We start from the raw sequence: 56,479 nt of genomic DNA, 5'->3' as shown, positions 1-56,479 counted from the left end.
CGTCGAACTTGATGGTGTGGCCGCCGACCTGCAACAGCGCCAGCACCAGCGAAGTGAATTCATGGCCCATCGGGATGCCGGCGAAACGCACGCCGATATCGGTGCCCGGGCGGTCGATGCTGAACGACGGTTTGCGTTCGGCATCGTCGGTGCGCTTGACCAGCGTGATCTTGTCGCTCAACAGGACGATCTCCTGGAGCAGTTCTTCCATCTCGCGGGCCTTGGCGCTGTCATCGAGAGAAGCGACGATCTCAATCGGTTGCACCACTTTTTCCAAGTAGGCTTTCAACTGGGTTTTGAGAGTTGCGTCTAACATGATTTTTCTTCCTTTTTACAAATATTTAGGCGTATGCCGGGCCGGACGCCCGGACCGGCATCGCGGTATTACTTGTGTACTGCGGTCTCTCTCAAGACGTGCTCGGACTTAGATCTTGCCGACCAGGTCCAGCGATGGGGTCAGGGTCGCTGCGCCTTCGGTCCATTTAGCTGGGCAAACCTGGCCTGGGTGCTCGGCCACGTACTTGGCTGCCTTCACTTTGCGCAGCAGTTCCGAAGCGTCGCGGCCGATGCCGTTGTCGTGCACTTCCATCACTTTGATCTGGCCTTCCGGATTGATGACGAAGGTGCCGCGCAGTGCCAGGCCTTCTTCTTCGATCATCACTTCGAAGTTACGCGACAGGGTGCCGGTAGGGTCGCCGATCAGCGGGTAGTTAACTTTTTTGATTGCATCCGAGGTGTCGTGCCATGCTTTGTGCGCGAAGTGGGTGTCGGTCGACACGCCGTACACGTCCACGCCCAGCTTGGCGAATTCTGGCTGGTGATCGGCCAGGTCTTCCAGTTCGGTCGGGCAGACGAAGGTGAAGTCGGCTGGGTAGAACATCAGAACGGACCACTTGCCCTTCAGGGACTCGTCGCTCACGTCGATGAACTTGCCGTTAGCGTATGCGGTTGCCTTGAATGGTTTTACTTGGGTATTGATCAGAGACATTGTGGTTTCCTCGTTGGGTTGTGAATCATTGAGACGCCAGTTTAAGGGCTTTTGCCCCATTTGCAAAATTGATTGTTCCAATAGTTTCAATAGCTACTAACTATAGAACAAGCAAAGGGAATAGCTATTATCGCTGTTTCAGGGCGGTTGCGAGGCGCGCCCGGCCGGACGGCTGATTCGCGCCTCCTCACAACGGTCTCCTGGCGGCGATATAAACGGAACCGCCCCGTAAAGTTATTGATAGGATAATGCGAGTACTTCCTTATCCCATGAAAAACAGGGAAACAATGCGCCTTCATTTCACGTCCGCCAGCGTCATCCTTATGAGTCTGCTAAACGCACTCCACTTTTCCGCCGCTGTAGCGCAAACACCGGAAAACAGGGAGCAGAACAAGGTCGAGGTTATGCCGGACGGAAATCTGCGATATCCCGTTCCCAGTCCCGAAGTCATGAAGGAATTCCTGGCCACGACCCAAAAGAACCTCGTTTTTTTAAAAGGAGGCACTTTTGAAATGGGGGACTGGGGCAGCGAGGTCAACAAAGGCGGTCTGCCATTCGACGGCTCGCTCGACTCCAAGCCGCTGCACAAAGTGACGCTCGATAGTTTTTCTATCGGAAAATATCCGGTCACCTATGCGGAATTTGATATTTTCACCGCGTCGCTGCGACTGCCACGCATCAATCAAGAAAACGTCGTCCAGAAATATCGAAAACCCAATAATCCCGCCGGCGTTACTTGGCAGGGTGCAAAGGACTATTGCGCTTGGCTGGCAAAGCAAACCGGCCAACCGTTTGATCTGCCCACCGAAGCACAATGGGAGTATGCCGCTCGTAGTGGAGGAAAACGCCTTGTGTACCCAACCAACAATGGCGAGTCTGAGCCAGGAAAAAATCTTCCATCATTTGAGCAAAGTAAAGCGGCGGGTGGGTTGGTGCCCGTGTCAAGCTTTCCGCCAAATCCTGCTGGCATCCATTACATGAGCGCTGGAATCCACGAATGGGTACTCGACTGGTACGACGCACAGTATTACAGCAATTCGCCGGAAAGAAATCCGCCGGGCCCGCCTCATGGTGAGAAGCATGTAGTACGCGGATTTTTCGGTAGTGATTCCAGCGCCATGACATTCAAGCGTTGGAAATCAATAGATCGGCCATGGCCATCGACAGGAACATGGACATTTTATCCAGAAAACATACAGGAACCCACCCGCGAAATTCCTTTTACAATCTATTCCAACCGGGCATCGGAGTCATTTCGATGTATTCAACTGGAGCCATCCAAAAAATAGCAGCGCTATGCGTATATTGAATGTTCGATGACATGGGTGGCGGCGATAAACTCTGAAGAGTTGTTTATGAACGGCTGGCTCAGGACCGACCGCGCAGCGGATGCGAGTGCGCGCCAGCCAAGCCGACTACGATCACGTCTGCAGGCCGCGCGCGATCACTCGCCGACGCTCAATCGCATCTTCCTTTTTCACCGCGTGCGTCAAGGGTTGAGACTGCCGTAGCGAACAGCAATCATCTATACAGAACGGACCCGTAAAGTTATTGATAGGATAATGCGAGTACTTCCTTATCCCATGAAAACAGGGAAATAATGCGCCTTCATTTCACGTCCGCCAGCATCATCCTTCTGAGTCTGCTAAACGCACTCCACTTTTCCGCTGCTGCGGCGCAAACACCTGAAAGCGGGGAGCAGAGCAAGGTCGAGGTTATGCCGGACGGAAATCTGCGAGATCCCGTTCCCAGTCCCGAAGTCATGAAGGAATTCCTGTCCAAGACTCAAAAGGACCTCGTCTTTTTAAAGGGAGGCACTTTTGAAATGGGGGACTGGGGCGCCGAGGTCAACAAGGGCGGTTTGCCGTTCGATGGCTCGCTAGACTCAAAGCCGTTGCACAAAGTGACGCTCGATAGTTTTTCCATCGGGAGATCTCCTGTTACGTATGAGGAGTTCGACATCTTCAGCGCAGCGCTTCGCTTACCGCGCATTAATCAAGCCCACGTTTGGCAGGAATATCGCAAGGCGCATAATCCCGCCGGCGTCACGTGGCAGGGGGCAAAAGATTATTGCTCCTGGTTAGCCACGCAAACCGGACAACCGTTTGCCTTGCCTACGGAGGCACAGTGGGAGTATGCCGCTCGCAGCGGTGGAAAACGCTATGTATATCCAACCAATAACGGCGAGTCAGAGCCAGGTAAAAATCTACCCTCATATGAGCAACGACAGGCGGCCGGTGGATATGTGCCGGTACTGAGCTTCCCACCCAACCCAGCTGGAATCTATCATATGAGCGCTGGAATCCAGGAGTGGGTACTAGACTGGTACGATAAGGACTACTACAGCAATTCACCCAAAAAAAATCCCACTGGTCCAGCGACTGGCACGCGGCATGTCGCACGGGGATGGGCCGGCAGCGAATCCAGCGCGATGACATTTAAACGCTGGGCGTCAAAGGAAAATCCACCCACCGGCACCTGGACATTTTATCCGGTCGACAAAAAAGAACCCAACAGGGAAATCCCGTTCACGACTTACAGCAACTTCCCGAGCAAGGCGTTTCGTTGTGTTCGGCTAGAGCCATCCTCAAAAAAATAATAGCGCTACGCGTACATTGAATGTTCGATGATATGGGCGATCACGTCTGTAAGCCGCGCATGGCGCTACCGCTCACGCGGTCAATACCCAGATGACATCGCGCCCTTGATGTTGTGGCATACGAGTACCCTGCTCGATCCGCAGCTTCACCCCCAGCACATCCATGATGACCCAGTCACCCGTCTGCGGACAGGATTCGTCGCTGCGGGCGCTAACCACATCTGCGGCCGCCGCCAACACCGGCGCCACACTCGCTGCAGCAAGCGGAAAGTACAGTCGTTCTTCCGCCGGTATCACGCCATCCAGATAGCGGCGGTCTTCCCATATCAACCGCCAGCTGACGCTGAGCGCATTCCCTGTGCTTTCCACCCCATCGGTTTCCCACAATGTCGGCGCAGGAGTGCCACCCAACAAATAGTTCATGCAGCCGTCCTTGATTTGCGGCTCATAAATTCCGAACACCGGCACCTCGTCGCCGCTGCGTATCACCTTCTCGCCAACGGGAAGCGGCACATCGTCCAGCTGTGCGGGTATCGGCAACTGCGGATACAGCGCGTGCCAATAGCTGCCCCATGCCTCGGGCGCCGGGGTGTCCTCCATTCGCGGCTGCAAATAACCACGATCGGCGACCGCCAGGAAAAATTCACGCATCAGATCCTCCATCTCGGGCACATATTTACCGGCATAACTATGGTCGCCCTGTGGACCGTTGTTGATCAATTCGACATACCAATGTTCCGACAGGATCGTCGCCTCCACCATCGCGCCACGGCTGTTCTGCAGAAAAACGGTGCGGTCGCCCTGCAGCAGACGCTCCAGCGCTTTCTCATATAAAGCCTGAGCCTTGACCACCATGCTAAAGAAAGGCGTCCAGTTCGCCTCGAATATCGTCCCCGTTACGATGGGTTGCTCACACACCTGCTTTTCGAATACATTGGCAAAGCGGTCGAAAATCGCCGCTTCTCGCGCCCATGCCGTATAACTGGTCTTGCGTTTGAGGTACCAGTAGATCTTGCGGCGGTCATCATCCGTCATGCGCGCGCCGCCCGGCTTGGATTTGAAGATATCAAAGATACTCATAAATTCCTGTTATTGTTGTCGCTCTTGTTTTGCGGTGGCCTGGGCCGACTGTATCGCCGCTTGCCTTGCCAACTTGGTCTGCCGCTCCGTCAAGCCCAGCCGCTCCACAGTGCTGGCGCCGGGAATCGCCCGCTTGCCATACCCAGCACGACCGTTAACGTCGAACCAGCCGCTTTTCCGGATCTCCACCGTTATTCCATTGCTCAGTGTTGTCTTGCCGCCGCCCTGCTTCAGCAGCAGCGCGGCGGCGTCTCTGTATTGCTGGTCAAATTCGGTAATGAATGCCTGTCGGGCGCCGCCTTCTAGGAACTGGTCTGGCAACTTATTACCGAATTGTTCGGCAACAGTGCTGGTGCACCCCTTGACCTTGACCGTTGGGGGCACGTGAATAATCGACAGCCACCCATTGCGGTTCCATTCGTCGAGCACGGCGCATTGCGCCCGCCACTCCTTTGCAGTGGCGGGTGGCTTACCCACACCCCAATAGGGCCCAATGGCATTGGACTCCCAGACGGCTACGCCACGAGTATTGCCGCTAGGGCCGAAAGCCCGGAACAGGACGACGTTGCTCAACTCTTCGTTCCTGATCGGGCCGGATGCTGACGCGATATTCGGATAGAAACCGGCCGGATCCGCCTTGCTCAGCAAATCAGGATAACCGGTTTCATGATGATAAATCTTAGCGATGTTGGAACGATGCAAAGGATGATTACTCGCCATATTCTGCGGAAACTTGCCGGCACGGATCACGCGCCTGCGGCTCCTGCCCTCCAGTATGCGCGCTTCTTCAGCATAGGTGACGGTCTTCTTACCGGTTTGCGCCAATATCACCCGCGCCTTGGAAGGCGGAGGTACGCCACCCGAATGAATAACCTTTTGCAGGTATTCCAGCTTTTCGTGCAAATCCTTCAAAGCTTGCGGGATCATTTTGTCACCCAGCACCTTCAATTGCTGAAAACCGTGCGAAAGCTGTTCCATTCTGGCCACCAGACTCTGCGGCAGCACGCGCTGGAACCGCAGGCCATAACGATGAATCGAGATGATCACGGTATCGCAGAAGGCACGAAATTTTGCGATCAGTTCGGCCTGATATTTCATCACGTTCAGCGATTTCAACCAGGCTTCCGCGTTCATGTGGCCGATGCGGTTAAGGAAGGCCAGAATTTCATTGGCTACCTTGGCCAGTTTGGTGGCATCCTTGGCCACCGTTTCCGTCACGTTCAATGCCAGCCGCCCGACACCCTTGATCACGCCGCCGAACACCGGGATCAGCGCGAACACCAGAATCACCAGCAATACCCACTCGAGTTTGCTCTCGCGCTTTTCCGGATGGTTGATCAGACCGCTGCTGACGGCCACCAGATCGCGCGCTGCGGTGACGTCACCGACCACCGGAATCATGCCAATCACGGCGTCGGTGATGATTTGCGATAGCGATTGCTTCTCGTTGAACGCGCCTTGTACTGTCCCCCATAGCCAATCGCCGACTTCGGTGGCATAGAGCGTAAACTCTTTGACCGACAGCCCGTCGCGTGTAGGCGTCGCAGCACTCATTTAGCACCGTCTTTCTTGGTCGGCATGTGGCGATCGATCAAGCTATCAATGTCTTTGTTAGATGGCTGCGGCTGGTAGGCCGGGTTGTTGACCGCCCCGCGTACCAATGGCTGCACTGCGCGTTGCGCATGCAGGTCGCACAGCTTGCTGCCGAGATTGACGCCCTGCGTCTGCGTCATCAGCACATCGGCATCACGCGTACTGCTCTCCGATACCGGGCTGCCCTTGCGCAGGCGCACCTGCTTCAGCGTTCCGTAAAACTGCCGTTTGCAATCGAGCAGCTCTGTGGAAATCAGTTCGTCGAACAGTTTTCCCGCCGAATCCTTGATCGGTTTCTGGTAGACAAAACGATAGCTGGCAACGACGAAGCTGCCTTCGATGCTGGTATTGGTGTCAAGCATGGACTCGGGCAAGGCGTTGAACCTGCCTTTCTTAAGACCGAACGCAGTGCCAAGGTAGATTTGCGCGCCGGGCTCCAGCGTCGCCTCATCCTTGACCCAAGGCTGGGCGGTATCGGCGGCGGCCCAAAGTGCGCCAGCGATACCGGTCGCGACCATGCCTGCCGCCCACTGTGTCCATTGTCGGGTAAGCGTCATATTCAGATTTCCTTGTCATTCAGAGCATGGGCATATTTATCGATCAGGTGATCGATGTCGCCTGCGGTAGGGCATGGCTGGTAAGCCGGAGTCGGCTGCAGATCCTTGCGCGCAAAAAGGCCCGGCATCGCGCCAAAACGCAGCTCTGCGCTGCCGGGCGGGACGTCGCGCAATGTCGCCCTGCCATTTCCATCCAGCACACCCTTGACGGACTTGCCGTTATTAAAGACCGCGACAAATGGCGCGCCGGCCAGCGGTTCGTCATCATGATAAAACCGCTCGATGACCAGTTCGTTCGGGGCAAGCTCGCCCAGCGGCAACTGAGGTAGCGCCGCGCTACTACTGGACGGCCCGGTCAAATCCTTCATCGACGCCTTGAACGTCATCGTGCCCGGCCCGTGCAGCATGATGTTGCCGCCTTCGAGCTTCAGGTACGCGCCCTGCGCCGTCAGCATCACATGCTCCTTGGCGCCGACCGTGACGCTCTTGCCGACGCTGGCCACGGTGACCAGCTTGTCGGCGGTGACCCTGGTCTGGTCCGACTGGCTCTGCACGCTGACCTTGCCGCTGGCCGCGTGCAGCTTGATGCCGGTTTCCTGGTTGGGCTTGTCGGCGCTGCTGGCTTTGCCGTAGGTGAACAGGCTGATGCCGTCCTTGACCAGCTTGCTGCTATTGCCCTGCGACGCGAAATTGATGTCCTGCCCCGCGCTCAGGCTGGCCGTGCCGCCGGCCGCGATCACGGCGCTGAGCGGCGTCACCGCCGCGATGCCAGCCGGGCTGGACAGCTGCAGATGCTGCTCGCTGTACGCCGTCACATCGCCGTCGCCACCCTCGTCACCACCGTCGCCGGCGGCGCTGGCCTGCACCACCTTGCCGCTGTTCTGCATCTGCGCCAGCGCGTTCAGCTTGGCCGGCTCCGGTTCCTGTTTCAGTTTGGCGTTGTGCTTTTGCGCCGTCTCCGCCAGCGACAGCTGCAACGCATGGCTTTGCTCGATCTGCGACAGCGCCTCGCCGCTGTCGAGCTGGCTGCCACTGGCGCCGCGACGGGCGTCGGTCGACAGCAGCAGGCCCTGGCCGGCGCGCAGCGCGGCGCTGTGCGCGGTCTTCAGCTCGGCACCGAAGCCAGCCGTCTGCAAGCGCTGGTTGTCAGTCTGGTGGCGCAGGTGGCCGAGGTTGAGCTCGTCCGTGCCGGCGTGCGGCGAGGCGTGCCGCTGCAGGGCCACGCGCGGCTCGCCCGGATGGTCGTCGAACACCAGCTGGCTGTAGGCGCCGGCGCCGCTCTGGCTGGCGTTCATGGTCTGCGACTTGATGCCCGACAGCGCCGCCGGATGCGCGTGCGCGCCGCTCTCGCCGGGGAACCAGGCCGGGGCGTTGCCGGTCGCCGCGCCGGCGCCCTGGCCGACCTGGTTGTTCTGCGCGTCGCGCGCGCCGCTGCCGTTGTAGACGCTGCCGATCACCACCGGCCGGTCGATGTCGCCGTCGATGAAGTCGATCAGCACCTCGCTGCCGACGCGCGGCACCGCCACCGCGCCCCAGTTGGCGCCCGCCACCGGCGCCATCGCCGTGGCGATGCGCACCCAGGTGCCGGCCGTGTCGTCGGCCGGCGCGCCGCTGTGGCCGTCCGGCGCCGGATGCGCCAGGCGGCTGTGGCTTTGCTCGCCCCGCTGCCAGTGGAACTGCACCTTGATGCGGTGATCGCGGTCGGTGTGGATCACCGCGCCGGCCGGGCCCACCACGATCGCGGTCTGCTGGCCGCGCACGGTTGGCTTGGGATGCAGCAGCACGCCATGGCCGTCGGCATCGCTGCTGCGGTAGGGCACCGTGCTGCGGATGGCGTCGATGCGGTTGCGGTACAGCGGCCGCTCGCCCTTGTCCTCGCCGACCGCGTGCAGGCTGCCGCCCTGTTCGCGCGCGATCATCTGCGCCAGCGCGCTCACGCCCAGTGCCTGCGCGGCCGCATGCTTGATGTCGGTGCTGAGGTTGTTGTGCGCCAGGTGCACCACGCGTGTGATGACGAAGCTGCGCTCGCCGCCGTCGGCGGCGTCCAGCAGCGCCTGGCCTTCCAGCGTGAAGCTGGTGCCGGCGCTGAGCGTGCGCACCGTGCCGGCGCCGGTGAAGATTTCGCGGCCCGCCTCCAGCGCCTCCATCTGCCGCTCGGCGATGCGCTGGCCGTGTTCGCGCGAGGTGTAGGCGTAGGCGCCCGGTGCGTCGCGGCTGACCGGCGCGGCCGGGTCGGCGTTGGCGCTGGCGGCCGACGCCGGCCGCGTGCCGTTGCTGCGGTAGTCCCAGCTGGCGAGGTCGACGCCGCCGGCGGTCCAGCGCAGCTCGCTGCGCCAGCGGTCGATGGCATCCTCCTTCATCACCGCGCCCGGCTGCGTGAAGCGCACCGTGGCCTGGGCGTTGGGCTGGAAGCTGCCGTTGTGGTCGGCGATCACCATGGTGTGGCCGCCCAGGCCGGGGCTGGCGGCGTCGCCGCTGTGCTCGAAGTAATAGAACAGGCCTTCCTCGCGCATCAGCCGCTCGGCGAAGGCCAGGTTGGATTCCTGGTACTGGCAGGTCAGCGATCGCTTCGGGTAGATGGCGCGGTCGGCGATGTCGTAGCGCCACTGCGGCACCAGCTTGCCGGCGTCCTGCCAGCCGTTGAACACGGCGTCGAGGATGTCGAACACGGTCTGGTCCTGGAACACCCGGCTGTCGCGCCCGGCGGCCAGGAAGGCGTACCACGGGCCGATGGTCAGCTCGTAACGCGCCAGGCCGCCGTCGGCGCCCAGCATGCGCAGCGCCGTCACATGGCCGTGGAAGGGCCGCAGCTGGTCGCGGCTGGCGGCCGTCATCAGTTCCAGCAGCACCGGCTGGCCCAGCAGCGACTTCAGCGCAATGTCCGCGTCGCTCGACAGCGCGGTCACCGTCAACTGATAGGGCTGGCTCAGGGCTTCCTCGCCGCGCAGGCATTCGGCCACCAGGTTTTCCGCGCCCAGCGGCGTGGTCAGCCGGAGGATACGGTTGTCCTGGGTCAAACTGTCTAGCAGCGCAAACATGGATTTCAGCCCTTCAAAATAACGACGGAATTAGTAAATTACTATGATTTATCCGGCATTACACCTGAGTTAGCTCAGTTGGGCAAGAGTGATACGATTGAAATCGGGGTTTACTGGCTGCGCAGCAGCTGGTCGAACTGTTCGGCCGGCATGGGGCGGGCGAACAGGTAGCCCTGGCCATAGTCGCAGCCGGCCGCGGCCAGCAGGTCGCGCTGTTCCGGCGTCTCCACGCCCTCGGCGATCACCCGCAGGCCCAGCTTGTGGGCCATGACGATGATCGCGTCCGACAGCGCCATGTCGCTGGAGTCGGGCGCCAGGTTGCGGGTGAAGGAGCGGTCGATCTTCAGGTAGTCGATGTCGAACTTCTTCAGGTAGGACAGCGACGAGTAGCCGGTGCCGAAGTCGTCCAGCGCCACCTGGATGCCGGCGTCGCGCAGCTGCAGCAGCTTGTTGCTGACCGCGGTGTTGGCGTCGAGCAGCAAGCCCTCGGTGATCTCCACCACCACCGCCTGGCCCGGCAGGTTCAGCGCCTGCAGGTAGCTGAGCCAGCTGTCGTAGGCGCCGTCCTCGCGCGCGAACTCCAGCGGCGACTGGTTGACGCTGACCTGGAATTCCGGATGGTGCTCGTGGCGCCAGCGCTGCACCCAGCGCGCCGATTCGCGGAACACCCATTCGCCGATGTCGATGATCAGGCCGCTGGCCTCGGCCAGCGGGATGAACTCCAGCGGGCTCACCACGCCGCGCTGCGGGTGGTTCCAGCGTATCAGCGCCTCGGCCTTGTGGATGCGGCCGCTCTTGAGGTGGACGATGGGCTGGAAATACAGCTCGAACTGCTCGGCCTTGAGCGCGCCGCGCAGGTCGTTGGTCAGGCGCATGCGGTTGAGCGCGGCCACCTGCAGGGTCGGCGTGAAATAGCTGTAGCGGTTGCGCCCGGCCCCCTTGGCGGCGTACATGGCCTGGTCGGCGTGCTTGAGCAGGTCGTCGATGTCGAGCGCGTCGTCCGGGTACAGCGTGATGCCGATGCTGGCCGAGACGAAGGCCTGCTCCTGCCCCAGCGGGAAGGGCTGGCGCAGGCTGTCGATGATGTGCTGGGCGATGTGCTCGACCCGCTCGGTGCCCTCCAGCTCGGACAGGATCACCGTGAACTCGTCACCGCCCAGGCGCGCCACCGTGTCCGACTTGCGCACGCAGGCGCTGATGCGGCGCGCCGCGTCCACCAGCAGGATGTCGCCCTGGTGGTGGCCCAGCGTGTCATTGACCTCCTTGAAGTGGTCGAGGTCGATGAACAGGATGGCGATGTGCGAACGGTCGCGCTGGCTCTTGAGCATGTCGTGCGCCAGCCGGTCGTGGAACATGCGGCGGTTGGGCAGCTGGGTCAGCGGATCGAAGTTGGCCTGCTGCCAGATCAGCGCCTCGCTCTGCTTCTTGTCGGTGACGTCCTCGATCATGCACAGGTGGTGCGGATGGCTGCCCTTCTCGGTCTCGATGGCGGTGACCGACACCTCGATCCAGACCAGTTCGCCGTCCGGGCGGAACAGCCGGCTGGTGACCTTGAAGTTGCCGATCTCGTGCGCCAGCAGGCGCCCCATCTGCACCTTGAGCTGGGCCACGTCCTCCGGATGGCCGGCCTCCAGCCAGCGCATCGCGTTCAGCTCGACCTGCGAGCGGCCGACGATTTCCTGGAAGCGCGGGTTGATGTCGCGGTATTCGTAGGTGACCGAATCGACCAGCGCGATGCCCAGCGGCGACGCTTCGAACATGGTGCGGAAGCGCTGCTCGCCGGTGCGGATGGCGGCGCGGGCGCGGCGCCGCTCGCGCGCCAGCAGGCTGAAGTGGACGGCCGCGCCCAGCACCAGCACCAGCGCGGCGCCGCCCAGCACGCGGTACAACCACTGCAGGCTGGCGCCGCCGCCGTCGAGCTGGTACATGAAACCGTCGAAATTGGCATTCTTGGGCACCATGCCCAGGCCGGCGTAAACGTCGGCGATGTGGCGCCAGCGCTCCGGGTTCTGATAGCCGACCTCGACCAGCACCGGCTGCACCAGCGGCATCATCTGGCGCGCCTCGTACAGCAGGTGGGCGCGGTCGCTGCGCTGCGAGTACTTGCGCAGGATGAGGTCGGCCATCTCCTCCTGGTGGCTCATGGCCCACTGCCATCCGCGCATGCTGGCGGCGCGGAAGGCGCGCACCCGGGCCGGGTGGTTGGCGATCTCGCGCTCGCTGGTGAACAAGTTGTCGCCGTAGAAATCGATGCCGACCGCGCGCGGGCTGTAGATGTCGTAGGGGAAGCCGAGGCGGTCGAAGATGTCCGGCTCGTTGGTGGTGTAGACCGCGATGGCGTCCACCCTGCCGTTGATCAGGTCGGCCGTGTTGTAGGTCGGCTCGACCCGCTGGAAACTGGTGGCGGGGATGCCTTCCTTGATCAGGTAGGCCAGCAGCTCGTCGGCACTGCCCAGTTCATCGGTCAGCGAGCCGATCATCGCGCGCTTGCCGATGATGCGGCGGATGTCCGGCTCGGCGCTGGTCTGGCGCATCGCCAGCGCGTACGGCGAGTGCTGGAACACCACGCCCAGCACCACCACCGGCTTGCCGGCCAGGCGCGCCAGCAACAGGCTGCTGGCGCCGACGCCGTACTCGGCCTTGCCGGACACGACGTCGCGCTCCGGCTCGTTGCCGTCCGAACCTTCCAGCACGCGCACGTCCAGCCCGGCCTCGCGGTAATAGCCCTGCTCCAGCGCGGCGTAATAGCCGGCAAACTGGAACTGGTGGTGATGCTTGAGTTGCAGCGTGATCTTGTCCTGCGCCGCGGCGGGCGCCAGCCACAGCGCGGGCAACAGCGCCAGCAGCGTCAGGCCGGCATGGCGCCACCGGCGCGGCGCGCGGAGAGCGGGGGAAGGGGTGGGGACGGAATCACGTACGGGCACTAGGGTTTTTCCAGAGAATCACGGGCTGGGTATAGTGTAGCCGCTTCGGCGCCCGATATCGTCGCTTTCCGACAATTCTCGGGCATAAAACACAACGGACGGCCAGGCGCATGCCTGCCGTCCGTCTTCATGCCAGTAGTACTACTTAGTTCGGGATGGCGACCGGCACCGGCGCCTGGGCGTTGTCGCCCTTGCCCAGCTGGCCTTCCGCGTTGCGTCCCCAACCCCACAGCGTGTTGTCCGAGCGCAGGCCGAAGCTGTGCAGGGCGCCGGCGGTGACCGACAGCCAGTTGTTCGCGGTGCCGACCTGGACCGGCGTCGGGCTGTCCGGGCCGCCGGTGCCGAGCTGGCTCTCGGCGTTGCTGCCCCAGCCCCACAGCTGGCCGTCGCGGGTCACCGCCATGGTGTGCGTGGAACCCGCGGCCGCCGCCAGCCAGTTGCTGCCGACGCCGATCGGGGTGGGCGCGTTGATGTTGGTCGAACCATTGTTGCCGACCTGGCCAAAGGTGTTGTTACCCCAGCCGAACATGGCGCCGTCGGTGCGGATCGCCACCGAATGGTTGGCGCCGGCCGCCAGCGACGACCATTGGAAGGCGCCGATCTTGGCGGGGGACACGATGTCCACCAGGCCGCCGTTGCCGACCTGGCCGCTGGAATTGCCGCCCCAGCCATACAGGTTCAGGTTGTCCTTGACGATGGCCAGCGTATGGGTGTCGCCGGCGCTGACCGACAGCCACGCCTTCAGGCCGGTCGGCAGCGGGATCAGGGTCGGAACCAGCTTGTCGACGTTGGTGCCGTCGCCCAGCTGGCCGTTGAAGTTGCGGCCCCAGCCATACATGACGCCGGTGGTCTTGATCGCGAACGCGTGCGATTTGCCGGCCGCGACAAAGGCCCAGTCGGTGTCCTTGCCGACCCTGGTCGGGGTCGGATGCGGATCGCTGTCGGTGGTGCCCAGGCCCAGCGTGCCGTTCTGGTTGGAGCCCCAGGTCCACAGGGTGCCGTCGCTGCGCAGCGCCACCACGAACTGTTCGCCCACCACCATCTGCTTCCACAGCGTGCTGCCGCCGCTGACCAGCACCGGCGCGTTGCGGTCGGTCTTGGTGCTGTCGCCGAGCTGGCCGCGGATGTTCGAGCCCCAGCCGTACAGGCTGCCGTCGGACTTGTGGCCGATGGTCTGGTTGCCGCCGGCGGCCACGCCGTTCCACTGCGCGATGACGTTGATGGCCAGGGTGCCGGTCACGCCGTCCTGGGTCGCGGTCACGGTGTCGGAGCCGACCGCCTTGCCGGTCACATTGCCGGCCGGGACGATGGTGGCCACCGCGCCCGTGCCTTTGAAGGCCCACACCAGGCCGGTGGTGGTGTTGAGCACCTTGGTGGTGTTGTCCGAATAGGTGCCGGTGGCCGTCAGCGGCACCGCGATGCCGATCGGGATGGTGGTGCTGGCGCCGGCCGTGATGGCGATGGACTTGAGCGTCGCCACCGTCGGCGTGGTGCTGCTGTTGCTGCCACCGCCGCCGCCACCGCAGGCGGCCAGGAGGGCCAGCACGGGAACCAGCAGCAAGGTCGGGAATCTAAAGTTTTTCATGTTCTTCCAGTTCACAGAATGAGGTCTGCGTGCGGGGCCGACCGGAACGGTGGCCAGCTTGCAAGCAGTGTAGCCGCAAGCGGTCTCCACGCATCGTCGGAGCAAGCCTGAATTATCCACGTAATTGCCGCGATGGGGGCGTTTAACAACATTTCTTGAGGGGAATAGGCGAAAAAAAAGCAGCGCCACCATCGCGACGCTGCTTTCCGACCGGCCGGGCCGGCTGACTTACAGCCGATTTGCGGCTTATCCGCGGCTTATCTGCGGCCGCGCGGGGCCGGCTTGGCGCCCTTGGCCGGCGCGGCGGCGGCCGGCTTCTTGACCTTGATGGTGTCGAGGATGGACGCGCGCGGCTTGGTGTCGAGCGACTGGCGCGCCGTCAGCGAGCCGGTCAGCGCGTTGGCGCGCGGCCCCTGCTGGCGAGCCTGCGGCTGGGCGCTGGCGGCGATGCCGGAGCGGGCGCCCTTGGCGCTTGGCGCCGGGCCGGACGGCGTGCGGCGGCTCGGATCCGGCGCATTGCCCTCGCCCGCCGACCACGACGGGATCAGGTGCTTGTCGCCGTTGCCGATCAGGTCGCCGCGCCCCATGGCCACCAGCGCCTCGCGCAGGATCGGCCAGTTCTCCGGATCCTGGTAGCGCAGGAAGGCCTTGTGCGTGCGGCGGATCTTGCCGCTGCGCGCGGTCTCGACCACTTCCGAATCCTCGCTCACCTTGCGCAGCGGGTTCTTGCGCGTGTGGTACATGGTGGTGGCCATGGCCATCGGGGTCGGCATGAAGGTCTGCACCTGGTCCAGCTTGAAGTTGTTCTTCTTCAGCCACAGCGCCAGGTTCAGCATGTCGAGGTCGGTCGTGCCGGGGTGGGCCGCGATGAAGTACGGGATCAGGTACTGCTTCTTGCCCGCCTCCAGCGAGAAGCGGTCGAACATTTCCTTGAACTCGTCGTAGGCACCGATGCCCGGCTTCATCATCTTCGACAGCGTGTTTTCCTCGGTGTGCTCCGGCGCGATCTTCAGCAGGCCGCCCACGTGGTGGGTCACCAGCTCCTTGACGTACTCCGGCGAACGCACCGCGATGTCGTAGCGCAGGCCCGACGAAATCAGGATCTTCTTCACGCCGGGAATCGCGCGCGCCTTGCGGTACAGCGAGATCAGCTTGCTGTGGTCGGTGCCCAGGTTGACGCAGATCGACGGGTACACGCACGACAGGCGGCGGCACGATTGCTCGATCTTCGGGTCCTTGCAGGCCAGCCGGTACATATTGGCGGTCGGGCCGCCGAGGTCGGAGATGGTGCCGGTGAAGCCCTTGGTCTTGTCGCGGATGTGCTCGATCTCGCGCAGGATGGACGGCTCCGAGCGGCTCTGGATGATGCGGCCCTCGTGCTCGGTGATCGAGCAGAAGGTGCAGCCGCCGAAGCAGCCGCGCATGATGTTGACCGAGAAGCGTATCATCTCCCACGCCGGAATCCGCGCCTTGCCGTAGGACGGGTGCGGCGCGCGCGCGTAGTTCATGTCGTACACGCCGTCCATCTCGTCCATGCGCAGCGGCAGCGGCGGCGGGTTGAGCCAGACGTCGCGCTCGCCGTGCGCCTGCACCATGGCGCGGGCGTTGCCGGGATTGGACTCCAGGTGGAACACGCGCGAGGCGTGCGCGTACATCACCGGATCGGTGCTGACGGTTTCGTACGACGGCAGCCGCACCACGGTCTTGTTGTGCTTTTCCCTGGCCATGGCCTGGCGCTCTTCGCGGCTCATGATGCGGATCGGCTTGATCACCTCGACCGGCACCACCGGCTTCGGCTCGACCATGCCCTCGTCCGCCTCGGCCTTGGCGCCGCCGTTCTCGGTGGCGCACGAGGAGGTGTTCTGCTGCACCATCATGTACGGATCGGGATGGGTGTCGATCTTGCCCGGCACGTCGACGCGGGTGCTGTTGTGCACGCCCCAGTCCTGGTCCGGCAGCCAGCCGGCCGGCACCATGAAGGCGGTGCCGCGCAGGTCGCGGATGGTCTTGATGTCCTCGCCGGCGGCCATGCGGTGGGTCAGGTCGACCAGCGCGCGCTCGGCGTTGCCGAAGATCAGCAGGTCGGCCTTGGAATCGGTCAGCACCGAGCGGCGCACCTTGTCCGACCAGTAGTCGAAGTGGGCGATGCGGCGCAGCGACGCCTCGATCGAGCCGATCACCACCGGCGTGCCGGGGTAGGCTTCGCGCACGCGCTGGGCGTAGACGGTGACGGCGCGGTCGGGGCGCTTGTTCGGTTCGCCGTTGGCGGTGTAGGCGTCGTCCGAGCGGATCTTGCGGTCGGCCGTGTAGCGGTTGACCATCGAGTCCATATTGCCGGCCGTGATGCCGTAGTACAGGCGCGGCTTGCCCAGCGCGCGGAAGGCCTCGGCCGAGGTCCAGTCCGGCTGGGAGATGATGCCGACGCGGAAGCCCTGCGCCTCCAGCAGGCGGCCGACCAGGGCCATGCCGAAGCTGGGATGGTCGATGTAGGCGTCGCCGGTGACGAGGATGACGTCGCACTCGTCCCAGCCGAGCGCGGCCATCTCGGCGCGGGACATCGGCAGGAAAGGCGCAGCGGCAGCGCGGGCAGACCGCTTGGGGACGGTCGCAAATAAATTGGTAGGGGAGCTCATATCGGACAGCATTGTACCGGAAATGCCCCCGCTCCGCTCATGACTGAAAGAAAAATTCTTTTAGTATTCAATCACTTGAGTGTAAATGATGAAGGATTTACATTGCTATAGTCCGCAACTTTGCTATAACGGTTAGATACCTGTCACCGGGAGACCATCATGCGACGTCGTCTTTATTTCATGCTGCCCGACGTGCCGAGCGCCCGTTCCATGCTGGACGAGTTGCTGCTGGCGCGGATCGAGATCGGCCATATGCGCTTCATGGCCAGGGATGCGCTGCCGTCGGACATGCCGGACGTCAGCTTCATGCAGAAAACCGATCTGGTGCATGGAGCCCAGCTGGGCGTGGTGATCGGCGCCATCGTCGGCCTCGGCGCCGGCGTGTTCCTGACGCTGTTCCCGGTGGACGGCATGACCTTGCGCACCGCCGCCATCCTGCTGGTGGCCCTGGGCGGGGCGATCTTCGGCGGCTGGGCCTCCGGCATGAACGCGGCGGCCGTGCCGAATTCACGCCTCAAGCCGTTCGCCGCGCGCATCGAGCAGGGCCAGGTGCTGTTGATCGTGGACGTGCCGGTGCGGCGCGTCGAAGAAATCGAAGAGATGATCGCCAAACGTCATCCCGAAATCAGCTTTGGCGGTATGGAACCGCCGATGCTGGCGTTTCCGTAACGCCGGCCGCCCGGGGACTTAGGTTCCCCGGGTCCTCGAACACCACCCCGCAAACCGCAGCCGTGGGGTCGGACCCCGTACGGGGTCCGACCCCTGTGGCCGCGTTGCGGGTTTAAATTCCCATGCTCGACAGGATGTTGCCCAGCTCGCGCAGGGCCGGCTCCAGTTGCGGATGCTGCGCCGCGAACCTGGCCGAGATTTCCTGCGTGCGTTCGGCCAGGCCGTAGGTGGTGCTCTCGCCCGGCGCGGCCTGGGCGGCGGCGCGGCGCTCCAGCAACTGCTTGATGTCGCCGTCCAGCTGCGTCAGCAATTCCTGCAGTTCATCGTCGATCGGGCCGGCGCTGGCCAGGTGGCTGCGCAGGGAACTCAGTGAAGTCTTCAGATTGCTGTCCATAATCACCCCTAGTCGGTAAATTTCGTGGCGACGTAAAGTTCTTCGACTTTAGCGCGGGCCCACGGCGTCTTGCGCAAAAATTTCAGGCTGGACTTGATGCTCGGATCGCTGATGAAGCAGTTGATGTCGATCCGTTGGCTCAGCTGTTCCCAGCCGTAGTGCGCGTGCAAACGGGTCACGATGGCTTCCAGCGTCACGCCGTGCAGTTCGTTGCTCATGGTTCTATCTTACTCATAAAATGAAAGGGCCGGACTCGATTCTTACACAAATCGAGCCCGGCCCCTGCTTCCTTGCGTTGCTGCGGCTTATTTGCCGTTCAGGCCACGGCGCTCCAGCAGCGGTTCGATGATCGGATCGCGGCCGCGGAAGTTGCGGAACAAATTCATCGCATCGTCGGTGCCGCCGCGCGACAGCAGCTTGGCGCGGAACCAGTCGCCGTTCTCACGCTTCAGGCCGCCTTTTTCCTTGAACCATTCCACGGTATCGGCGTCCAGCTTCTCCGACCACAGGTAGGCGTAGTAGCCGGCCGAGTAGCCGCCCGAGAAGCTGTGCGAGAAGTAGGTGGTGCGGTAGCGCGGCGGCACCGGCGCGAAGTCCACGCCCATGTCCTTCAGCGATTGCGCCTCAAAGCCCAGCACGTCGGTCGGAATCTGCGCCGGGGTCAGCTGGTGCCAGCGCTGGTCCAGCAGCGAGGCCGACAGGTACTCGGTGGTCAGGAAGCCCTGGTTGAATTTCTTCGAGGCGATGACCTTGTCCAGCAATTCCTTCGGCATCGGCGCGCCGGTCTTGTAGTGCCTGGCGTAGTTGGAAAGAACCTCGGGCCACACGGCCCACATCTCGTTCACTTGCGACGGATATTCAACGAAGTCGCGCGGCACGCTGGTGCCGGAGAAGCGCGGATACTTCACGTTGGAGAACATGCCGTGCAGCGCGTGGCCGAACTCGTGGAAGGCGGTCTTGACTTCGTCGTAGGTCAGCAGCGTCGGCTCGCCTGCTGGCGGCTTCGGAATGTTGAGGTGGTTGGCCACCACCGAATGCGTACCCAGCAGCGACGATTGCGAGCTGTACTCGTTCATCCAGGCGCCGCCCTGCTTGTTGCTGCGGGCGTACATGTCGGCGATGAAGATGGCCAGCTGCTTGCCGTCGGCGTCGAACACGTCGAACACGCGCACGTCCGGGTTGTACACCGGCAGGTCCTTGCGCTCCTTGAACGACAGGCCGTACAGCTTGCCGGCGGCGTAGAACACGCCATTGGTCAGCACGTTGTTGAGTTCGAAGTAAGGCTTGAGCTGGTTCTCGTCAAAGGCGAAGCGCTGGGCGCGCACCTTGTCGGTGTAGAAGGCCCAGTCGGAGGCGTCGATCTGGAAGCCGCCCTTGTCGGCGTCGACCACGGCTTGCAGGTCGGCCGCCTCCTTCCTGGCGTTGTTGACGGCCGGCTTGGCCAGTTCGCCCAGCAGCTTGTTGACGGCTGCGGTGTCGTGCGCGGTCTGGTCTTCCAGCGAGTAGGCGGCGAAGTTGGCGTAGCCCAGCAGGGTGGCTTTCTCGGCGCGCGCCTTGGCGATCTTCAGCACCACTTCGCGGCTGTCGAACTCGCCGCCGTGGCTGCCGCGTGCCAGCGACGCGGCCATCAGGCGTTCGCGCACGGCGCGGTTGGTCAGCACCGCCAGCGGCGGCTGGCCGCTGGTGTTGACCAGCGCGACCAGGAACTTGCCGTCCATGCCCTTGGCCTTGGCCGCTGCTGCGGCGGCATCGATGGCGGCGTCGGTCATGCCGGCCAGCTCTTCGCGGGTGTCGACCACCAGCGCCGAGGCGTTGGTTTCCTTCAGCACGTTCTGGGTGAAGGTGGTCTGCAGCGTAGCGATGGCGCCGTTGATGGCCTTCAGTTTTTCCTTGTCGGCGTTGGACAGCTTGGCGCCGGCGCGGACGAAATCGGTGTGATAGCGTTCCAGCAGGTGCCTGGATTCAGCGTCGAGCTTGAGCTTGTCGCGGTTGTCGTACAGCGACTTCACGCGGGCGTACAGCTTGGGGTTCAGGTAGATGGCGTCGCCGTGGGCGGCCAGCTTGGGCGACATCTCGCTATCGATCGCGTCCAGCTTGTCGTTGGTGTTGGCGCCCTGCAGGTTGCCGAAGGTGGTCTGCACGCGGGTCAGCAGCTCGCCGGATTTCTCCATCGCGACGATGGTGTTCTCGAAGGTGGCCGGCTTCTTGTTGTTGGCGATCGCGTCGATTTCCTTCAGCTGGATGCGCATGCCTTCGACGAAGGCTGGCTTGAAGTGCTCGTCCTTGATCTGGTCAAATGCCGGGTAGTGGAACGGCAGCGTGCTGGCGGCGGCCAGCGGGTTGCCGGCCAGCGCGGCGGCAGGCGCGGCCAGCACGGTCGAGGAGAAGGCCAGGCCGAGGGCGGCCGCGACGATGAGCATTTGAGGACGGGACATGATGGGATCTTTCATTAAACGCCGGGGAAAAATGCTGACGCGGCGAAGCGCAGCATGGAAGCGCAAGATGATATCAGGGTGATATGGCGGCAGTCACGGGCAAAAAATGCTGCACTGCACTTGGTTGGAAAGCAGCGGCTTTTTCCGAAGAATACTTTGTCGAATTGGCATTTTTGCGGCTACACTGGGGTTCCCTTGCAACATCACCGCAGAAATGAACACTCAACAGCTGAAACGACATTGCCTGCAATACCCCGGCGCGGTGGAAAGCCTGCACGGCGAACCGTCCAACATCCTGGTCTACAAGGTCGAGGACAAGACCTTCGCCTACTTCAAGACCAGCGAGCCGGAGCGCTGGCGCTTCAGCGTACGTGTGACGCCGGACCGCTTCCTGGAGCTGACCGACGTGCCGGGCGTGAAGCCGGCCCGCTACATGGGACGGTTTCACTGGGTGACCATCGTCGACGTGAGCAAGTTCCCGGCCGACTACCTGGCTGAGCTGGTGGCCGGCTCCTACCGCCGCGCGGTGGAGTCGCTCAGCAAGGCCAAACAAAAAGCGCTGGCAGCGCACGATGGATAAGGAGAGCAACATGAAGGATAGCCGCACGAAACGTCTCATCCCGTTGGCCGGCCTGCTGGCCGCCGGCTGTTGCGCCGCCGCCGTCTCCGTCGCCACCTTCAAGCAGGTGATGCCGCCGCCCGGCCTGTACCAGATCGATAGCGACGGCACGCTGCGCATGCCCGACGCCGGCACCAGCGCCCGCCAGCAAACGGACGGCGCCAGCGGCGACGTCTCGGCCACCACCACCGGTCCCGGCGGCAAGTATCAGCAGAACTTCAAGGGCAACGGCCCGATCCGCCTTTGCCTGCCCGCGCAAGCCAAAGGCACGCCGGTGCTGCCGCCGGCCCTGGGCGCGGCCGCCTGCAAGACGCTGTCGACCACCGGCAGCGCCGACGGCATCGTCCACATCGCCCAGTGCGCCAGCGGCCGCTACCAGCTGACCGTGCGGCGCCTGAGCGAAACCACCTGGGAATTCATCGACCGGATCGACCTGGCGCCCACGCCCGGCGCACCGAACATGGAAGCGCTGCGGCCGATGATGGAGCAGATGGCAAAGCACGGCACGCCGGAAGAGCGCGCCAAGGCCCAGCAGGCGCTGGCGACGCTGCCGCAGCAGCAGGCCAAGATGGATGCCGGGCGCGCCCAGGCGATGGCGGCCATGGCCAAGGCGCAGGCCGACGCCAGGACGCCGGAGGAAGCGGCTGCCGTGGCCAAGGCCATGCAGGCGATGGGGCAGACCGGCATCCGCATGCAGGCCGACGCCCGCCGGGTATGGACCCGCATCGGCGAGCACTGCAGCAACTGAGTCAGGCAACCGAGTCAGCGGCGTTCGAAGCGCCGGTCCGGGATGAACCAGATCATCGCGACCGCGACGTAGATGGCGAAGCCGGCCATCGGTTCCAGCAGCGACACGCCGATGCCGACCAAATACAGCAACGTCGACAGCTGGCCCTTGCGGTCCTTGCCCAGCGCTTTGCGCAGCGCCTCGTTATTGGCCGCCAGACACCTCGCCAGGATGAGGTAGGCAATGCTGGACATGAACAGGATGAAGCCATAGCAGGCCAGCGGCAGCGCGGCGAAATGGTTCTCGCCCATCCACCCCGTCACGAACGGCACCAGCGACAGCCAGAACAGCAAATGCAGATTGCCCCACAGCGCGCCGCCGCTGACCTGGCTGACCGTGTGAATCAGATGGTGGTGGTTGTTCCAGTAGATGCCGACGTAAACGAAGCTCAGCACGTAGCTCAGGAACACCGGCCACAGCGGCTGCAGCGCCGCCCAATCCGCGCCGTGCGGCACCTTCAGCTCCAGCACCATGATGGTGATGATGATGGCGATCACGCCATCGCTGAATGCTTCCAACCTGCCCTTGCCCATGCGCCGCTCCTTTTCGATCAGCGCATTGTGATGCAACTTGTAGAGACTAGCAACCCGGCAAAGGGCTGATGCTGATGTCGCCGGTCAGCGGCAGCCCGGCAGGGACACCTCCACCGCTGCGCTGCCCGCCACCACGCGCACGCCCTTGCTGCCCGGCGCGGCCGCGCATTGCACGACGTAGGTCTGCTCGCCGCGCATGCCGGGGAAGCTGCCCTGCCACGGCGCGATGGTCAGCTTGCCGCTGGACTGGGTCCACGTGATGCGCCGCGTCGCCTGCTCGCCGCGCACATAGCCCTGGCCGTCGCCGGCGTCGTCGTACAGCTCGACGCTGCCGTCGCGGCCGGGATAGACACGCAGTTCGACCGGCTGCTCGCTCTGCTGGTCCGCGTACTGCAGCACCGGCCCCAGCGGCAGGATGCTGCCGGCGCGGGCGAACAGCGGAATGGTCGCGATGTCGGCCTTGGCGGCGACCACCTTGCCGCCGGCGTAGCGCTTGCCGGTCCAGAAATCGAACCAGTCGTTCTGCGCCGGCAGGTAGACAGTGCGCACGTCCGTGTGCGGCGTCATGACCGGCGCCACCATCAACGCCTGGCCGAACATGTACTGGTCGGCCGTGGCCACCGCCTGGGCGTCGCTGCGGAAGTCCATTGCCAGCGCGCGCATCATCGTGCCGTTGCGGCTGGTGACATCCCACGACGCCGAATAAATGTACGGCAGCAGACGGTAGCGCAGCTGCGTCACGTCGCGCAGGATCTTCTGTGTGGCCGCGCCGAAGCGCCAGATCTCCTTGCCCTCGCCTGTGCCGTGCACGCGGAACATCGGGTTGAAGGCACCGAACTGGTACCAGCGCGTGTACAGCTCTGCATAGCCGGGTTCGGCCGGATCGCCGCCGAAGAAGCCGCCAATGTCGGCCGCCCAGTACGGAATCCCGCTCAGCGTGAAGTTCAGCGCGGCCGGGAGCTGGGCGCGCAGCACGTCCCACGTGCCCATGGTGTCGCCGGACCAGGTGATGGCGGCGTTGCGCTGCTGGCCGCTGTAGGCCGAACGCGTCAGGATGAAGGGCCGCTTGGCCGGCGCGGCCTGCGCCGAGCCTTCGAACACGGCCGTCGTGTGCAGCAGCGGATAGGCGTTGTACACCTGCGCGCCGGGGCCGGCGGCCGTGGCGACGTCGCGCATCTGGCCCCACCATCCGCCCAGCTCGGCCTCGCTGGCGTCCAGCCACCAGCCGTCCCAGCCGGTCTGGCCCATCGTGCGGTTGATCTGCTCCCAGTACAACTTGCGGCCGGCGGGCGCGTAGGCGTCGTACCAGCGGCCTTTGCCGGCCGGGTAGACGTTGTTGTACAGCTCGGGATACAGCATGCCCGCCTTCTCCAGCTCCGCCGCGTTGCCGGTGCCGGCGTCGAACCGGGCCCAGACCGAAACGATGGCGTGCACATGCTGCGCGTGCAGCTGGTCGAGCATGCCCTTCGGGTCCGGGTAGCGCGCCGGGTCCATCTGGTGCTCGCCCCAGGCGCCCGGCTGCCAGTACTGCCAGTCCTGGACCACGGCGTCCAGCGGCACCTTCAGCGCGCGGTAGCGCGCCGCGATGCCGAGCAGCTCGGCCTGGCTGGCGTAGTGTTCCTTCGACTGCCACAGGCCCCAGGTCCAGCGCGCCATCATCGGCGCGCGCCCGGTCAGTTCGCGGTAGCCCGCCACCACCTGGTCCAGTTCCGGGCCGAGGATGAAATGGTAGTCGACACCCTGGCCCGCCTCGGAGCGGAACACCAGCGGATACGGCACGGCCGGCAGGCCGGCGTCGATCTGCGTGACGGACGCGTTGTTCCACAACACGCCGAAGCCTTCCGGCGTCGTCAGCATCGGCACCGCCACGTCGCGGTTGGCCTGCTGCAGGCGCACCGACGTGCCGCGGTAGTCGAGCTTGCCGTTCTGGTGCTGCCCCAGCCCGAAGACCGGGCCGGAATAATCGAATCCCTGCATGACGCCGGCTTTCGAGGTGTCGCGCCCGGCCTCCGCCAGCAGCTGCTTGCCCTGCGCATCGTGGAAGCTGACGCCGCCACCGGCCTTGGCCACGCGCACCGACAGGGCCGACGTCGCCAGCTGGTAGTAGTCTGCGGTCTCGGTGAGGCGCCAGTCGACGCTGCCGGACGGGGCGATCACGGCCGGGTTGTAGTTGCCGTCCCAACCCGCCGCCGGGCCGGCCAGCACATGCACGATGCGCTCGCTCCACGGCTCGATCCGCACGGTTCCCTGCGCGGTCGTCACCAGCAGGCCGCGCGCGCTCTTGGTTGCGGCCGAAACGGCCGGTACGCCGGTGTCCGCGCGGGCCGGCATCGACGCCGCGCACAGGGAAGCCAGGGCCAACGCGACAGCAGCGCGCAACAGATTTTTCGTCATGGTATGCCTCACATTGAAGAGCGCCCATTCTATCGGCTCATGCGTCCGTGAAAAATCCGTCCCGCCTGTTTTCCTCAATAATGTTCAGCCCTTTGACCATTTTCGTAATTGCTGCGCAGGCTGGCCGCCTTATTCGCGTATCTCCGGCTCGACCAGTTGCGCCAGCAGCACCAGCGACTCCTGCCAGCCGAGGTAGCAGGCCTCGGCTGGAATGACGGCCGGTATGCCTTCCTGCACCACCTTCAGCTCGACGCCGCAGAACACTTCGCGCAGCGTCACGGTGGTCTGCATCGTGCCGGGCAGGTTGGGGTCGTCGAACTTGCCGGTGTAGACCAGGCGCTGGTTCGGCACCAGTTCCAGGTACTCGCCGCCGAAGTGATGACCGCCGCCGGTGGTGAAGTTGGTGAACGACATGCGGTAGCCGCCGCCCACCGTGGCGTCGAGCGCATGCACCTTGCCGGTAAAGCCGTGCGGCGGCAGCCACTTGGCCAGCGCGTCGGCATCCAGGAAAGCGCGGTAGACGCGCTCCGCCTTGGCCTTCAGTACCCGTTGCAGTTGTACGGTATTGGTAGTCATGATCGTATCTCCTGTGAGTGAGAGGACATCCCTCTGTAGCCTACGACGAACGACGGTGCGCGAATTCGACACGCCGCGCCTATCCTTCCAGTAATAGACAAGTACGCCATTAGCGCCTATCCTGCCCATTTTCAAATTTGAAACATTAAGGATACGCCATGATCCAGACTTTTTCCACTTGGCGGCTGCTGGCCGCGACGCTCGGCGCCACGGTCTCGCTGGCCGGCGGCGCTGCGCAGCTGGCCACGCCGGCGCCCGCCGACGTGCGTGGCTGCAGCGCGCCGGTCTGGCCGAAGGAAGCGCTGCGCAAGGAACAAAGCGGCGTGGTCACCGTGGCCTTCCTGATCGCCGCCGACGGCAAGATCGCCGACGCCAAGGTGACCCGCTCCAGCGGCTTCCCGCTGCTCGACGAAGCGGCGCTGAACGGCCTGCGCTCCTGCCAGTTCAAACCGGCCATCGTTGACGGCAAGCCCGTCAGCGCCTGGCAGCAAGTGCAGTACGTGTGGAAACTGGAGGGCGGCGCGCAGTTGCAGGTCGATCAGCAGGCGGTGACCCGATACCACGACGCGGCGCTGGCCGGCGATGCCGAAGCGCTGTACCTGCTGGCCAAGGCCTACAGCAACGGCGCGGCCAATCAGGCGGTCAGCCTGGAGCAGTTCCGCGCGATACTGGACAAGAGCCTGCCGGAAGCGCAGTTCGAGCTGGGCCATCGGCTGACGACCGGTACCAATGCGCCCACGGACCAGGTCGCCGCGACACTCTGGTACCGCAAAGCCGCAGAGGCCGGCCTTGCGATCGCGCAGCTGGACCTGGGCTACCGCTACGAACACGCCAAGGGCGTCCCGCAAAACTACGCCGAGGCGATGGCCTGGTATCTGAAGTCCGCGGCACAGGGCGACCACCGGGCGGAAAACAATATCGGCATGCTGCATGCCTACGGCCGCGGTGTGCCGCTCGACCTGGCCGAAGCGGCCAAGTGGTATCGCAAGGCGGCCGATGGCGACAATGCCTGGGGCCAGGCCAATCTGGGCTTGTTCTACCTGTACGGCAAAGGCGTTGCCGAAGATGTGCCGCAGGCGCTGCACCTGCTGCAACTGGCAGCTGCCAAGCACAACGCCGCCGCCGAACGCGACCTGTCCACCATGTACCTGAACGGCAAAGGCGTGGCCCGGAACAACGAGGAAGGCTTGCGCTACCTGCGCCTGGCGGCGGCCGACCAGGACGTCAACTCGCAAATCCGGCTGGGCCTGGTGCTATCCCACGGCCTGCTCGGCGTCGCCGCCGATCCCGTCGAAGGCGTGAAATGGCAGCGCGCCGCCAGCAAGGCCGGCAGCGCGGTGGCCGAGAACAACCTGGGCTACGCCTACGAAACCGGCAGCGGTGTGGCGCAAGACTATGCCGCCGCGCGCGACTGGTATATCCGCGCGGCAGGCCGGGGCAACAGCAACGCGCAGGCCGCGCTGGGCGGCCTGTACGAGCGTGGACTGGGCGTCGAGAAGAACCTCGGCCAAGCGGCGGCGCAGTACCAGTTGGCGGCCGCGCAAGACAATGCCGACGGCCTGTATCGGCTGGCGGCCCTGCACGAAGCCGGGCTGGGCGTGCCGCAAAGCGCGCCGACCGCCGCCGCCATGTACCTGCGCTCGGCCAACCTGGACTTCGAAGCCGCCATGCGCCGCCTCGCCACCGCCTACCAAAAAGGCGAGCTGGGCCTGAAGGCGGACGCGGCCCTGGCCCGCGCGTGGCAGGCCAAGGCCGAGCAGCAGGCAGCCGCCCCGCGGTTCGACTTCCGCTAAGTTACACTGCGGTCTTGTACCGGATAAGGATCAACGATGGAAAACTATGTCGAGCTGCTGGAAACCCTGGCGCAGCAGGAAAAGGAATTGCAATTCACAACCTTCACCAGCGACACCGCGCTGGCGCTGGGCCTGAAGGTGATCGAGCTGGCCAGGCAACGCGAGAAGCACATCACCGTCAACGTGACGGTCAACGGCAAGGTGCTGTTCCACCACGCGATGCAGGGCGCGACGCCGGACCAGGCCGACTGGATACGCCGCAAGAGCAACGTGGTGACGCGCTTTGGCCGCTGCTCGTTCCACGTCGGCACCGATTATAAAAATCGCGGCGTGGCGTTCGAGGAAGTGAAGTACCTGGACCCGAAAGAGTACGCGCCCTACGGCGGCGCCTTCCCGGTGGTGGTCAGGAATGTCGGGCTGATCGGCACGGCCGCCGTCTCCGGCCTGCGCCAGGCGGAAGACCATGCGATCGTGGTGGAAGCGCTGCGCGCCGTGCTGGCGTAATCCGCCGCGTCAGTAGTGCGGCGGCGGTTCGTGCGCCAGGGCACCACCGCCGCCGCTTTGCGCCTGGTCGCGCACATGCTGCACCAGCGCCGCGCACATCTGTTCGAGCTTGTCGATCTGCTGCTGTTGCTCGTAGACGCGCTGGTTCAGCGACTCGACGATGTGCTCCTGGTGCGCCAGTTTGATTTCAATATCGACAAAACGGTCTTCGTTGGTGCTCACGGCATACTCCCTGCTGGAAAGCACGCATTCTACCGCCTTGTGGCCTTACTTGAGGTAGACCCCGCCGCAGACCACCATGTCCTCTTCCGGCACGCAATACATGGCCTTCGGTTCGATCTGGCCGCTGACCGGATTGGTGAACTTGTAGTCCTGCCAGAACGGCTGCTTTTTCTTCGCCAGCTCGACGCGCTCCTTGACGAAGGCCTTGCCGTCGACGTCCTTAATTTCCATCAGGTTCTTGCCGATCATCTTGGCGTTGGCGCCGTGCGCGCGCACCACACCGTCCATGCCGTACACGGTCAGGTACAGGTCGCGGTCGGAAAACGGGCCATCCTTCTTGCTGATTTCGCCATAGGTTTTTTCCTTGCCGTTGGCCTTCATGAACTTGACGGCCTTGTGCACCATCGCCTCCGCTTCGGGCTTGGTGGCAACGTCGGCGGCGCGGGCTGCCGGCAGCAGGGCGCAGGCCAGAACGACAGACGCAATGAACTGAGTACGCAAGTATAACCTCCGGTGGAATCGCGCCAGATCGGCACACGCCGATGCTAGCACAAGCCCGGAAAAATTACGTTTTCGGTGTGTTCAACAGTTCCTTCATGCGCGCCAGGCGTTCCTTCGGCGTCAGCACCTCGGACTCGGCCGGCACGGCGTTGCCGACGTCGAGCTCCATTTCCTTGATGAAGCGCGACGGATCGCAGTGCACCTGCTCGCCCGCGCGCTTGCGCTTCTTGCACCAGGTGATCTGCAGCGTGCGCTGCGCGCGGGTGATGCCGACGTACATCAGGCGCCGCTCCTCCTGCACGCGGGCGGCGATGGTCTCGGCCGGCGCGTCGGGATCGCCCTTGTGCGGCAGGATGCCTTCCTCGACGCCGACCAGGAACACGTGCGGATACTCCAGCCCCTTCGACGCGTGCAGGGTCGACATGCGCACCGCGTCCGGGTCCTCATCCTGGCCTTCCAGCATGGACATCAGCGCCACCATCTGCGTCAGCTCCAGCACGTTTTTCTCTTCGCTGTCGCGGTCCTTGCCACCACGGCCGCGCTCCTTGAGCCAGTTGGTGAACTCCAGCACGTTCTGCCACTTGCCCTGCGCGGCGCGCTCGTCGAACATATCGTAGAGGAAGGATTCGTAGTTGATCGCTTCCAGCAAGTCGTCCAGCACCTGCGCCGCGTTGTCGCCGCTGCCGCTGGGACCGGGCCGGCTGGCGCGCGCCTCCAGGTTGTTGATGAAGTTGCAGAACTCGCGCAGCGGCAGCAGCTGGCGGTCGTTCAGCAAGCCCTCGATGCCGCCCTTGAACACCGCCTCGAACAGCGAGCACTGCCATTGGCCGGAGAAGGTGCCCAGCGTTTCCAGCGTCGACTGGCCGACGCCGCGCCGCGGCGTGGTCACGGCGCGGATAAAGGCCGGATCGTCGTCGGTGTTGGCCAGCAGGCGCAGGTAGCTGATGATGTCCTTGATCTCGGCCTTGTCGAAGAAGCTCTGGCCGCCGGAGATGGTGTACGGAATGCGCTCCTTGCGCAGCGTCTGCTCGATGATGCGGGCCTGGTGGTTGCCGCGATACAGGATGGCGTAGTCGGACCACTTGTTCTTGCGCTGGAAATGGTCGGCCGAAATCATGATCGCCACCTGTTCGGCTTCCTGGTCGTCGTTGGCCATGCCCAGCACGTTGATCGGCTCGCCCAGGCCGTGCTCGGACCACAGCGATTTCTCGAACAGCTTAGGATTGTTACCGATCACCGCGTTGGCCGCCTGCAGGATGCGCGTGGTGGAGCGGTAGTTCTGCTCCAGCTTGATCACCTGCAGGTCGGGGAAGTCGGTCTGCAGCGTCTTCAGGTTTTCCACCGACGCGCCGCGCCAGGCATAGATCGCCTGGTCGTCGTCGCCCACGGCGGTGAACATCGGCTTCTTGCCGACGCCCGTCACCAGCAGCTTGACCAGCTCGTACTGGCAGGTGTTGGTGTCCTGGTACTCGTCCATCAGCAGGTAGCGCAGGCGGCGCTGCCACTTGTCGCGCACCGGCTCGTTGTTGCGGAACAGCTCCACCGGCAAGCGGATCAGGTCGTCGAAGTCCACCGCCTGGTAGGCCGACAGGGTCGCCACGTAGCTGGCGTAGATGCGGGCCGATTGCGCCTCGTCCTCGTCCTTGGCGTGGTGCAGCGCGACCGCCGGGTCGACCAGGCCGTTCTTCCACAGCGAGATATCGGTTTGAATGCGGCGCACCACCTGCTTGTCGGTGGTGATGGCCATGTCCTGGATCAGCGAGCCGCAATCGTCGCTGTCCATGATGGAGAAGCGGTCCTTGAGGCCGACGCCGTTGGCTTCCTGGCGCAGGATTTTGACGCCTAGCGAGTGGAAGGTCGAGACCGTCAGCTGCTTGGCCTGCCGGGGCTGCTTGAGCAGCTTGGCGATCCGCTCCTGCATCTCCAGCGCGGCCTTGTTGGTGAAGGTCAGCGCGGCGATGGTGCGCGGATCGTAGCCGCGGTCCTCGATCAGGTGGGCGATCTTCTGGGTGATCACGCGCGTCTTGCCCGAGCCCGCGCCGGCCAGCACCAGGCAGGGGCCGTCAAGGTACATGACGGCCTCGCTTTGCGGGACATTGAGACCGAATTGGGGGGCTTTGGACATCGGGTGACGATCTGGCTGAGGAACAGCCTGTCATTGTACAGTGCCGCGCCGCCGTCGTTCCCGCGCACGCGGGAACCCATGCTGAGCGTCCCGATAAGCTCAGCATAGATTCCCGCCTGCGCGGGAATGACCGGGTTTAAAAGCCCGACAACACGATCTTGCCGATGGTGCGGCGGCTTTGCAGCGCCTCGTGCGCGCGGCGCAGGTTGGCGGCGCTGATCTTGCCGTACACCTCGCCCAGCGTGGTCTTCAGCTGGCCGGCGTCGATCAGCGCGGCCACCTCGTCCAGCAGCTTGTGCTGCTCGATCATGTCCGGCGTACCGAACATCGAGCGGGTGAACATCATTTCCCACACCCAGCTCACGCTCTTGGCAAACAGCTTGCCCATGTCCAGCGGCGCGGTGTTGTGGACGATGCTGACCACCTTGCCCTGCGGCGCCACCACCTGCGCGATGGCGTCGAAATGCGGATCGGTGTCGCTCAGGCACAGCACGTAGTCGACGCTGGCGATCTCCAGCGCCAGCAGTTGCGCCGCCATGTCGCCGTTGTGGTCGATCACGTGGTCGGCGCCCAGCTCGCGCACCCACTTGGCCGATTCGGGGCGCGAGGCGGTGGCGATCACCGTCAGGCCGGCCAACTGCTTGGCCAGCTGGATCGCGATCGAGCCGACGCCGCCGGCGCCACCGATCACCAGCACGCGCTTGCCGGCGTCGGCGCCGTCGCGGCGGACCGCCAGGCGGTCGAACAGCGCTTCCCACGCCGTGATCGAGGTCAGCGGCAGGGCGGCGGCATGCTCGAAGTCCAGGCTGGCCGGCTTGCGGCCGACGATGCGCTCGTCGACCAGGTGGAATTCGCTGTTGGCGCCGGGGCGGATGATGCTACCGGCGTAGTAGACCGCGTCGCCCACCTTGAACAGGGTCACGTCCGGGCCGACGGCGGTAACGATGCCGGCCGCGTCCCAGCCCAGCACGCGCGGGGCGGCGTCGGCCGCTTCGCCGGCGCGCACCTTGGTATCGACCGGGTTGACGGAGATGGCTGCGATCTTGACCAGCAGATCATGGCCGGTGGCGACAGGCACGGCAATTTCCACATCTTGCAGGACGGTGTTGGTGACAGCGATGGCTTTCATGGTTTGCTCCGGATAAAAAGTTTTGATGGACGCAGTATGAATCGCCGCATTTACTTTGATAATTGGCATAATGATGAAATCATTCTTCATCAAAACAATAAAATGGCTCTGGACCTGACCGACGTGGCGCTGTTTGTGCGGGTATGCGCGACCCGCAACCTGTCCGCCGCCGGGCGCGAGTTCGGCTTGTCGCCGGCCGCCTCCAGCGCCCGCATGGCGCAGCTGGAAAAGCAGCTGGGCGCGCGCCTGCTGCACCGGACCACGCGCCAGATCACCGTGACGCAGGACGGCGAAGTGTTCCTGGAACGCGCGGTGGCGCTGCTGGACGCGGCCGAACAGGCCTCGGCCGCGGTCGGCCACGGCAACGCGCAGGCGCAGGGCCTGCTGCGGGTGGCGGCCTCGGTGACGTTCGGGCGGCTGTACATCGTGCCGGCGGTGGCGCAGTTCCTGGAGGAGCACCCCGGCGTGCAGCTGGACCTGCGCCTGTCCGACAGCCCCCACGACCTGGCGGCGGACGGCATCGACGTCGCCATCCGCATCGGTCCGCTGCGCGATTCGGCGCTGGTGGCGCGGCCGCTGGCGCCAAGCAAGCTGGTGTTGTGCGCCGCGCCCGGCTACCTGCGCCGGCGCGGCGTGCCGCAGCAGCCGTCCGACCTGTTGCAGCACGAGTGCCTGGTGCTGCAGACGATGAACCCGTGGCGGCTGCGCGAGCGCGACGGCAGCGAGCTGCTGGTGCGTGTGGGCGGCCGCTTCCGCAGCGACAACGGCGAGGCGCTGCGCGACGCCGCCATCGCCGGGCTGGGCATCAGCCTGTCGTCGACCTGGCTGGTGGCGGACCAGCTGCGCAGCGGCGCCCTGGTGCGGGTGTTGCCGGGCTACCAGACCACCGATTCGGTGATTTCCGCCGTCTACCTGAACCGCCGTTTCCTGCCGCCCAAGAGCCAGGCCTTCATCGACTTCTTCAGCCGGCGCTTCGGGCCGGAACCCTACTGGGACGAGGGCATCGCCTGAGCGGGCGCAGTAGCGATGCTGTCATTTGCGTTACCATGCGGGGATGAGGCGCATGCGCGCCTGCTCTCAACATGGTTGCCTTATGAAATTCGAACACTTGATAGAAATTAATGACCCGCTGAATCCGCTGATCGATGCGCTGAGCCTCAAGCAGCTGTGGAGCGGCCTGGTGCTGCGCGCCGAATCGCCGAAGCTGTTTGTGCCGCACCTGGACGAGTGCATCATCGACGAGCGCGCCGAGAACGGCTTCCGCCGCCGCCTGCGCTACGGCAAGCTGGTCATCGAAGACCGCGTGGTGCTGGAACCGATGCGCCAGGTGCGCTACGAGGTGGCGGCGCAGCAGGACATCAGCCAGTCCAGCCTGACGATGACCATCGAAACGCCGAGCGCCGATGCGCTGTACGTGCGCTTCCAGTACGACGACGGCCACGACGCGGCGACCGACGCCGCCAATGCGATGTACGACGATTTCCGCCGCTCCGCCTACCAGGAGTCGGATATCGACACCATCCGCGTGCTGCGCGACCTGGCGCAGCAAGGCCGGCTGGACGCGCTGCTGAACTGATCTAGACGGCGGCGCTGCGGCCCCAGACCTGCTCCATGCGCAGCGGCGGCGCCTGCAGCGCGGCAAGCTGCGCATGGCTCAGCACCTCGCGGATGCCGTGCAGCTCGGCGCGCGTGTCGCGTTGCAGGAACACCTCCAGCGGCGCGCCGCGCGGGCCGATCACCGATTCCACATGCGGCGTGGTCGATTGCAGGCCGCGGCGCGACACCACGCCGATCTCGCCGTTGATCAGCCGCACATAGGTACCGATGGGATAAATGCCCAGCTCGCGTATCAGCAGCGCGGCCAGGTTGGCGTCCACCGTCACGTTCGATTCCAGCAGCAGGTCGCGCAGGGCGGCATGCGGGGTCATGGTCTTGCGCCAGGCGCGCTCGGCCACACGGGCGCAATAGCGGTCGGCCAGCGCCAGCAGGCGCGCCAGCGGCGGGATCTGCGCGCCTGCCTTGCGCAGCGGATAACCGCTGCCGTCTTCGTTTTCGTGGTGATGCAGGATGCAGTCCAGCCAGGCCTGGTCGGCGATGCCGGCCAGCCGCAGCAATTGCACGCCGGCTTCGGGATGGGCGTGCACCACGGCGCGGTCGGCGGCGCTCAGTTCGAGGCGGCTGTCCTGCAGGCGCTGGTGCTGGTCCAGCATGGCGACGTTCATGGTCAGCGCGGCCAGCGTCAGGCTCGCGGCCTCTTCCGGCGAGAGCTGCTTTGCCTTCGCCAGCAACTGCGCGACGACGGCGGTATCGACGCAATGACGCACGACGTAGGGCGCGGCGCGCTGGTTGTGCAGGATGGTGGCGGCGGCAACGTCGGCATTGACGGCAACGGCATCGGTGACCAGCAACGCCACGTCCTCCAGGCGGCGCCGCAGGTCGGGCGGCGCGGCGCGCCGCGACACCGCTTGCAGCAGCGCGTGCAGTTCCAGGCTGGCGGCGTTGAGCTTGCGCAGCGCCGAATCCGGCTCGCGGGCCGGTTCATGCTGCCCGCTGTGGTCCTCGAACGAGCCGCGCTCCACCAGATAGTCGATCTGGTTGGCGCTGGCGATCATATGACCTTTGCGAACCAGCAGGGCGCCGTTCTCGCCATACACGTTCCACGGGATCAGCATGCCCAGTTTCAGATCGGCTGCCGTGACTTTCCGTATTTTCATTGCCGTTGATAAAAAACCATCGAGCCAGCAGCATACGGTGTTTCGGTGAGAATGTGTGAGATTGTTGTATTTTGGTACTAGGGCGCCGGTGTGCAATCGATGCAGGCGCAGTCGTGCGCCGGGGCGTTGGCCAGCTGGTGCGCCAGGTCGCGCAGCGCGGTGCGCACGCCTTCCTCCACCACCGGATGATAGAAGGGCATGTCCAGCATGGCGCTGACGGTCAGCCCGACCTGGCAGGCCCAGGACAGCAGATGGCCGACGTGCTCGGCACGGGGGCCTATCATCTCGGCGCCCAGGAAGCGGCCGGTGGTGTACTCGGCGTACACGCGCAGCATGCCCTTGTTTTGCAACATCACGCGGCTGCGGCCCTGGTTTTCAAACGACACCTTGCCGACGGCGAAACGGCCGGCATACGACGCGCACAAGTCCTCGTAACTGGCGCCCAGGGTCGCGATCTGCGGCTCGGTGAAGGCGATGGTCAGCGGCGTGCGGCGCAGGCCCGGCTGCACGGCCGAGTAGCGCGCCGCGTTGTCGCCGGCGATGCGGCCCTGGTCGGCCGCTTCCGGCAGCTGCGGCCGTTCGTTGTCGGCGTCGCCGGCGATGAAGATGGCGGGGGCGCTTTGCGCTCCCTTGCACTGCATCGTTTGCTTGTCATACAGCGGTATGCCGTGATGGTCGCGGTGCAGCCCGGTGTTTTCCAGGCCCAGCTTGTGCACATTCGGCCGCCGGCCGATTGCCGACAGCAGATAGCTGAACTGCTCGGTGCGCTGCGCACCGTCGGCATCCTCGCTGGTGACGGCCAGACCGTCGGCTTCCTGCACCACACGCACCACCTTGGTTTTGAAGCGCACGTCGAGCTCGTCGGCCATGGCGCGGCGCGCCACGTCCAGCACGTCCGGATCGCTGAGCTGGGCAACGCTGCCGCCGCGGCCGAACACGGTCACGCGCACGCCCAGCCGCGCCAGCGCCTGGCCCAGCTCCAGGCCGATGACGCCGGTGCCGGCCACGGCGACCGAGGCCGGCAGGTCGTCCCAGTAAAACACGTCGTCGCTGGTGATCACGCGCGGACCGGCCGCACGCCACTCGTCCGGCACCACCGGCGTCGAACCGGTGGCGATGACGAAGCGCTCGGCCTCGACCAGCGTGTGCTCGTCGATTTGCAGCTGGGTGGCGCTGAGGAAGCGGGCGTGGCCGTGGAGCTTGTCCTCGGCCGGATAACCGTCGACGCTCTCGACGACAAAGCCGACAAACCGGTCCCGTTCGCTGCGCACGCGCGCCATCACCGCCTTGCCGTCGATGCGCACTGCGCCCGGATGCACGCCGAAGGCCGGCGCCGCCTGCAGCGCGTGCGCCGCCTCGGCCGCCGCGATCAGCAGTTTGCTCGGCATGCAGCCCACGCGGGCGCAGGTGGTGCCGTAGACGTTGGATTCGATCAACAGGGTTTTCTTGCCGCCGGCGGTGGCGGCGCGGTAGGCGGTCATGCCGGCGGTACCGGCGCCGATGACGGCGACTTCAGTGCGTAGCGTTTTCATTTTTCAGAGTCTACACCGTTTGACCGGCCGGCATATCCGGCCAAAAGGCAAGCTTCCCGCGCACGATAAGATGTGATCGAGTTTTACTTAAAAGCAAAAGAGTATTAGTATCGCTTATCGTTTCCAATTTTTATAAGTCCAGCTTATGGGATCACTCGACTACCGCGCACTGGCCGTGCTGGACGCCGTTGCCAGCCAGGGCAGCTTCGAAAAGGCCGCCCTGGCGCTGGGCATCAGCCAATCCGCCGTTTCGCAACGCATCAAGGCACTGGAGGACGCCGCCGGCCGCCTGCTGATCGTGCGCGGCCAGCCGGCCGTGCCGACCGGGCTCGGCCAGCGGCTGGTGTCGCACCACCGCAACGTCCGGCTGATGGAGGCGGCGCTCGATATTGATCTGGGTCACAAAGTGAGCATGCCGGAGATTGCGCTGGCGGTCGATGCGGCCAGCCTGGCGACCTGGTTCCCCATGAGTTTGCAGCCCCTGCTGTCGCCGCCGCGCTGCCAGCTGAAGGTGCAACTGGCGGACCAGCGGATGGCGCTGCATCTGGTGCAGGAAGGCAGCGTGTTCGGCAGCATCGCCGTGGCCCAGGAGCATCCGGACCAGCACGCCAACGGGCCGGAGGTCACGCCGCTGGGCAAGATGCGCTACGTGTGCGTGGCCACGCCGGCGTTTGCCGGCCACTGGTTCGGCGACGGTTTCTCGCTGGACGCGGCGCGGCTGGCGCCCGCCGTGGTGAGCGACCAGGACATGATGAGCGGCTTCCTGCGCACCGTGCTGGAGCTGAACGGCCCGTATCCGCACCACACCATGCCGCAGTCGGCCGCCACCGCGGAGTGCATCTACGGCAGCCTGGCGTACGGCCTGATGCCGCTGATTCAGGTGTCCGGCGCGCTGGCCAGCGAGCGCCTGGTCGACCTGGCGCCCGGCCACCACATCGACGTGGCGCTGAACTGGCACGCGTGGAACCTCGACACGCCGTTCACCCGTGCGCTGACCGAGCAGATCGTCGCCACCGCCCAACGCTTCCTGCTGTAGCGTCATTCCCGCGTAGGCGGGAATCCATAGACCGCATGCTTGGACGCTCAGTATGGATTCCCGCCTGCGCGGGAATGACGGGGTAACTCAAATATCCAGCGGATCGACTTCCAGCGACCATTTCACGCGGCTCTTCATTTCCCGAAGAGTAAGTAGCCACTCTCTCAGGAACGCTTGCAGCATGGGCCTCGACGCCGACTCCACCAGCAGCTGCGCGCGGTCGACGTTGTGCACCCGCGTCATGCTCATCGGAATCGGATCGTTGATCGTGATGCCCGGATGCTCGACGCAATCGCGGGCGATGGTGAGGAATTCGATGGCCGTGGCCAGCTCCGGCGCCTCGGCCCGCAGCAGCGCCTGGAACAGATAGGGCGGCAAGGCGGCCTGCTCGCGCTCCTCCAGCAAGGCCGAGGCGAAGTGGTCGTAATCGTGGTTCACCACCGCGCCGTACAGCGGATGCTGCGGATAGCGGGTCTGGATCAGCACCTCGCTGACGCTGCCGCCTTCGGTCTGGGCGGCGCGGCCGGCGCGGCCCGCCACCTGCATCAGCTGCGCGAACAGGCGCTCGCTGGCGCGGTAGTCCTGCGAAAACAGCGCCGTATCCGGATTCAAGATGCCGACCAGGGTCAGCTTCTTAAAATCGTGCCCCTTGGCCACCATCTGCGTGCCGATCAGGATATCGACCTCGCCCCGGTGCACCGTATCGAAGGCCGCCTGCGCGCTGCCCTTCTTGCGGGTGGAATCGGCGTCGATGCGCAGCACCCGCGCTTCCGGGAACATGGCCTGCAAGCCTTCCTCCACGCGTTGCGTGCCGCGCCCTAGCGGTTGCAGGTCGACATTGCCGCAGGTCGGGCAATGGCGCGGGATGCGCATCTCCAGGCTGCAATGGTGGCAGCGCAGCCGATGCTCGGGGCGGTGCAGCACCATGAACGAGGTACAGCGCGTGCATTCGCTGATCCAGCCGCAGGATTCGCAGCAGATCACCGGCGCATAGCCGCGCCGGTTCAGGAACAGCAGCGACTGCTCGCCCCGTTCCATGCGCTGTTTGATGGCCGCGATCAGATGCGACGTCAGCCCGTCCTTGGGCTTGTCGCGCTCCATATCCAGCAGCTTCACTTGCGGCAGCACGGCGTTCTTGACGGCCCGCTCGCGCAGCTCCAGCTTGCGGTAGCGGCCGGACTGGGCGTGGTGCCAGCTCTCCAGCGACGGCGTGGCCGAACCCAGCACGATAGGGATGCCCAGCTGCCAGGCGCGCCACACGGCCAGGTCGCGCGCCGAGTAACGCAGGCCTTCCTGCTGCTTGTACGAGGGATCGTGCTCCTCGTCGATGACGATCAGCTTCAGATTCGGCAGCGAGGCCAGGATCGCCAGCCGCGTGCCCAGCACGATGCGCGCCTTGCCCTGGTGCGCAGCCAGCCAGTGCAGCATGCGCTCGCCCTCGGACAGGCTGCTGTGCAAGGTCGCCAGCATCACGCCGGGGAAGCGCGCGCGGATATTGCCTTCCAGCTGGGGTGTCAGGTTAATTTCCGGCACCAGGATCAGGATCTGCGCGTCCGGCTCGCGTTCCAGCACCTGCGCGCAGGATTGCAGGTAGACCTCGGTCTTGCCGCTGCCGGTGACGCCGTACAGCAGCGTGGGTTTAAAACCGGCGGCGCCGCCGATGGCGTCCGCCGCCTCCTGCTGCGATGGATTGAGCTGCGGCATGTTCAACGGCGTGCCGTCATGCGGCGCGTCCAGCTTGGCCAGCTTCTTCAGCGCCCGGTCCAGCGCCACCGTGGTCAGCACGCGCAGGTTCTTCGGCAGACCAGGCAGCGCCACCTCGCCCAGCGGACGCTGGTAATAGTCGGCGGCAAAGCCGGCCAGCGCCAGCCACTGCGGCGACAACGGCCCCAGCTGGCTGCGCACGGCCAGCGCGTCCTTCAGCTTGTCGGCTGGCACATCGGTCTCGGCCGCCACACCAACGATCAAGCCCATCACCTCGCGGCGGCCGAACGGCACCAGCGCCAGTTGGCCGGCCTGCGGCTGCTCCGCCGCGTCGCAATGCCAGCGGTAGTCGAAAATCGCGTTCAGCGGCGTGTCGAGCGCAATCTGAAGGATGCAATGGTGGAAAAGGCCCTGCATGGATCCCGTCACAGTAGAAAATTCTTGCGGCAATTGGGCGCAAATACCGCCCCCATTGAGGCGCTTTGAAGTATCCACAGTTTTTGTGGATAACTTTGTGGACAAAGGAATCTTAATCCCCGGAAAGCATAGACTTCAGGCTTGGCATCGTCGTAAACCGGGCAAAAATTCAAAATTATTTCTCTTTAAAATCAATCACTTGAAAAATGCTCCCGAGGGAAGGAAAAAAACATGTTTTTTCTCTGCCGCTGTGCATAAGTGAAGTATTTAGGATGCTTTTTTTTACGAAATCAAGCATTTTTTAGAACTTATCCACCGATATTGCAAAGCACAATAGGCTGAGGCCGGTGGAGCGCGTCAAACATACCTTATGCATAAGGTTTGTCGGTTCATAACTTCGTTATCACAGCCTAAACTTTGCTCAAAAATCGTGCAACGCAACATAAACCTCAGGCAAAACAGCAACATTATGGCTAAGTCACGGTTTACTAAGTACTTTTATTTTTTATCCACAGTTTTTGTGGATAACTTTGTGGACAATGGGGAAATAAACTAGTTTCAGTGGGCGGTCAAGGTTTACGACTTGCCATCTATTGCCTCTTCAACCACAAATTTTATGCTGAATAATCAATGACTTGCGAGGCCCTCAAGGGCTAGGAAAAAAGCGCTGCCTAATATTTCCGCAGTAAAAAAAATTGTGCATAAGTCGGTTTTACTCAGCCGTAAGCACCAATGAAAAAGGGCACGCCTCCGGGGAAACGTGCCCTCTGTTCGGACATTACATCAGGACGCGCGCTGCGCCTTGCTGTAGCTGTGAACAGCTTCGACCATGGCGGCGACGTTCTCCGGCGGGGTGAACTGGGAGATGCCGTGGCCCAGGTTGAACACGTGGCCATTGCCGTCGCTTGGCTTGCCATAGGCGTCGAGCACCTTGTGGACTTCGGCACGGATCTGGTCCGGACTGGCGAACAGGATGGCCGGGTCCAGGTTGCCCTGCAGGCCGACCTTGTGGCCGACCAGCTTGCGCGCCTGGGTCAGGTTGACGGTCCAGTCCAGGCCGACCGCGTCGGCGCCGATGTCGGCGATCTGCTCGATCCAGTGGCCGCCGCCCTTGGTGAAGACGATGGCCGGGATCTTGACGCCATCCTTGTCGCGTTTCAGCAGGGAAACCACCTGCTGCATGTATTTCAGCGAGAACTCCTGGTAGGCACCGTCGGCCAGCGCGCCGCCCCACGAGTCGAACACCATCACCGCCTGGGCGCCGGCGTCGATCTGGGCGTTCAGGTATTCGGCCACGGCCTTGGCGTTGATGCTCAGGATGTGATGCATCAAATCCGGGCGGTTGTACAGCATGGTCTTGATGGTGTGGAACTCGCGCGAGCCCTGGCCCTCGACCATGTAGCAGGCCAGCGTCCACGGGCTGCCGGAGAAGCCGATCAGCGGCACGCGGCCGTTCAGTTCGGTGCGGATCTGGGTCACGGCCTTGAACACATAATCCAGCGAGCCCAGTTCCGGCGCGCGCAGGGCCAGCACGTCGGCCTCGGTTTTCAGCGGACGCTCAAATTTCGGACCTTCGCCTTCGACAAAGTACAGGCCCAGGCCCATCGCGTCCGGCACCGTCAGGATGTCCGAGAACAGGATGGCCGCGTCCAGCGGGAAGCGGTCCAGCGGCTGCAGGGTGACTTCGGTCGCGTAGTCCGGATTGGTGGCCAGGCCCATGAAGGAGCCGGCCTTCTGGCGCGTGGCGCGGTATTCCGGCAGGTAGCGCCCCGCCTGGCGCATCAGCCACACCGGCGTATGGTCGGTCGGCTGGCGCAACAACGCGCGCAAGAAGGTGTCATTCTGGAGCGGGGCAAATTGTGGCATGAAAGGCAATCGAAATCGGTCAAAGGACTATTATCGCATCCTGCGCGGATTTTTTTGCTGGATGATAGTCCGTTCATTCACTATCATGCGTAGCACCCGACTTTGGAGACGCCATGACATCCGCTGAATCGCCAACGAGCACCATCACCGCGCCCTACGGCGCCTGGCCATCGACCATCAGCGCCGCGCGCGTGGCCGCCGGCGCCACGCCCCTGTCCACGCTGATGCTGGGCGGCGCCGATGGCAGCGATATCTTCTGGCTGGCCGGCCGCGCGGCCGAAGCGGGCCGCAACACCCTGCTGCGCCACCACGGCGTGACCACCGGCGAACTGACGCCGGCCCCCTTCAATGTGCGCAGCCGCGTACACGAATACGGCGGCGGCGCCTATACGGTGGACGGCGATACCATCTATTTTTCGCATTTTGCCGACAACGTGGTCTACAAACTTGATGTAGCCGACGATGGCGCGGCTCCCGTGGCGCTGACCAGGGCCGGCAAACAGCGTTTCGCCGACTTCGTGGTCGACCGCGCGCGCGGGCGCCTGATCGGCGTGCGCGAGCTGCATGGCGACGATCCGCATGCGCAGCCGGCCAACACCATCTGCGCCATCGACGCCGACGGCGGCGAGACCGTGCTGGCGCAAGGCGCCGACTTCTACTCGTCGCCGCGCCTGTCGCCGGATGGCCGCTCGCTGGCCTGGCTGAGCTGGGACCATCCGCGCATGCCGTGGCAGGGCACCACCCTGTGGCTGGCCGACATCGGCGACGACGGCTTGCTGGCCGCGCCGGTACGCATCGCCGGCGGTGCCGAGGAATCCATCTGCCAGCCCGAATGGTCGCCGGACGGTCTGCTGCACTTCGTCTCCGACCGCAGCGGCTGGTGGAACCTGTACCGCCTGTGCCGCGACCGCCAGCGCACCGAGGGCCTGTGCCCGATGGAGGCGGAATTCGCCTCGCCGCACTGGACCTTCGGGAACTCGATGTACGGCTTCCGCTCGGCCGCCGAAATCATCTGCACCTACATCGACAAGGGCGTGAGCCGCCTGGCGCGCCTGCTGCCCGGCAGCGGCAAGCTGGAAGCCATCGCCAATCCCTACGAGGAAATCCGCGAACTGCGCGTGGCCCAGGGCTACATCGCCATGCTGGCCGGCGGCCCGGCCATCCCGATGGAACTGGCGCGCATCGACTTCACCGAGGAGGGCGTGGAGATCCTGGCGCAGTCCATCGAAGAACTGCCGGACGAAGACTACCTGTCCATCCCCACCAGCATCAGCTACGCCAGCGCCAACGGCCGCACCTCGCACGCCTTCTTCTACCCGCCGCGCAACCGCGATGCGACGGCGCCTGAAGGCAGCAAGCCGCCGGTGATCGTCATCAGCCACGGCGGCCCGACCGGCATGACCGTCAACACCCTGAACCTGAAGACCCAGTACTGGACCAGCCGCGGCTTCGGCGTGCTCGATGTGAACTACGGCGGCAGCACCGGCTTCGGCCGCGCCTACCGCGACCTGCTCAAGGGCCAGTGGGGCATCGTCGATGTCGAGGACTGCGTGGCCGGTGCACAGGCGCTGGTCGAGCGCGGCCTGGCCGACGGCGAGCGCCTGATCATCCGTGGCGGCAGCGCCGGCGGCCTGACCACGCTGTGCGCGCTGACCTTCCACAATGTGTTCAAGGTCGGCGCCAGCTACTACGGCGTCTCCGACCTCAAAGGGCTGGACCAGGACTCGCACAAGTTCGAGTCGCACTACAACGAATACCTGATCGCGCCGCAGCCGCAGGCCGAGGCGCTGTACCAGGCGCGCTCGCCGATCAACCACACCGACAAGCTGGCGCGCCCGATGATCTTCTTCCAGGGCCTGGACGACAAGGTCGTGCCGCCGCAACAATCGGAGATGATGGTCGACGCGCTGAAAGCGCGCGGCGTGCCGGTGGCCTACCTGCCGCTGGAGGGCGAAGGCCACGGCTTCCGCAAGGGCGAGAACATCGTCCGCACGCTGGAGGCGGAGCTGTACTTCTACCAACGGATGTTCGGCCTGCACGATCCGGCGGCCACGCCGCCGGTACACATCGATAACCTGAAAGACTGACCCCGCATGGCCGACGCTAAGCTGCTCGCCGAATTTGACGCGCTTGAATTCAACGAAAAAATGATACTGGCGCTGCTCGCCCTGATCGGCGAGCCGGTGGGACGCACGGCCATCCTCGATCACCTGAACCACGCCCGCATCGAGGACAAGGATGGCAACGCCTACGGTGTCGGCACGCTGGACGAGGCGTTGCGCAAGCTGGAGCGGCTGGCCTTCATCAGCGTAATGACGGGACGCGGCTTTGTCTGCAACCCCAAGCTGCGCTGGCCGGCGATGCGCGCCTCGATCGGCACGCACGCGCTGGACGACCTGTGCGCCGCCTACGATGAACTGGTGCCGATGCGCCAGACCTGGAACAGCGTCGAGCCGCGCAGCTACCGCGCCGGCATGGCGCGCCTGCGCATGGGCCTCCTGCGCGGCCTGACGCCGCAGCAGATCCAGCCGATACTGGCGTTCTGCCTGGGCAGCTACGAAGCGGCGCAGCTGCATCCCATCGTCGACATCTTCGGCCGTCCTTTCGAGCCGGGCATGCTGGCGCGCGTGCATCCGCTGCTGCAGGACGACGTGCTGACGGTGCTGCTGCAAAACGCCCAGCATGAATTCCTGACCGTGCCGGTGATCCGCGAGTTCTGCGAGCAGCACATGCAGCGCCGCCTCGCCGCCAGGGACGACATCAGCCCCGAACTGCGCATGGCGCTGGCGGAAGACGCCATCCTGTGCGGCCGCCTGGATGACGCCAAGCGTTACCTGGAGCGCACCGCCGGCCCGCAAAGCCAGTACCTCGCCAGCGCGGTGGTGCTGCTGCGCGGCGCCAGCGGCGCGGCCATCGTCGGCTTCGACGCGGCGCTGAAGACGCTGCGGCGCGACACCGGCAAGCGCAAGCACCTGTTCACCGGCATGGGCGGCTACCTGTACCTGCTGTCGATGCTGCGCAGCGGCGACGCCAAGCACCTGAAAGCGGCGGAGGCCTACCTTGAAATCGCCGTGCGCATGCCGCACAACCACGACACCGCCGTGCACCAGCAGATCGACATGCTGCGCCAGATCCGCGCCGGCACCATGCAGACCGACGCCGTGGCGGCACTGGCATGGGACAACAACCTGCAAACGCAGCTGTTCCAGTGCCTGCTGTATTTCTGGCTGTCGCTGCCGCAGCTGTCCGAGCGCAAGGCGCAGCTGCAGGAGCTGGCGCAGAACGCCGAACGCGCCGGTTACCTGTTCATCGCCGGCCAGGCGGCGTGCCTGCTGGGCCATCTCGGCGACGTCGAACAGCAGCGCCACGCGAACGCGCTGCGCTCGCGCCTCGGCTATCCCGACCTGAGCGTATGGTTCGAGCGCCAGGAAGCGTGGCAGCGGCAGCTGACGGCGCTGATCAATCTCCAGCAGCCCGCCGCCGTCGACGCAGCCGGCAGCACGCGCCTGGTGTGGATGCTGAACTACGATAACCGCCACGGCCTGACCGACGTCGCACCGGTCGAGCAGAAGCGCGATGCGCGCGGCCTGTGGAGCAAGGGCCGCGCGGTCGGCCTGAAGCGGCTGCGCTTCGAAACCGAGCAGTTCGACTTCCTGACGCCGCAGGACATCCGCGCGTCCGAGGCGATCTCGGTGGCACACCGCAGCTACCAGTCCAGCGGCCTCGCTTACGAAATCGATCCGCAGCGCGCCGCGTCGGCGCTGATCGGCCATCCGCTGCTGTTCTGGGCCGACGCGCCGGACACGCGGGTAGAGATGCTGGCCGGCGAGCCTGAACTCCTGATCAAGAAAAGCCCCGGCAACCTGGAACTGCGCCTGCAACCGCCCATCCCGGACGACAGCTCCTCCGTCATCGTCAGCAAGGAGACGCCGACCCGCCTGCGCGTGGTCACCATCCTCGACGAGCACCGCCGCATCGCCGCCATCGTCGGCAATGGCCTGAATGTGCCGGCCCACGCGGAGCAGCAGGTGCTGCATGCGATCAGCTCCATCTCCTCGCTGGTGACGGTGCAGTCGGAAATCGGCGGCGCAGCGCCGGACATGGAGCAGGTGGAGGCCGACATGCGCCTGCACCTGCACCTGCTGCCCTACCAGCACGGCCTGAAGATGCAGGTGCTGGTACGGCCGCTGGCCAACGGCGCGTACTACGCGCCCGGCGCTGGCGCCGACAGCGTGATCGCCGACGTCAACGGCAAGCCGGTGCAGGCGCGCCGCAAGCTGATCGACGAACGCGACGCCGAGCGCGAACTGATCGCCAAATGTCCGATATTGGAATCGGCCGAGCAGGAACACGGCGAATGGCTGCTGGGCCAACCGGCGCTGTGCCTGCAGCTGCTGGTGGAACTGCAGGAAATGAACCCGGACACCATCGTGCTGGCCTGGCCGGAAGGCGAAAGCTTCCGCGTGACTGCCAAGGTGGAGACCAAGCAGCTGCGCCTTGCCATCAAGAGCAACAAGGACTGGTTCGCGGCCAGCGGCGAATTGCAGATCGATGAAGGCAAGGTCATGGATCTGAAAACGCTGCTGGAGCTGATGCAGAAGAGCCAGAGCCGCTTCGTGGAACTGGGCGAGAACCGCTACCTGGCGCTGACCGAGGAACTGCATCGCCGGCTGATGGAAGTGTCGGTCTATGGCGAGATCACCGAGGACGGCGTGCGCGTGCATCCGCTGGCGTCGTTCGCGCTGGAGGAGCTGATCGACGACATCGGCGGCCTGAAATCGGACAAGCTGTGGAAGGAGCACCTGGCGCGCATGGAGGCGCAGGCGGCCTTCGTGCCGCAGCTACCGAGCACTTTGCAAGCGGAGCTGCGCGACTATCAGCTGGAAGGCTACAACTGGCTGTCGCGCCTCGCCAGCTGGGGCGTGGGCGCCTGCCTGGCCGACGATATGGGCCTGGGAAAAACGCTGCAGGCGCTGGCACTGATCCTGTCGCGCGCGCCGCAAGGTCCGACGCTGGTGGTGGCACCAACCTCCGTCTGCATGAACTGGATCAGCGAGGCCGCGCGCTTCGCGCCGACCTTGAACGTGAAGCTGTTCGGCGCCGGCGACCGCGCCGGCACCTTGTCCACCTTGCAGCCCTACGACCTGGTGGTGACCAGCTACGGCCTGCTGCAGCTGGAGTCCGCGCTGTTCGCCGGCGTGCAGTGGAACACCATCGTGCTCGATGAAGCGCAGGCGATCAAGAACGGCGCCACCAAGCGCTCGCAGGCCGTGATGGCGCTCAAGGGCGACTTCCGCATGATCGCCACCGGCACGCCGCTGGAGAACCACCTGGGCGAGTTGTGGAACCTGTTCCGCTTCATCAATCCGGGCCTGCTGGGCAGCATCGAGCAGTTCAACCTGCGCTTCGCCGCGCCGATCGAAAAGCCGCAGGACCATCGCGCCGAAGTGGGCGCGCGCAACCGCCTGCGGCGTTTGATCCAGCCCTTCATGCTGCGCCGGACCAAGGCGCAGGTGCTGACCGAACTGCCGTCGCGCACCGAGATCACGATGGAGGTCGACCTCTCGGCGGACGAGACGGCGCTGTACGAATCGCTGCGCCGCGCCGCGCTGGAAACCCTGGCCGCCGTCGAAGGCCCGGCCGAGAAAAAGTCGATCCAGATCCTGGCGGAGATCATGCGGCTGCGCCGCGCCTGCTGCAATCCCAACCTGGTGGCGCCGGAACTGGGCCTGGCCAGCAGCAAGCTGGCGGCCTTCGCCCATCTGCTGGAAGGGCTGCTGGAGAACCGCCACAAGGTGCTGGTGTTCAGCCAGTTCGTCGACCATCTGTCGCTGATCCGCGCCCACCTGGACGCCAACAACATCAGCTATCAATACCTGGACGGCTCGACGCCCATGGCCGACCGCAAGAAGCGGGTCGACCTGTTCCAGGCCGGCGAGGGCGAGGTGTTCCTCATCAGCCTGAAGGCGGGCGGCGTCGGCATCAACCTGACCGCGGCCGACTACGTGATCCACATGGACCCGTGGTGGAACCCGGCGGTGGAAGACCAGGCCTCGGACCGCGCGCACCGCATGGGCCAGCTGCGGCCGGTGACCATCTACCGGCTGGTGGCGCGCCACACCATCGAGGAAGGCATCGTCGACCTGCACCAGCACAAGCGCGACCTGGCCGACAGCCTGCTCGAAGGCAGCGACGTCAGCGGGCGCATGTCGGCCAGCGAAATGCTCAACATGCTGCAGGAAGGTTTGAAAAAGTAGGTGAACTTTGGCCGATTCGCTCCGTCTTAATGCCATGGCCCCATGCCGGGGCTTTCTGGAGAGGAGAGAACAGTCATGAAAACCATAGCAGACGTAATGAGCCGCGACGTGACCAGCGCGTCGCCGGACGATACCATCCGCCACGCCGCCGAGCTGATGGATGACCTGGATGTCGGCGCGCTGCCGGTGACCGAAGGCCATCGCCTGATCGGCATGATCACCGACCGCGACATCACCATCCGCGCCACCGCCGCCGGCCTGGGGCCTGAAGAGACGCTGGTGGCCGAAGTAATGACCGAGGATGTCTGCCACTGCTACGAAGACCAGAGCGTCGACGAGGTGATGGAGGACATGGGCGACATCCAGGTGCGCCGGGTGCCGGTGGTCAGCCGGGACGACCACAAGCTGGTCGGCATCGTCGCGATGGCGGACCTGGTGCTGGACGAGACCGATGACGGGCATACGGTGGAAACCCTGCGCGATATCTCCTCCCCCGTGCCGCCGGGTCAGCCGTCGACGCCACCACTGTAAGACGGCCAGGAAAATTGCTGTTTCCGGGTTTTGTCTTGTAACGGGCGCTCTCAAGCGGGTCGATTAGTGATAATCTCCCACGCTTCGACCGAGCCCGCCTGCGGTATGGGCGTGCCTTGTCAAAATAAACACGAGGCGACATATCACGATGATCAAGACCAAAATCGCACTGGCTGTATTGATGACGACGCTCGCCGTCGCACCAGCCGGCGCCACCACGCACCACAAGACAACGCATTCCTCGGCCAAGAGCGGCGGCAAGAGCAGCAGCCACACGGCCCACGCCAAAAGCGGCAAGTCCGGCAAGAGCGCCAAAAGCAGCAGCAAGTCCAGCAGCAAAGCCAGCAGTAAAAGCACCGGCAAGCACGGCAAGACGAAAGCCGTCGCTGCCGGCGCCGCCGTGGCCGCCGTCGCCGCACCATCGCTGAAGCCGTCCGGCACCCCGGAGCGCCGCCAGGACCGCTCCTTCGACGGCCAGAGCAACCAGTTCCTCAACGCGTTGTGGCGCATCGATTCGGAAAGCGCGATCTACGCCGGCAAGTACGATACCGCCGCCACGCTGTCGATCCCCGACAAGGCAGGCCAGGCCAAGGAGCTGGCCTTCATCGACGAGTGGAAGCAGCGCTTCGGCGGGATCAACGCCAGCCAGCTGTCGGCCAAGCAGCGCACCGACCTGGCGCTGCTGATCAACAAGCTCGATAGCGACCGCTTCCGCCTGACCACGCTGAAGGAATACGAGTGGAACCCGGCCAGCTACAACGTGGCCGGCCCGATCGACCTGATCCTGAACACCGAGTACGCGGCCCAGCCGCAGCGCCTGCGCACGCTGCTCAAGCGCATCGCCGGCATTCCGGCCTACTACGAGGCGGCACGCGCCAACATCGTCAATCCGACGCGCGAGCACACGCGCCTGGCGATCGCGCAGGCGCCCGGTGTGCAGACCTTGCTGACCGAGGTGGACAAGGCGGCGCAGGCGTCGATCCTGACGCCGATGGAGAAGCAGCTGTTCACCCAGCGCGTGAACGCGGCGCTGACGGCGGTCGACAGCTATGTGGCCTTCCTGACCGAGTTGGACAAGCAGATGGATACGACCGGCCGCCGTACCTTCCGCCTGGGTAAGGAGCTGTACGAGCAGAAATTCGCCTTCGATATCCAGTCCGGCAGCACGGCCGAGCAGACCTACCAGAAGGCCTTGGCCGCGCGCGAGGAACTGCTGGTCAATATGGAGCGCATCTCCGACGAGCTGTGGGACAAGACCATGGGCGCCACCGCCAAGCCGGCCGACCGCTTTGCCAAGATCGGCATGGTGATCGACAAGCTGTCCGAGCGCCACGTCAAGCGCGAGGATTTCTTCGCCGAGATCCGCCGCCAGGTGCCGGTGTTGCAGGACTGGGTGATCAGCCACAACCTGCTGACGCTCGATCCGAAGAAGCAGCTGGAAGTGCGCGCGACGCCCGCCTACCAGGCCGGCGTGGCGGGCGCCAGCATCGATGCGCCGGGACCGTATCGTCCGCAGGACCGCACCTACTACAACGTGACACCGCTCGACGGCGCGACGGCGGAAGCGGCCGAGAGCAGCCTGCGCGAGTACAACTACTGGATTTTGCAGATCCTGAATATTCACGAGGCGATACCGGGTCACTACGCGCAGCTGGTGTATGCGAACAAGTCGCCGTCCATCGTCAAGTCCATCTTCGGCAATGGCGCGATGGTGGAGGGCTGGGCGGTGTACGGCGAGCGCATGATGCTGGAGTCCGGCTACGGCGACAACGCGCCGGAGATGTGGCTGATGTATTCGAAGTGGAACCTGCGCAGCGTGACCAACACCATCCTCGATTACAGCGTGCACGTGCTGGGCATGACCGAGGAGCAGGCGATCGACCTGCTGACGCGCCAGGCCTTCCAGACGCGCAGCGAGGCTGTTGAGAAGTGGCATCGGGTGCAGGTGTCGTCGGTGCAGCTGACCAGCTATTTCAGCGGCTACAGCGAGATCATGGAATTGCGCGAGCAGCGCAAGCAGCAGCTGGGCGCCAAGTTCAACCTGAAGGAATTCCACGAGCAATTCCTGAGCTACGGCAGCGCGCCGGTGCGCGTGATCAAGGGCTTGATGACGCAGTAGGATCACAGCCGTTTGCGTGCGCGCAAACGGCTCATCCATTGATTCGATAGGGTGGGAGCTGGCTTATATTTGGGCCGGTTTCTGCTACGATTAGATCAAGGAGCGGTGATGGACATGCCTATCAAATTCGACACGCTTGCTTACGCAAAAAAACTCGAGGAGGCCGGGCTGCCTCAGCAGCAAGCCGAGGCCCAGTCGCTAGCCTTGCGCGACGCATTAGCCGAGTCCACTGTGACGCCCGGCGATCTGGTATTGCTGAAGACGGATGTTGTTGCCCGTATAGAGATGCTGCGCAGCGAAGTGCAAGCGCAGATCGAAAAGCTGCGTAGCGACCTGCAGGGGCAGATCGAAAAGGTACGCAGCGACCTGCAGGGGCAGATCGAAAAGGTACGCAGCGACCTGCAGGGGCAGATCGACGAGTTGAAAGCGCACATGAATATCCGGTTCAACATACTTTACATGCTGACCGGCCTGTCCTTGGTGCTACATGGCGTAACGCTCGGCGTGCTTTTTAAAATATTGAACCGGTTGGCATAGCCTGAGCGCTCAGGCCTTCTCTTCCGGCGCCGTCGACATGCGCACGAACATCGGCGCCACCAGCAGGCCCAGCTCGAACAGCAGGCACATCGGAATCGCCAGCGAGAACATGCTGACCGCATCGGGCGGCGTGACGATCGCAGCCACCACGAAAGCGCCCACGATGGCGTAAGGCCGTATCTCTTTCAGCTTGGCCACGCTCACCAGGCCCATGCGCACCAAAATCACCACCACCACCGGCACCTCGAAGGTCGCGCCAAAGGCCAGGCACATCGACATGACGAAATCCAGGTAGTTCTCGATATCCGGCGTCACCGCGATCGAGTGCGGCGAAAACTCGGAGATGAACTGGAACACGCGCCCGAACACCAGGAAGTAGCAGAACGCCACGCCGGCCATGAACAGCACCGACGACGAAATCACCAGCGGCGCGATCAGCCGCTTCTCATGCGCGTACAGGCCGGGCGCCACAAAGGCCCACAGCTGGTACAGCACCCACGGCAGCGACAGGATGATGGAGATCACCAGCGTCACCTTCATCGGCACCAGGAACGGCGAGATCACACCGGTGGCGATCATCTTCGAGCCGACCGGCAGCGAGGCGATCATCGGCCGCGCGATGAAATCGTAGATCTGCGACGGACCGGGCCAGATCATCAGCGCGATGCAGACGATGGCAATGCCGATCGATGCCTTGACCAGACGGTCGCGCAATTCGATCAGGTGAGAGATAAAGGTCTCTTCGCCCTTTTCAGGTGTAGTCATTTAGTAGAACGAAGAAGAGGAGTTGCTGCCGGGCCGGAAGCGCGCCACGCGCGCGGCGCCGGAGGTCACGTGCATCTTGCCGCCGTGGCGCTGCTTGTACCAGCCGGGAATGGCCGAATTGCGCACCAGCTTCTTGCGGCGGAACTCGCGCGCCTTGCGCGACAGGTCGTCGGTGGTGACGTGGCTGATGGCCGGCGAGTGGATGGTCGGCGTGTCGTGCCAGGCGTTTTCCACGTCGGCCACGTGCTGCGACATCGAACTTTCGACGTCGGCCTTCACGCTCTCGGCCGCCGCCTGCACTTCCTTCTGGAGGTTTTTCAATTCCTCCAGTTCGATTTCGCGCGAGACTTCGGATTTGACTTCGTTCAGGTAGCGCTGGGCGCGGCCGTACAGGGTCCCGGCCATGCGCGCCACCTTGGGCAGCTTTTCAGGACCGACGACGATCAGCGCAACCACGCCGATCACAGCAAGTTTGGTAAGACCGAGATCGATCATAAGGTGGTTTCAGCCGGAAGGGAGCGTTGCTCCCCCAGCTTATTTCTTCTCTTTAGCGTCGACGTCGATGGTGCCGGGGGCGGCCGGGGTGGCGGGCTTGTCGTCCTCGCCCTTGACGCCATCCTTGAAGCCTTTAACGGCCTTGCCGATGTCCGAACCCATATTGCCCAGTTTTTTGGTGCCAAAAACCAGCATCACAATCACCAGGACGATCAACCAATGCCAAATACTGAATGAACCCATCATATTCCCCTTGCAAGGCGCATGCGCCCAATTTATCCGTTGATTCGAGAACTGCTGCGACAGTATAAGCGAACCGCCGCCTGTCATGTAGATGTCATGCGGCTAGCGATATAACGACGTCGCGCTTAGTCCCTGCTTAGCGTTGCCCGCGCCAAGGGTGGGGGCCGCCGATCACGTGCAGATGTAAATGGTACACCTCTTGGCCGCCGTTGGGCCCACTGTTAATCAGCGTCTTGTAACCGCCGGTCGGCGAGCCGTCCGCATCATAGCTGACGCCGCAGCCGGCTTCCTCTGCCAGACGGGGGGCCAGCGCCAGCATCTTGCCCAGCAGCGGCGCTTCGTTGGCGCTGCAATCCGACAAGGTCGAGAAATGTTTCTTCGGGATTAGCAACAAATGCACCGGCGCGGCCGGGTTGATGTCCTTGAAGGCCAGCAGGTCTTCATCTTCGTAGACGATGGCTGAGGGAATTTTCTTTTCGGCTATTTTGCAAAACAGGCAGTTTTCCACAACAACTCCGTAAATGGGGGATTATTCCTTGCGGGCGGCTTTTTCCTCGATGCCGGAGACGCCTTCGCGGCGCGCCAGCTCGTCGAGTACCTGCTGCGGCTTCAGATCGAACTGGGCCAGCAGCACCAGCGTATGGAACCACAAGTCCGCCACCTCGTACAGCACCTTGCCGCTGTCGCCGCCGGCGCGCGCATCCTTGGCGGCCATCACGGTTTCGGTGGCTTCCTCGCCGATCTTCTTCAGGATGGCGTCGTCGCCCTTGGCGAACAGCTTGGAAGTATAGGACGTGGCGGGATCGCCCCCATTGGCCAGTTTGCGCGACTCGATGATGTCGGCCAGGCGGTCCAGGATAGTGCTCATGTCGATTTCTTTGCTTTGGTTTTCGCCACGGTGGCGGGGGTGTAGATTTCCGACGGGTCTTTCAGCACAGGCTCGGTGTTCTGCCAGTCGCCTTCCAGCGCGTCGCCTTCGAACTTCTGGAAGAAGCAGGAATGGCGGCCGGTATGGCAGGCGATGCCGCCGGCCTGCTCGATCTTCAGCAGCACCACGTCCTCGTCGCAGTCGAGGCGGATTTCCAGCACCTTCTGCACGTGGCCGGATTCCTCGCCCTTGTGCCACAACTTCTTGCGCGAGCGGCTCCAGTAGACGGCTTCGCCCAGCTCCACCGTCTTGGCCAGCGCGTCGCGGTTCATCCAGGCGAACATCAGCACGTCGTTGCTGCCGGCTTCCTGGGCGATGACCGGCACCAGGCCGTGCTCGTCCCATTGGATTTTCTTCAGCCATTTAGCCTTGGCCAAGGCGCTTGGGGTAGTCGACATAATGATCTCTTAAACCAGGCGCATCGGAATGCCCTGTTGCGCCATGAAGCGCTTGGCTTCCTGCACGGTGTGCTGGCCGTAGTGGAAGATGCTGGCCGCCAGCACCGCGTCGGCCTTGCCCTGCTTGATGCCGTCGGCCAGGTCCTGCAGGCCGCCGACGCCGCCCGAGGCGATCACCGGGATGCCGATCGCGTCGGACACGCCGCGCGTCAGGCCCAGGTCGAAGCCGGACTTGGTGCCGTCGCGGTCCATGCTGGTGAGCAGGATCTCGCCGGCGCCCAGCTGTTCCATTTTCCTGGCCCATTCGATGGCGTCGATGCCGGTGGCCTTGCGGCCGCCGTGGGTGAACACTTCCCACTTGCCGGGGGAGGTCTGCTTGGCGTCGATCGCCACCACGATGCATTGCGAGCCGTGCTTTTGCGAGGCGTCGAACACCAGCTGCGGGTTCGACACCGCCGACGAATTCATGGCGACCTTGTCGGCGCCGGCGTTGAGCAGGCGGCGCACATCGGCCACCTCGCGCACGCCGCCGCCCACGGTCAGCGGAATGAACACCTGCGAAGCGACGGCTTCGATGATGTCCAGGATCAGGCCGCGGTTGTCGCTGGTGGCGGTGATGTCGAGGAAGGTCAGTTCGTCGGCGCCCTGCTCGTCGTAGCGGCGGGCGATTTCCACCGGGTCGCCGGCGTCGCGCAGCTCGGTGAAATTGACGCCTTTGACGACGCGGCCGTCGGTCACGTCCAGGCAGGGGATGATGCGTTTAGCGAGCATGATGGTTAACTTTAATTTTCTTCCGCGTCTTCTTCCAGGTCGCCGCTCAGTTCATCCGCGCGCAACTGGGCCGAAGCCAGGTCGATGGTGCCTTCGTAAATCGAACGGCCGCAGATCACGCCTTCGATGCCTTCGTCCTGGACAGCGCACAGCGCTTCGACGTCGCCCAGGTTATGCAGGCCGCCCGATGCGATGACCGGGATCTTGACCGCTTGCGCCAGCTTGACGGTGGCTTCGATGTTCACGCCGCCCATCATGCCGTCGCGGCCGATGTCGGTGTAGATGATCGATTCGACGCCGTAGGCTTCGAACTTCTTGGCCAGGTCGATCACTTCGTGGCCGGACATCTTGCTCCAGCCGTCGGTGGCGACCTTGCCGTCCTTGGCGTCCAGGCCGACGATGATGTGGCCGGGGAAGGCGCCGCAGGCGTCGTGCAGGAAGCCCGGCTCCTTGACCGCGGCGGTGCCGATGATGACGTAGCTGATGCCGGCGTCCAGGTAGCGCTCGATGGTGTCGAGGTCGCGGATGCCGCCGCCCAGCTGCACGGGGATTTCGTCCAGGTCGTTTTCTTCCGCGTATTCCTGCACCACTTTCAGGATGGCCTTGACCGCGGCTTCGTTCTTCGGCTTGCCGGCGAAGGCGCCGTTCAGGTCGACCAGGTGCAGGCGGCGCGCGCCTTGCTTGAGCCAATGCAGGGCCATGTCGGCCGGGTCTTCGGAAAATACGGTGGCGAGTTCCATATCGCCTTGTTTCAAGCGAACGCAGTGACCGTCTTTGAGGTCGATGGCAGGAATGAGCAGCATGATGGTTTAGGTAGATTTAGGGGTAAATGAAATCAAGGGTTCCAGTGAACGAAATTTTTGTACAACTGCAATCCGGCCGCGGCGCTTTTCTCCGGGTGGAACTGGGTCGCAAAAATATTATCACGGGCGACGGCGCAGCTGAACGCCGCACCGTAGACTGTTAGGCCGACGGTGTGCTCGGTCCGCTCTGGCTGGGCGAAATAGCTGTGCACGAAATAGAAGTAGCTGTTGTCGGCAATGTCCTGCCACATCGGGTGAGACGCGTTCTGGCGCACTTGGTTCCAGCCCATTTGCGGCACCTTGAAGCGCGAGCCGTCCTCTTGGATCTGGCCGTCCAGCTGGAAGCGCACCACCTTGCCCGGCAACAGGCCGAGGCCGGCGGCGCCGCCTTCCTCGCTGGCGTCGAACAGCATCTGCTCGCCGATGCACACGCCCATCAGCGGCTTGGTTTTGGCGGCCACCAGCAGCGCGTCCTGCACGCCGGATTCGCGCAGGCTGCGCATGCAGTCCGGCATGGCGCCCTGGCCGGGCAGCACGATGCGGTCGGCGCTTTCGATGTCGGCCACTTCGCCGGAGATCAGCACATTGGCTTCGGGTGCGACGGCGCGCAGGGCCTGCGCGACCGAGCGCAGATTACCCATGCCGTAATCAACTACTACGATTTTTTTCATGACGTTTTTTTCTTAAGCCCGGTTTTACAGACTGCCCTTGGTCGACGGGATCGTGCCGGCTGCGCGCGGGTCCAGCTCGGACGCCATGCGCAGCGCGCGGCCGAAGGCCTTGAACACGGTTTCGCATTGGTGGTGGGCGTTGGTGCCGCGCAGGTTATCGATGTGCAGCGTGACCAGCGCGTGGTTGACGAAGCCGCGGAAGAATTCCAGCGTCAGGTCGACGTCGAAGGTGCCGATCATCGCGCGCGTGAACGGGATGTGGTACTCGATGCCTGGCCGGCCGGAGAAATCCAGCACCACGCGCGACAGCGCCTCGTCCAGCGGCACGTACGAATGGCCGTAGCGGACGATGCCCTTGCGGTCGCCGATGGCCTTGGCCACGGCCATGCCGAGGGTGATGCCGACGTCTTCCACCGTGTGGTGGTTGTCGATATGGATGTCGCCGGTGGCTTCCACGTCCAGGTCGAACAGGCCGTGACGGGCGATCTGGTCCAGCATGTGGTCCAGGAAGGGCACGCCGGTGTTCAGCTTTTGCTGGCCGGTGCCGTCAAGGTTGATGGAAACGCGGACTTGCGTCTCGTTGGTGTTGCGGATAATTTCTGCGGTGCGGTTCATGAAGGGCTCGCGATGGCGATAACGTTAGGATGCCAGCGATGCGGCGAAAGCATCGAGGAAGGTGGAATTCTCTTCCGGGGTACTGACCGTGATACGCAAACAATTGGCCAGCACAGCATGCATTTTACCTACATTTTTGACTAATACCTTGCGAGACAGTAGTTTCGCATAGGCATCATCGGAATTTGGCACCCGTATCAAGATAAAATTCGCCGCCGAAGGAAATACCTCGACGCCGGGCATAGCGGCCAATGCAGCCGCCAGATCGGCGCGTGCGGCGCGCAAAGCGGCGGCCTGCTGGTTCAGCACCTCCACGTGGTCGAGCGCGAATTCGGCCGCTGCCTGCGTCAATACGTTGATGTTGTAAGGAGGCCGCACTTTGTCGAACTCCGCCAGCAA

Annotated in this window: 50 protein-coding genes (2 of these 50 only partly in view); 16 read left to right on the top strand and 34 right to left on the bottom strand. The window is 64.1% G+C overall.

Annotated elements, in window-relative coordinates:
- Window positions 1–316 carry the beginning of an alkyl hydroperoxide reductase subunit F gene (gene ahpF / locus ACEN9O_RS09905; RefSeq protein ID WP_495617388.1) on the bottom strand. The gene continues 1,280 nt to the left of window position 1, outside the view, so 316 of the gene's 1,596 nt are visible here — the first part of the coding sequence; its start codon is at window positions 314–316; the stop codon falls past the left edge of the window.
- Window positions 317–424: 108 nt separating this feature from the next.
- Window positions 425–988, bottom strand: coding sequence for an alkyl hydroperoxide reductase subunit C (gene ahpC / locus ACEN9O_RS09900; protein WP_495617387.1), 564 nt, complete (start codon window positions 986–988; stop codon window positions 425–427).
- Window positions 989–1,257: 269 nt separating this feature from the next.
- On the opposite strand from ahpC, the gene ACEN9O_RS09895 reads away from it, so the two are divergent.
- Window positions 1,258–2,277, top strand: a complete 1,020-nt coding sequence (locus ACEN9O_RS09895) for a formylglycine-generating enzyme family protein (RefSeq protein WP_495617386.1) — start codon at window positions 1,258–1,260, stop codon at window positions 2,275–2,277.
- 311 nt (window positions 2,278–2,588) lie between these two features.
- Window positions 2,589–3,587 carry a formylglycine-generating enzyme family protein gene (locus ACEN9O_RS09890; protein WP_495617385.1) on the top strand — a complete coding sequence of 333 codons (999 nt, stop codon included), beginning with the start codon at window positions 2,589–2,591 and terminating at the stop codon, window positions 3,585–3,587.
- 72 nt (window positions 3,588–3,659) lie between these two features.
- On the opposite strand, the gene ACEN9O_RS09885 is transcribed toward ACEN9O_RS09890, so the two are convergent.
- From ACEN9O_RS09885 to ACEN9O_RS09855, 7 genes are all read right to left on the bottom strand, one after another.
- Window positions 3,660–4,667, bottom strand: coding sequence for an Imm71 family immunity protein (locus ACEN9O_RS09885; protein ID WP_495617384.1), 1,008 nt, complete (start codon window positions 4,665–4,667; stop codon window positions 3,660–3,662).
- A 9-nt stretch (window positions 4,668–4,676) separates the two neighbouring features.
- Window positions 4,677–6,221: a hypothetical protein gene (locus ACEN9O_RS09880; protein WP_495617383.1), complete on the bottom strand. Its 1,545-nt coding sequence runs from the start codon at window positions 6,219–6,221 to the stop codon at window positions 4,677–4,679.
- Entirely contained in the window at window positions 6,218–6,817 is a 600-nt protein-coding gene (locus tag ACEN9O_RS09875) for a hypothetical protein (protein ID WP_495617382.1), read from the bottom strand. Before ACEN9O_RS09875 ends, ACEN9O_RS09880 begins: the two co-directional genes overlap by 4 nt.
- Before the next feature lie 2 nt (window positions 6,818–6,819).
- Entirely contained in the window at window positions 6,820–9,855 is a 3,036-nt protein-coding gene (locus tag ACEN9O_RS09870; RefSeq protein WP_495617381.1) for a type VI secretion system Vgr family protein, read from the bottom strand.
- 110 nt (window positions 9,856–9,965) lie between these two features.
- A complete protein-coding gene (locus ACEN9O_RS09865; RefSeq protein ID WP_495617380.1) occupies window positions 9,966–12,779 on the bottom strand; it encodes an EAL domain-containing protein in 2,814 nt (937 codons plus the stop codon).
- 145 nt (window positions 12,780–12,924) lie between these two features.
- The gene (locus ACEN9O_RS09860) at window positions 12,925–14,364 is read right to left on the bottom strand and encodes a hypothetical protein (protein WP_495617379.1); all 1,440 of its coding nucleotides are present in this window, start codon (window positions 14,362–14,364) and stop codon (window positions 12,925–12,927) included.
- Between the two features lie 257 nt (window positions 14,365–14,621).
- A complete protein-coding gene (locus ACEN9O_RS09855; RefSeq protein ID WP_495618452.1) occupies window positions 14,622–16,922 on the bottom strand; it encodes a YgiQ family radical SAM protein in 2,301 nt (766 codons plus the stop codon).
- Window positions 16,923–17,156: 234 nt separating this feature from the next.
- On the opposite strand from ACEN9O_RS09855, the gene ACEN9O_RS09850 reads away from it, so the two are divergent.
- Window positions 17,157–17,666 carry a DUF1269 domain-containing protein gene (locus ACEN9O_RS09850; protein WP_495617378.1) on the top strand — a complete coding sequence of 170 codons (510 nt, stop codon included), beginning with the start codon at window positions 17,157–17,159 and terminating at the stop codon, window positions 17,664–17,666.
- A 112-nt stretch (window positions 17,667–17,778) separates the two neighbouring features.
- Here ACEN9O_RS09850 and ACEN9O_RS09845 read toward each other — a convergent pair whose 3' ends face one another.
- The 3 genes from ACEN9O_RS09845 to ACEN9O_RS09835 all read right to left on the bottom strand — a co-directional run bounded on the left by ACEN9O_RS09845 (window position 17,779) and on the right by ACEN9O_RS09835 (window position 20,495).
- Window positions 17,779–18,060: a DUF4404 family protein gene (locus ACEN9O_RS09845; RefSeq protein ID WP_495617377.1), complete on the bottom strand. Its 282-nt coding sequence runs from the start codon at window positions 18,058–18,060 to the stop codon at window positions 17,779–17,781.
- Between the two features lie 8 nt (window positions 18,061–18,068).
- Complete coding sequence (locus ACEN9O_RS09840) at window positions 18,069–18,278, bottom strand: VF530 family protein (protein WP_495617376.1); 210 nt, start codon at window positions 18,276–18,278, stop codon at window positions 18,069–18,071.
- Between the two features lie 87 nt (window positions 18,279–18,365).
- Window positions 18,366–20,495 (bottom strand): M3 family metallopeptidase, encoded by a 2,130-nt coding sequence (locus ACEN9O_RS09835; protein WP_495617375.1) that lies wholly within the window; start codon window positions 20,493–20,495, stop codon window positions 18,366–18,368.
- A 214-nt stretch (window positions 20,496–20,709) separates the two neighbouring features.
- On the opposite strand from ACEN9O_RS09835, the gene ACEN9O_RS09830 reads away from it, so the two are divergent.
- A complete protein-coding gene (locus tag ACEN9O_RS09830; RefSeq protein WP_495617374.1) occupies window positions 20,710–21,075 on the top strand; it encodes an MmcQ/YjbR family DNA-binding protein in 366 nt (121 codons plus the stop codon).
- 10 nt (window positions 21,076–21,085) lie between these two features.
- On the top strand, window positions 21,086–21,862 hold the full coding sequence (locus ACEN9O_RS09825; protein ID WP_495617373.1) for a hypothetical protein: 777 nt from the start codon (window positions 21,086–21,088) through the stop codon (window positions 21,860–21,862).
- Window positions 21,863–21,876: 14 nt separating this feature from the next.
- Here ACEN9O_RS09825 and ACEN9O_RS09820 read toward each other — a convergent pair whose 3' ends face one another.
- The 3 genes from ACEN9O_RS09820 to ACEN9O_RS09810 all read right to left on the bottom strand — a co-directional run bounded on the left by ACEN9O_RS09820 (window position 21,877) and on the right by ACEN9O_RS09810 (window position 25,404).
- Window positions 21,877–22,434 (bottom strand): TMEM175 family protein, encoded by a 558-nt coding sequence (locus ACEN9O_RS09820; RefSeq protein WP_495617372.1) that lies wholly within the window; start codon window positions 22,432–22,434, stop codon window positions 21,877–21,879.
- 84 nt (window positions 22,435–22,518) lie between these two features.
- Complete coding sequence (locus ACEN9O_RS09815; protein WP_495617371.1) at window positions 22,519–24,828, bottom strand: glycoside hydrolase family 31 protein; 2,310 nt, start codon at window positions 24,826–24,828, stop codon at window positions 22,519–22,521.
- A gap of 129 nt (window positions 24,829–24,957) precedes the next feature.
- Window positions 24,958–25,404: an SRPBCC family protein gene (locus tag ACEN9O_RS09810; RefSeq protein WP_495617370.1), complete on the bottom strand. Its 447-nt coding sequence runs from the start codon at window positions 25,402–25,404 to the stop codon at window positions 24,958–24,960.
- A 158-nt stretch (window positions 25,405–25,562) separates the two neighbouring features.
- On the opposite strand from ACEN9O_RS09810, the gene ACEN9O_RS09805 reads away from it, so the two are divergent.
- Entirely contained in the window at window positions 25,563–27,197 is a 1,635-nt protein-coding gene (locus tag ACEN9O_RS09805) for a TonB family protein (protein WP_495617369.1), read from the top strand.
- A 36-nt stretch (window positions 27,198–27,233) separates the two neighbouring features.
- Entirely contained in the window at window positions 27,234–27,701 is a 468-nt protein-coding gene (locus tag ACEN9O_RS09800) for a heme-degrading domain-containing protein (protein WP_495617368.1), read from the top strand.
- Window positions 27,702–27,710: 9 nt separating this feature from the next.
- On the opposite strand, the gene ACEN9O_RS09795 is transcribed toward ACEN9O_RS09800, so the two are convergent.
- From ACEN9O_RS09795 to ACEN9O_RS09780, 4 genes are all read right to left on the bottom strand, one after another.
- Window positions 27,711–27,923 carry a SlyX family protein gene (locus tag ACEN9O_RS09795; protein ID WP_495617367.1) on the bottom strand — a complete coding sequence of 71 codons (213 nt, stop codon included), beginning with the start codon at window positions 27,921–27,923 and terminating at the stop codon, window positions 27,711–27,713.
- Window positions 27,924–27,968: 45 nt separating this feature from the next.
- The gene (locus tag ACEN9O_RS09790) at window positions 27,969–28,424 is read right to left on the bottom strand and encodes a cache domain-containing protein (protein WP_495617366.1); all 456 of its coding nucleotides are present in this window, start codon (window positions 28,422–28,424) and stop codon (window positions 27,969–27,971) included.
- Window positions 28,425–28,488: 64 nt separating this feature from the next.
- On the bottom strand, window positions 28,489–30,549 hold the full coding sequence (locus ACEN9O_RS09785; protein WP_495617365.1) for a UvrD-helicase domain-containing protein: 2,061 nt from the start codon (window positions 30,547–30,549) through the stop codon (window positions 28,489–28,491).
- A 136-nt stretch (window positions 30,550–30,685) separates the two neighbouring features.
- Window positions 30,686–31,678, bottom strand: a complete 993-nt coding sequence (locus ACEN9O_RS09780) for a zinc-binding alcohol dehydrogenase family protein (RefSeq protein WP_495617364.1) — start codon at window positions 31,676–31,678, stop codon at window positions 30,686–30,688.
- 102 nt (window positions 31,679–31,780) lie between these two features.
- Between ACEN9O_RS09780 and ACEN9O_RS09775 the strand changes: the two genes are divergently transcribed.
- The gene (locus ACEN9O_RS09775; RefSeq protein ID WP_495617363.1) at window positions 31,781–32,689 is read left to right on the top strand and encodes a LysR family transcriptional regulator; all 909 of its coding nucleotides are present in this window, start codon (window positions 31,781–31,783) and stop codon (window positions 32,687–32,689) included.
- 82 nt (window positions 32,690–32,771) lie between these two features.
- The gene (locus ACEN9O_RS09770; protein WP_495617362.1) at window positions 32,772–33,254 is read left to right on the top strand and encodes an SRPBCC family protein; all 483 of its coding nucleotides are present in this window, start codon (window positions 32,772–32,774) and stop codon (window positions 33,252–33,254) included.
- 1 nt (window position 33,255) lies between these two features.
- Here ACEN9O_RS09770 and ACEN9O_RS09765 read toward each other — a convergent pair whose 3' ends face one another.
- Window positions 33,256–34,392, bottom strand: a complete 1,137-nt coding sequence (locus tag ACEN9O_RS09765; protein WP_495617361.1) for an HD-GYP domain-containing protein — start codon at window positions 34,390–34,392, stop codon at window positions 33,256–33,258.
- Window positions 34,393–34,469: 77 nt separating this feature from the next.
- A complete protein-coding gene (locus ACEN9O_RS09760) occupies window positions 34,470–35,924 on the bottom strand; it encodes a dihydrolipoyl dehydrogenase (RefSeq protein ID WP_495617360.1) in 1,455 nt (484 codons plus the stop codon).
- A 145-nt stretch (window positions 35,925–36,069) separates the two neighbouring features.
- Between ACEN9O_RS09760 and ACEN9O_RS09755 the strand changes: the two genes are divergently transcribed.
- Complete coding sequence (locus ACEN9O_RS09755; RefSeq protein ID WP_495617359.1) at window positions 36,070–36,960, top strand: ArgP/LysG family DNA-binding transcriptional regulator; 891 nt, start codon at window positions 36,070–36,072, stop codon at window positions 36,958–36,960.
- Between the two features lie 87 nt (window positions 36,961–37,047).
- Here the strand turns inward: ACEN9O_RS09755 and ACEN9O_RS09750 are convergent, their stop codons facing one another.
- Complete coding sequence (locus ACEN9O_RS09750) at window positions 37,048–39,081, bottom strand: primosomal protein N' (protein WP_495617358.1); 2,034 nt, start codon at window positions 39,079–39,081, stop codon at window positions 37,048–37,050.
- Here ACEN9O_RS09750 and ACEN9O_RS09745 point away from each other — a divergent pair.
- Window positions 39,080–39,343 carry a hypothetical protein gene (locus ACEN9O_RS09745; RefSeq protein WP_495617357.1) on the top strand — a complete coding sequence of 88 codons (264 nt, stop codon included), beginning with the start codon at window positions 39,080–39,082 and terminating at the stop codon, window positions 39,341–39,343. The two genes, ACEN9O_RS09750 and ACEN9O_RS09745, sit on opposite strands and share 2 nt — an antisense overlap.
- Window positions 39,344–39,864: 521 nt before the next feature.
- On the opposite strand, the gene hemE is transcribed toward ACEN9O_RS09745, so the two are convergent.
- Window positions 39,865–40,947: a uroporphyrinogen decarboxylase gene (hemE, locus tag ACEN9O_RS09740; protein WP_495617356.1), complete on the bottom strand. Its 1,083-nt coding sequence runs from the start codon at window positions 40,945–40,947 to the stop codon at window positions 39,865–39,867.
- 113 nt (window positions 40,948–41,060) lie between these two features.
- On the opposite strand from hemE, the gene ACEN9O_RS09735 reads away from it, so the two are divergent.
- The 5 genes from ACEN9O_RS09735 to ACEN9O_RS09715 all read left to right on the top strand — a co-directional run bounded on the left by ACEN9O_RS09735 (window position 41,061) and on the right by ACEN9O_RS09715 (window position 50,391).
- On the top strand, window positions 41,061–43,034 hold the full coding sequence (locus ACEN9O_RS09735) for a dipeptidyl-peptidase 5 (RefSeq protein WP_495617355.1): 1,974 nt from the start codon (window positions 41,061–41,063) through the stop codon (window positions 43,032–43,034).
- 6 nt (window positions 43,035–43,040) lie between these two features.
- A complete protein-coding gene (locus ACEN9O_RS09730) occupies window positions 43,041–47,204 on the top strand; it encodes a DEAD/DEAH box helicase (protein WP_495617354.1) in 4,164 nt (1,387 codons plus the stop codon).
- A 75-nt stretch (window positions 47,205–47,279) separates the two neighbouring features.
- Window positions 47,280–47,735 (top strand): CBS domain-containing protein, encoded by a 456-nt coding sequence (locus tag ACEN9O_RS09725; protein ID WP_495617353.1) that lies wholly within the window; start codon window positions 47,280–47,282, stop codon window positions 47,733–47,735.
- 148 nt (window positions 47,736–47,883) lie between these two features.
- Window positions 47,884–49,854: a DUF885 domain-containing protein gene (locus ACEN9O_RS09720; RefSeq protein ID WP_495617352.1), complete on the top strand. Its 1,971-nt coding sequence runs from the start codon at window positions 47,884–47,886 to the stop codon at window positions 49,852–49,854.
- 108 nt (window positions 49,855–49,962) lie between these two features.
- Entirely contained in the window at window positions 49,963–50,391 is a 429-nt protein-coding gene (locus ACEN9O_RS09715) for a coiled-coil domain-containing protein (protein WP_495617351.1), read from the top strand.
- A 9-nt stretch (window positions 50,392–50,400) separates the two neighbouring features.
- On the opposite strand, the gene tatC is transcribed toward ACEN9O_RS09715, so the two are convergent.
- The 11 genes from tatC to hisC form a co-directional block, all read right to left on the bottom strand.
- Entirely contained in the window at window positions 50,401–51,156 is a 756-nt protein-coding gene (gene tatC / locus ACEN9O_RS09710; protein WP_494727299.1) for a twin-arginine translocase subunit TatC, read from the bottom strand.
- Window positions 51,157–51,651 (bottom strand): Sec-independent protein translocase protein TatB, encoded by a 495-nt coding sequence (gene tatB, locus ACEN9O_RS09705; RefSeq protein WP_495617350.1) that lies wholly within the window; start codon window positions 51,649–51,651, stop codon window positions 51,157–51,159.
- A 39-nt stretch (window positions 51,652–51,690) separates the two neighbouring features.
- Entirely contained in the window at window positions 51,691–51,894 is a 204-nt protein-coding gene (gene tatA, locus ACEN9O_RS09700; RefSeq protein WP_117012745.1) for a Sec-independent protein translocase subunit TatA, read from the bottom strand.
- 136 nt (window positions 51,895–52,030) lie between these two features.
- Window positions 52,031–52,402 carry a histidine triad nucleotide-binding protein gene (locus ACEN9O_RS09695; protein ID WP_444847046.1) on the bottom strand — a complete coding sequence of 124 codons (372 nt, stop codon included), beginning with the start codon at window positions 52,400–52,402 and terminating at the stop codon, window positions 52,031–52,033.
- Between the two features lie 21 nt (window positions 52,403–52,423).
- The gene (locus ACEN9O_RS09690) at window positions 52,424–52,762 is read right to left on the bottom strand and encodes a phosphoribosyl-ATP diphosphatase (protein ID WP_492923405.1); all 339 of its coding nucleotides are present in this window, start codon (window positions 52,760–52,762) and stop codon (window positions 52,424–52,426) included.
- Complete coding sequence (gene hisI, locus ACEN9O_RS09685) at window positions 52,759–53,220, bottom strand: phosphoribosyl-AMP cyclohydrolase (protein WP_495617349.1); 462 nt, start codon at window positions 53,218–53,220, stop codon at window positions 52,759–52,761. Before hisI ends, ACEN9O_RS09690 begins: the two co-directional genes overlap by 4 nt.
- A gap of 9 nt (window positions 53,221–53,229) precedes the next feature.
- The gene (gene hisF, locus ACEN9O_RS09680; RefSeq protein ID WP_495617348.1) at window positions 53,230–53,991 is read right to left on the bottom strand and encodes an imidazole glycerol phosphate synthase subunit HisF; all 762 of its coding nucleotides are present in this window, start codon (window positions 53,989–53,991) and stop codon (window positions 53,230–53,232) included.
- An 11-nt stretch (window positions 53,992–54,002) separates the two neighbouring features.
- Window positions 54,003–54,794, bottom strand: a complete 792-nt coding sequence (gene hisA / locus ACEN9O_RS09675; protein ID WP_495617347.1) for a 1-(5-phosphoribosyl)-5-[(5-phosphoribosylamino)methylideneamino]imidazole-4-carboxamide isomerase — start codon at window positions 54,792–54,794, stop codon at window positions 54,003–54,005.
- Between the two features lie 32 nt (window positions 54,795–54,826).
- Window positions 54,827–55,465 (bottom strand): imidazole glycerol phosphate synthase subunit HisH, encoded by a 639-nt coding sequence (hisH, locus tag ACEN9O_RS09670; RefSeq protein ID WP_495617346.1) that lies wholly within the window; start codon window positions 55,463–55,465, stop codon window positions 54,827–54,829.
- 24 nt (window positions 55,466–55,489) lie between these two features.
- Window positions 55,490–56,080 (bottom strand): imidazoleglycerol-phosphate dehydratase HisB, encoded by a 591-nt coding sequence (gene hisB / locus ACEN9O_RS09665; protein ID WP_008443061.1) that lies wholly within the window; start codon window positions 56,078–56,080, stop codon window positions 55,490–55,492.
- 24 nt (window positions 56,081–56,104) lie between these two features.
- On the bottom strand, window positions 56,105–56,479 hold the 3' portion of the coding sequence (gene hisC / locus ACEN9O_RS09660; RefSeq protein ID WP_495617345.1) for a histidinol-phosphate transaminase. The gene runs 720 nt beyond the window's last position; 375 of the gene's 1,095 nt are visible here — the last part of the coding sequence; its start codon lies beyond the right edge, outside the window; its stop codon occupies window positions 56,105–56,107.

The sequence above is a fragment of the Duganella sp. Dugasp78 genome, from assembly GCF_059491455.1.
Note: the sequence above shows the minus strand (reverse complement) of the source record. Positions and strands in the feature narration are given on the sequence as shown.

What these genes read in the sequence shown, in the direction of transcription:
- ahpC (WP_495617387.1), bottom strand. Translation starts at nt 988, where the DNA reads ATGTCTCTGATCAATACCCAAGTAAAACCATTCAAGGCAACCGCATAC.
- ACEN9O_RS09895 (WP_495617386.1), top strand. Translation starts at nt 1,258, where the DNA reads ATGAAAAACAGGGAAACAATGCGCCTTCATTTCACGTCCGCCAGCGTC.
- ACEN9O_RS09890 (WP_495617385.1), top strand. Translation starts at nt 2,589, where the DNA reads ATGCGCCTTCATTTCACGTCCGCCAGCATCATCCTTCTGAGTCTGCTA.
- ACEN9O_RS09885 (WP_495617384.1), bottom strand. Translation starts at nt 4,667, where the DNA reads ATGAGTATCTTTGATATCTTCAAATCCAAGCCGGGCGGCGCGCGCATG.
- ACEN9O_RS09880 (WP_495617383.1), bottom strand. Translation starts at nt 6,221, where the DNA reads ATGAGTGCTGCGACGCCTACACGCGACGGGCTGTCGGTCAAAGAGTTT.
- ACEN9O_RS09875 (WP_495617382.1), bottom strand. Translation starts at nt 6,817, where the DNA reads ATGACGCTTACCCGACAATGGACACAGTGGGCGGCAGGCATGGTCGCG.
- ACEN9O_RS09870 (WP_495617381.1), bottom strand. Translation starts at nt 9,855, where the DNA reads ATGTTTGCGCTGCTAGACAGTTTGACCCAGGACAACCGTATCCTCCGG.
- ACEN9O_RS09860 (WP_495617379.1), bottom strand. Translation starts at nt 14,364, where the DNA reads ATGAAAAACTTTAGATTCCCGACCTTGCTGCTGGTTCCCGTGCTGGCC.
- ACEN9O_RS09855 (WP_495618452.1), bottom strand. Translation starts at nt 16,922, where the DNA reads ATGTCCCGCGCCGAGATGGCCGCGCTCGGCTGGGACGAGTGCGACGTC.
- ACEN9O_RS09850 (WP_495617378.1), top strand. Translation starts at nt 17,157, where the DNA reads ATGCGACGTCGTCTTTATTTCATGCTGCCCGACGTGCCGAGCGCCCGT.
- ACEN9O_RS09845 (WP_495617377.1), bottom strand. Translation starts at nt 18,060, where the DNA reads ATGGACAGCAATCTGAAGACTTCACTGAGTTCCCTGCGCAGCCACCTG.
- ACEN9O_RS09840 (WP_495617376.1), bottom strand. Translation starts at nt 18,278, where the DNA reads ATGAGCAACGAACTGCACGGCGTGACGCTGGAAGCCATCGTGACCCGT.
- ACEN9O_RS09835 (WP_495617375.1), bottom strand. Translation starts at nt 20,495, where the DNA reads ATGTCCCGTCCTCAAATGCTCATCGTCGCGGCCGCCCTCGGCCTGGCC.
- ACEN9O_RS09830 (WP_495617374.1), top strand. Translation starts at nt 20,710, where the DNA reads ATGAACACTCAACAGCTGAAACGACATTGCCTGCAATACCCCGGCGCG.
- ACEN9O_RS09825 (WP_495617373.1), top strand. Translation starts at nt 21,086, where the DNA reads ATGAAGGATAGCCGCACGAAACGTCTCATCCCGTTGGCCGGCCTGCTG.
- ACEN9O_RS09820 (WP_495617372.1), bottom strand. Translation starts at nt 22,434, where the DNA reads ATGGGCAAGGGCAGGTTGGAAGCATTCAGCGATGGCGTGATCGCCATC.
- ACEN9O_RS09815 (WP_495617371.1), bottom strand. Translation starts at nt 24,828, where the DNA reads ATGACGAAAAATCTGTTGCGCGCTGCTGTCGCGTTGGCCCTGGCTTCC.
- ACEN9O_RS09810 (WP_495617370.1), bottom strand. Translation starts at nt 25,404, where the DNA reads ATGACTACCAATACCGTACAACTGCAACGGGTACTGAAGGCCAAGGCG.
- ACEN9O_RS09805 (WP_495617369.1), top strand. Translation starts at nt 25,563, where the DNA reads ATGATCCAGACTTTTTCCACTTGGCGGCTGCTGGCCGCGACGCTCGGC.
- ACEN9O_RS09800 (WP_495617368.1), top strand. Translation starts at nt 27,234, where the DNA reads ATGGAAAACTATGTCGAGCTGCTGGAAACCCTGGCGCAGCAGGAAAAG.
- ACEN9O_RS09785 (WP_495617365.1), bottom strand. Translation starts at nt 30,549, where the DNA reads ATGTCCAAAGCCCCCCAATTCGGTCTCAATGTCCCGCAAAGCGAGGCC.
- ACEN9O_RS09780 (WP_495617364.1), bottom strand. Translation starts at nt 31,678, where the DNA reads ATGAAAGCCATCGCTGTCACCAACACCGTCCTGCAAGATGTGGAAATT.
- ACEN9O_RS09775 (WP_495617363.1), top strand. Translation starts at nt 31,781, where the DNA reads ATGGCTCTGGACCTGACCGACGTGGCGCTGTTTGTGCGGGTATGCGCG.
- ACEN9O_RS09770 (WP_495617362.1), top strand. Translation starts at nt 32,772, where the DNA reads ATGAAATTCGAACACTTGATAGAAATTAATGACCCGCTGAATCCGCTG.
- ACEN9O_RS09765 (WP_495617361.1), bottom strand. Translation starts at nt 34,392, where the DNA reads ATGAAAATACGGAAAGTCACGGCAGCCGATCTGAAACTGGGCATGCTG.
- ACEN9O_RS09760 (WP_495617360.1), bottom strand. Translation starts at nt 35,924, where the DNA reads ATGAAAACGCTACGCACTGAAGTCGCCGTCATCGGCGCCGGTACCGCC.
- ACEN9O_RS09755 (WP_495617359.1), top strand. Translation starts at nt 36,070, where the DNA reads ATGGGATCACTCGACTACCGCGCACTGGCCGTGCTGGACGCCGTTGCC.
- ACEN9O_RS09745 (WP_495617357.1), top strand. Translation starts at nt 39,080, where the DNA reads ATGGATCCCGTCACAGTAGAAAATTCTTGCGGCAATTGGGCGCAAATA.
- ACEN9O_RS09750 (WP_495617358.1), bottom strand. Translation starts at nt 39,081, where the DNA reads ATGCAGGGCCTTTTCCACCATTGCATCCTTCAGATTGCGCTCGACACG.
- hemE (WP_495617356.1), bottom strand. Translation starts at nt 40,947, where the DNA reads ATGCCACAATTTGCCCCGCTCCAGAATGACACCTTCTTGCGCGCGTTG.
- ACEN9O_RS09735 (WP_495617355.1), top strand. Translation starts at nt 41,061, where the DNA reads ATGACATCCGCTGAATCGCCAACGAGCACCATCACCGCGCCCTACGGC.
- ACEN9O_RS09730 (WP_495617354.1), top strand. Translation starts at nt 43,041, where the DNA reads ATGGCCGACGCTAAGCTGCTCGCCGAATTTGACGCGCTTGAATTCAAC.
- ACEN9O_RS09725 (WP_495617353.1), top strand. Translation starts at nt 47,280, where the DNA reads ATGAAAACCATAGCAGACGTAATGAGCCGCGACGTGACCAGCGCGTCG.
- ACEN9O_RS09720 (WP_495617352.1), top strand. Translation starts at nt 47,884, where the DNA reads ATGATCAAGACCAAAATCGCACTGGCTGTATTGATGACGACGCTCGCC.
- ACEN9O_RS09715 (WP_495617351.1), top strand. Translation starts at nt 49,963, where the DNA reads ATGGACATGCCTATCAAATTCGACACGCTTGCTTACGCAAAAAAACTC.
- tatC (WP_494727299.1), bottom strand. Translation starts at nt 51,156, where the DNA reads ATGACTACACCTGAAAAGGGCGAAGAGACCTTTATCTCTCACCTGATC.
- tatB (WP_495617350.1), bottom strand. Translation starts at nt 51,651, where the DNA reads ATGATCGATCTCGGTCTTACCAAACTTGCTGTGATCGGCGTGGTTGCG.
- tatA (WP_117012745.1), bottom strand. Translation starts at nt 51,894, where the DNA reads ATGGGTTCATTCAGTATTTGGCATTGGTTGATCGTCCTGGTGATTGTG.
- ACEN9O_RS09690 (WP_492923405.1), bottom strand. Translation starts at nt 52,762, where the DNA reads ATGAGCACTATCCTGGACCGCCTGGCCGACATCATCGAGTCGCGCAAA.
- hisI (WP_495617349.1), bottom strand. Translation starts at nt 53,220, where the DNA reads ATGTCGACTACCCCAAGCGCCTTGGCCAAGGCTAAATGGCTGAAGAAA.
- hisF (WP_495617348.1), bottom strand. Translation starts at nt 53,991, where the DNA reads ATGCTCGCTAAACGCATCATCCCCTGCCTGGACGTGACCGACGGCCGC.
- hisA (WP_495617347.1), bottom strand. Translation starts at nt 54,794, where the DNA reads ATGCTGCTCATTCCTGCCATCGACCTCAAAGACGGTCACTGCGTTCGC.
- hisH (WP_495617346.1), bottom strand. Translation starts at nt 55,465, where the DNA reads ATGAAAAAAATCGTAGTAGTTGATTACGGCATGGGTAATCTGCGCTCG.
- hisB (WP_008443061.1), bottom strand. Translation starts at nt 56,080, where the DNA reads ATGAACCGCACCGCAGAAATTATCCGCAACACCAACGAGACGCAAGTC.